Source organism: Streptomyces sp. CA-294286 (assembly GCF_050947155.1).
GTDB lineage: Bacteria > Actinomycetota > Actinomycetes > Streptomycetales > Streptomycetaceae > Streptomyces.
Genome location: NZ_CP192005.1, coordinates 1,318,707 through 1,372,500 on the forward strand (window position 1 = coordinate 1,318,707; position 53,794 = coordinate 1,372,500).

At 70.7% G+C, this 53,794-nt stretch carries 41 protein-coding genes, 2 rRNA genes and 2 riboswitches (2 of these 45 only partly in view); of the genes, 10 read left to right on the top strand and 33 right to left on the bottom strand.

Features of this window, described 5'->3' with window-relative positions; genetic code table 11:
* Positions 1-2,064, bottom strand: partial view of an EAL domain-containing protein gene (locus ACQPZG_RS10455; protein WP_433549343.1) — the 5' portion only. Its footprint begins 1,002 nt before the window's first position; only the first 2,064 of its 3,066 coding nucleotides appear in the window; its start codon is at positions 2,062-2,064; its stop codon lies off the left edge, out of view.
* A 343-nt stretch (positions 2,065-2,407) separates the two neighbouring features.
* The gene (locus ACQPZG_RS10460) at positions 2,408-3,385 is read right to left on the bottom strand and encodes a 2-hydroxyacid dehydrogenase (protein ID WP_433545535.1); all 978 of its coding nucleotides are present in this window, start codon (positions 3,383-3,385) and stop codon (positions 2,408-2,410) included.
* A 90-nt stretch (positions 3,386-3,475) separates the two neighbouring features.
* Here ACQPZG_RS10460 and ACQPZG_RS10465 point away from each other — a divergent pair, with 90 nt between their 5' ends.
* Together ACQPZG_RS10465 and ACQPZG_RS10470 are read left to right on the top strand one after the other, a co-directional pair.
* On the top strand, positions 3,476-4,498 hold the full coding sequence (locus ACQPZG_RS10465; protein ID WP_433545536.1) for an aldo/keto reductase: 1,023 nt from the start codon (positions 3,476-3,478) through the stop codon (positions 4,496-4,498).
* A 121-nt stretch (positions 4,499-4,619) separates the two neighbouring features.
* On the top strand, positions 4,620-5,771 hold the full coding sequence (locus ACQPZG_RS10470) for a PQQ-dependent sugar dehydrogenase (RefSeq protein ID WP_433549344.1): 1,152 nt from the start codon (positions 4,620-4,622) through the stop codon (positions 5,769-5,771).
* A 79-nt stretch (positions 5,772-5,850) separates the two neighbouring features.
* Here the strand turns inward: ACQPZG_RS10470 and ACQPZG_RS10475 are convergent, their stop codons facing one another.
* From ACQPZG_RS10475 to ACQPZG_RS10545, 15 genes are all read right to left on the bottom strand, one after another.
* On the bottom strand, positions 5,851-8,985 hold the full coding sequence (locus ACQPZG_RS10475) for a helix-turn-helix transcriptional regulator (protein ID WP_433549345.1): 3,135 nt from the start codon (positions 8,983-8,985) through the stop codon (positions 5,851-5,853).
* Between the two features lie 60 nt (positions 8,986-9,045).
* A complete protein-coding gene (locus ACQPZG_RS10480) occupies positions 9,046-9,207 on the bottom strand; it encodes a hypothetical protein (protein WP_433545537.1) in 162 nt (53 codons plus the stop codon).
* A gap of 214 nt (positions 9,208-9,421) precedes the next feature.
* The gene (locus ACQPZG_RS10485) at positions 9,422-10,060 is read right to left on the bottom strand and encodes a hypothetical protein (protein WP_433545538.1); all 639 of its coding nucleotides are present in this window, start codon (positions 10,058-10,060) and stop codon (positions 9,422-9,424) included.
* Positions 10,061-10,095: 35 nt separating this feature from the next.
* A complete protein-coding gene (locus ACQPZG_RS10490; protein WP_433545539.1) occupies positions 10,096-10,668 on the bottom strand; it encodes a GNAT family N-acetyltransferase in 573 nt (190 codons plus the stop codon).
* 71 nt (positions 10,669-10,739) lie between these two features.
* Positions 10,740-12,842, bottom strand: a complete 2,103-nt coding sequence (locus ACQPZG_RS10495; protein ID WP_433545540.1) for a phosphocholine-specific phospholipase C — start codon at positions 12,840-12,842, stop codon at positions 10,740-10,742.
* 143 nt (positions 12,843-12,985) lie between these two features.
* Positions 12,986-14,431 carry an endonuclease/exonuclease/phosphatase family protein gene (locus ACQPZG_RS10500; RefSeq protein ID WP_433545541.1) on the bottom strand — a complete coding sequence of 482 codons (1,446 nt, stop codon included), beginning with the start codon at positions 14,429-14,431 and terminating at the stop codon, positions 12,986-12,988.
* A gap of 184 nt (positions 14,432-14,615) precedes the next feature.
* Positions 14,616-16,124, bottom strand: coding sequence for an Asp-tRNA(Asn)/Glu-tRNA(Gln) amidotransferase subunit GatB (gatB, locus tag ACQPZG_RS10505; RefSeq protein WP_433545542.1), 1,509 nt, complete (start codon positions 16,122-16,124; stop codon positions 14,616-14,618).
* 16 nt (positions 16,125-16,140) lie between these two features.
* The gene (locus tag ACQPZG_RS10510) at positions 16,141-16,383 is read right to left on the bottom strand and encodes a hypothetical protein (protein ID WP_362416023.1); all 243 of its coding nucleotides are present in this window, start codon (positions 16,381-16,383) and stop codon (positions 16,141-16,143) included.
* A complete protein-coding gene (gene gatA, locus ACQPZG_RS10515; protein ID WP_433545543.1) occupies positions 16,380-17,876 on the bottom strand; it encodes an Asp-tRNA(Asn)/Glu-tRNA(Gln) amidotransferase subunit GatA in 1,497 nt (498 codons plus the stop codon). Before gatA ends, ACQPZG_RS10510 begins: the two co-directional genes overlap by 4 nt.
* Before the next feature lie 5 nt (positions 17,877-17,881).
* Positions 17,882-18,178 (bottom strand): Asp-tRNA(Asn)/Glu-tRNA(Gln) amidotransferase subunit GatC, encoded by a 297-nt coding sequence (gene gatC, locus ACQPZG_RS10520; protein ID WP_007384860.1) that lies wholly within the window; start codon positions 18,176-18,178, stop codon positions 17,882-17,884.
* A gap of 112 nt (positions 18,179-18,290) precedes the next feature.
* Positions 18,291-20,375, bottom strand: a complete 2,085-nt coding sequence (locus tag ACQPZG_RS10525; protein ID WP_433549346.1) for a putative bifunctional diguanylate cyclase/phosphodiesterase — start codon at positions 20,373-20,375, stop codon at positions 18,291-18,293.
* 904 nt (positions 20,376-21,279) lie between these two features.
* Positions 21,280-23,466, bottom strand: coding sequence for an NAD-dependent DNA ligase LigA (gene ligA / locus ACQPZG_RS10530; RefSeq protein WP_433545544.1), 2,187 nt, complete (start codon positions 23,464-23,466; stop codon positions 21,280-21,282).
* A 65-nt stretch (positions 23,467-23,531) separates the two neighbouring features.
* Positions 23,532-24,539, bottom strand: a complete 1,008-nt coding sequence (locus ACQPZG_RS10535) for a methionine synthase (protein ID WP_433545545.1) — start codon at positions 24,537-24,539, stop codon at positions 23,532-23,534.
* Positions 24,536-25,225, bottom strand: coding sequence for an SDR family oxidoreductase (locus ACQPZG_RS10540; protein WP_433545546.1), 690 nt, complete (start codon positions 25,223-25,225; stop codon positions 24,536-24,538). The genes ACQPZG_RS10535 and ACQPZG_RS10540 overlap by 4 nt, the downstream gene beginning before the upstream one ends.
* A 38-nt stretch (positions 25,226-25,263) precedes the next feature.
* Complete coding sequence (locus tag ACQPZG_RS10545; RefSeq protein WP_433545547.1) at positions 25,264-25,803, bottom strand: TIGR00730 family Rossman fold protein; 540 nt, start codon at positions 25,801-25,803, stop codon at positions 25,264-25,266.
* A gap of 106 nt (positions 25,804-25,909) precedes the next feature.
* On the opposite strand from ACQPZG_RS10545, the gene ACQPZG_RS10550 reads away from it, so the two are divergent.
* Entirely contained in the window at positions 25,910-26,689 is a 780-nt protein-coding gene (locus ACQPZG_RS10550; RefSeq protein WP_433545548.1) for an alpha/beta fold hydrolase, read from the top strand.
* Positions 26,690-26,719: 30 nt separating this feature from the next.
* Here the strand turns inward: ACQPZG_RS10550 and mnmA are convergent, their stop codons facing one another.
* A complete protein-coding gene (gene mnmA / locus ACQPZG_RS10555; RefSeq protein WP_433545549.1) occupies positions 26,720-27,856 on the bottom strand; it encodes a tRNA 2-thiouridine(34) synthase MnmA in 1,137 nt (378 codons plus the stop codon).
* A gap of 77 nt (positions 27,857-27,933) precedes the next feature.
* Here mnmA and ACQPZG_RS10560 point away from each other — a divergent pair, with 77 nt between their 5' ends.
* Positions 27,934-28,602, top strand: coding sequence for an N-acetylmuramoyl-L-alanine amidase (locus tag ACQPZG_RS10560; protein ID WP_433545550.1), 669 nt, complete (start codon positions 27,934-27,936; stop codon positions 28,600-28,602).
* Positions 28,603-28,654: 52 nt separating this feature from the next.
* On the opposite strand, the gene ACQPZG_RS10565 is transcribed toward ACQPZG_RS10560, so the two are convergent.
* Both ACQPZG_RS10565 and ACQPZG_RS10570 read right to left on the bottom strand, forming a co-directional pair.
* A complete protein-coding gene (locus tag ACQPZG_RS10565) occupies positions 28,655-29,896 on the bottom strand; it encodes a cytochrome P450 (protein ID WP_433549347.1) in 1,242 nt (413 codons plus the stop codon).
* Positions 29,897-30,136: 240 nt separating this feature from the next.
* Positions 30,137-31,306 carry a cysteine desulfurase family protein gene (locus ACQPZG_RS10570; protein WP_433545551.1) on the bottom strand — a complete coding sequence of 390 codons (1,170 nt, stop codon included), beginning with the start codon at positions 31,304-31,306 and terminating at the stop codon, positions 30,137-30,139.
* A gap of 225 nt (positions 31,307-31,531) precedes the next feature.
* Here ACQPZG_RS10570 and ACQPZG_RS10575 point away from each other — a divergent pair, with 225 nt between their 5' ends.
* Positions 31,532-31,708: a hypothetical protein gene (locus ACQPZG_RS10575; RefSeq protein ID WP_185034235.1), complete on the top strand. Its 177-nt coding sequence runs from the start codon at positions 31,532-31,534 to the stop codon at positions 31,706-31,708.
* A gap of 39 nt (positions 31,709-31,747) precedes the next feature.
* On the opposite strand, the gene ACQPZG_RS10580 is transcribed toward ACQPZG_RS10575, so the two are convergent.
* From ACQPZG_RS10580 to ACQPZG_RS10625, 10 genes are all read right to left on the bottom strand, one after another.
* Complete coding sequence (locus ACQPZG_RS10580; protein ID WP_433545552.1) at positions 31,748-32,659, bottom strand: thioesterase family protein; 912 nt, start codon at positions 32,657-32,659, stop codon at positions 31,748-31,750.
* Between the two features lie 96 nt (positions 32,660-32,755).
* Entirely contained in the window at positions 32,756-33,430 is a 675-nt protein-coding gene (locus tag ACQPZG_RS10585; protein WP_433545553.1) for a trimeric intracellular cation channel family protein, read from the bottom strand.
* 138 nt (positions 33,431-33,568) lie between these two features.
* Positions 33,569-34,657: an ABC transporter ATP-binding protein gene (locus ACQPZG_RS10590; RefSeq protein WP_433545554.1), complete on the bottom strand. Its 1,089-nt coding sequence runs from the start codon at positions 34,655-34,657 to the stop codon at positions 33,569-33,571.
* Positions 34,658-34,695: 38 nt separating this feature from the next.
* On the bottom strand, positions 34,696-35,781 hold the full coding sequence (locus tag ACQPZG_RS10595; protein WP_433545555.1) for an ABC transporter ATP-binding protein: 1,086 nt from the start codon (positions 35,779-35,781) through the stop codon (positions 34,696-34,698).
* A 5-nt stretch (positions 35,782-35,786) separates the two neighbouring features.
* Positions 35,787-36,785 (bottom strand): ABC transporter permease, encoded by a 999-nt coding sequence (locus ACQPZG_RS10600; protein WP_433545556.1) that lies wholly within the window; start codon positions 36,783-36,785, stop codon positions 35,787-35,789.
* 101 nt (positions 36,786-36,886) lie between these two features.
* Positions 36,887-38,650 (bottom strand): ABC transporter substrate-binding protein, encoded by a 1,764-nt coding sequence (locus ACQPZG_RS10605; protein WP_433545557.1) that lies wholly within the window; start codon positions 38,648-38,650, stop codon positions 36,887-36,889.
* 119 nt (positions 38,651-38,769) lie between these two features.
* On the bottom strand, positions 38,770-39,768 hold the full coding sequence (locus tag ACQPZG_RS10610) for an ABC transporter permease (RefSeq protein WP_433545558.1): 999 nt from the start codon (positions 39,766-39,768) through the stop codon (positions 38,770-38,772).
* A gap of 511 nt (positions 39,769-40,279) precedes the next feature.
* The gene (locus tag ACQPZG_RS10615; protein WP_433545559.1) at positions 40,280-41,062 is read right to left on the bottom strand and encodes an enhanced serine sensitivity protein SseB C-terminal domain-containing protein; all 783 of its coding nucleotides are present in this window, start codon (positions 41,060-41,062) and stop codon (positions 40,280-40,282) included.
* 311 nt (positions 41,063-41,373) lie between these two features.
* A complete protein-coding gene (locus tag ACQPZG_RS10620; protein ID WP_433549348.1) occupies positions 41,374-42,075 on the bottom strand; it encodes an enhanced serine sensitivity protein SseB in 702 nt (233 codons plus the stop codon).
* A 360-nt stretch (positions 42,076-42,435) separates the two neighbouring features.
* On the bottom strand, positions 42,436-43,110 hold the full coding sequence (locus tag ACQPZG_RS10625) for an AAA family ATPase (protein WP_433545560.1): 675 nt from the start codon (positions 43,108-43,110) through the stop codon (positions 42,436-42,438).
* Between the two features lie 158 nt (positions 43,111-43,268).
* Positions 43,269-43,365, top strand: a riboswitch (glycine riboswitch).
* Positions 43,366-43,472: riboswitch (glycine riboswitch) on the top strand.
* A gap of 35 nt (positions 43,473-43,507) precedes the next feature.
* On the opposite strand from ACQPZG_RS10625, the gene gcvT reads away from it, so the two are divergent.
* The 4 genes from gcvT (at position 43,508) to ACQPZG_RS10645 (ending at position 47,994) form a co-directional block, all read left to right on the top strand.
* Positions 43,508-44,626 carry a glycine cleavage system aminomethyltransferase GcvT gene (gene gcvT, locus ACQPZG_RS10630; protein ID WP_433545561.1) on the top strand — a complete coding sequence of 373 codons (1,119 nt, stop codon included), beginning with the start codon at positions 43,508-43,510 and terminating at the stop codon, positions 44,624-44,626.
* An 88-nt stretch (positions 44,627-44,714) separates the two neighbouring features.
* Complete coding sequence (gcvH, locus tag ACQPZG_RS10635) at positions 44,715-45,092, top strand: glycine cleavage system protein GcvH (protein WP_433545562.1); 378 nt, start codon at positions 44,715-44,717, stop codon at positions 45,090-45,092.
* A gap of 44 nt (positions 45,093-45,136) precedes the next feature.
* Entirely contained in the window at positions 45,137-46,396 is a 1,260-nt protein-coding gene (gene glyA, locus ACQPZG_RS10640; protein WP_433545563.1) for a serine hydroxymethyltransferase, read from the top strand.
* A 212-nt stretch (positions 46,397-46,608) separates the two neighbouring features.
* Positions 46,609-47,994 (top strand): L-serine ammonia-lyase, encoded by a 1,386-nt coding sequence (locus ACQPZG_RS10645; RefSeq protein WP_433545564.1) that lies wholly within the window; start codon positions 46,609-46,611, stop codon positions 47,992-47,994.
* Positions 47,995-49,090: 1,096 nt separating this feature from the next.
* Here ACQPZG_RS10645 and ACQPZG_RS10650 read toward each other — a convergent pair.
* The gene (locus tag ACQPZG_RS10650; protein WP_433545565.1) at positions 49,091-49,726 is read right to left on the bottom strand and encodes a TetR/AcrR family transcriptional regulator; all 636 of its coding nucleotides are present in this window, start codon (positions 49,724-49,726) and stop codon (positions 49,091-49,093) included.
* A 204-nt stretch (positions 49,727-49,930) separates the two neighbouring features.
* Here ACQPZG_RS10650 and ACQPZG_RS10655 point away from each other — a divergent pair, with 204 nt between their 5' ends.
* Entirely contained in the window at positions 49,931-50,608 is a 678-nt protein-coding gene (locus ACQPZG_RS10655) for a DUF5701 family protein (protein ID WP_433545566.1), read from the top strand.
* Between the two features lie 53 nt (positions 50,609-50,661).
* On the opposite strand, the gene rrf is transcribed toward ACQPZG_RS10655, so the two are convergent.
* Positions 50,662-50,778, bottom strand: a 5S ribosomal RNA gene (gene rrf / locus ACQPZG_RS10660).
* Between the two features lie 81 nt (positions 50,779-50,859).
* Positions 50,860-53,794: ribosomal RNA gene (locus tag ACQPZG_RS10665) — 23S ribosomal RNA — on the bottom strand; it runs 192 nt beyond the window's last position.

Genomic DNA, 53,794 nt, shown 5'->3' on the forward strand with positions numbered 1-53,794 from the left:
CACCTCGGCCTGCATCTGCGGGGCGTACAGCTCGACGCGGTCCTTGCCGCCCGCCTTGGCGCGGTACATGGCGAGGTCCGCGTTGCGCATGAGGTCGGTGGGGGTGATGCCGGGCTCGGCGAAGGCGACGCCGATGGAGGCGGCGACCCGGACATCGTTGCCGTCCACCTTGTACGGCTGGGAGAGCATGAGCCGCAGCCGGTCGGCGATCTCGCGGACCTGGTGCTCGCGGGCCGTCTGGTCGCGGGTGCCGTCGCCGAGGATGAGCGCGGCGAACTCGTCGCCGCCGAGCCGGGCGGCGGTGTCCCCGATCCGTACCGAGTCCTGGAGCCGGTGGGCCGCCTGGATCAGCAGCTCGTCACCGGCCTGATGACCCAATCGGTCGTTCACCGCCTTGAAGCCGTCGAGGTCGATGAACAGGACGGCGGTGCCGGGGTCGGTGGCCCGGCGTCCGGTCAGCGCCTGCCGCACCCGTTGGGTGAACAGGGCCCGGTTGGGGAGGTCGGTGAGCGGGTCGTGCTCGGCGTTGTGCTGCAACTGGGCCTGGAGCCGGACGCGTTCGGTGACGTCGCGGCTGTTGAAGATGAGGCCGCCCTGGTGCCGGTTGACGGTGGACTCGACGTTGAGCCAGTCCCCCGAACCGGACTTGAAGCGGCATTCGATGCGGGTGGTGGGCTCTTCCACGGGTGAGGCGGCGAGGAAGCGCCGCACCTCGTGGACGACGGAGCCGAGGTCTTCGGGATGGATGATCGACGCCAGCTCGGAGCCGACGAGTTCCTCCGCGTCGCGTCCGTAGACGCCGTTGGCGGCGGGACTGACGTAGCGCAGTATCCCCGTGGGGGCGGCGATCATGATCACGTCGCTGGAGCCCTGGACCAGGGAGCGGAAGTGGCTCTCCTTCTGGGCGAGCTCCTGGGTGAGGGAGATGTTGTCGACGAGCATGATGCCCTGGCGGACCACCAGGGCCAGTACGACCGTGCAGGCCGTGAAGAGGACCACCCGGTCGAGCCGGTGGCCGTCCATGACGTTGTAGAGGATGCCCAGGACGCAGACGGCGGCCGCGAGGTAGGGGGTGAGCGCGGCGAGCGAACCGGCGATCGGGCGGCTGAGGTTGCCGCGCACGGCCCGCGCGTGCGGGGTGCGGGCGGTGTGCGGGCCGTGCGCACGCGGGTGGCCGTGCCCACGCCCCGGGCCGTGGGCCGGCCCGTGCGGCGGCGGCTCGGACCACCGCGGGGCGGTCCTGCGCACCCCCCACGGGGCGTACGCGAGGAGCAGCGACCCGGCGAACCAGCCCGCGTCGAGGATCTGCCCGGAGTGGTAGTTCTCGCGCAGCAGTGGCGAGGTGAACAGGGCGTCGCACAGCACGGTCATCGCGAGGGCCGCGATCGCCGTGTTGATGGCGGTCCGGTTGGCGGAGGAGCGCCGGAAGTGCAGCGCCAGGACCATGCTGACGAGCGCGATGTCCAGGAGCGGGTACGCCAGCGAGAGCGCCGCGTGCGCCGTGTTCGCACCCTTGAGGTCCGCGGTGTGCGCGAGTGCCAGGCTCCAGGAGAGCGTCAGCAGGGAGCCCGCGATCAGCCAGGCGTCGAGCGCCAGGCAGATCCAGCCGGCCCGGGTGACGGGCCGTTTGGCGAGCACGAGCAGGCCGATGATGGCGGGCGGCCCGAAGCAGAGGAAGAAGAAGTCGGCGAGCGAGGGGGCCGGCACCGGGCGCCTGAGCACCACCTCGTACCAGCCCCACACCGCGTTCCCGCCGGCCGCCATCAGGGAGGAGAGCGCGAACAGCAGCCAGGCGGGGCGGAAGCGGCTCTCCCTGGAGCGCGCGTACAGGAGACAGGAGACGGCGGCGACCAGGGCGGCGGCGGCGAGGCCGAAGTCGCCCATGATCAGCGCCAGTTCCGGCGAGCCCCAGCCGAGTGCCGAGCCGGCGGCATATCCTCCGCAGAGCACGGCGAGCCCGAGCTGGGTCAGCAGACTGAAACCGGCGCCGCCCCCGTCCACGCCGCCGTCCGGGCCGGTCCTGTCGCCGCTGCCCGTTCCTTCGGGCGCGGGGGGGTGGGCCATCAAGGCTCCGGGGGTGCTCACCGGGCCTCCCTGGACGGGGGTTTCGGGCGGCACCTCTGCCGGTGGCTCCGCCGCGTCGGATCGTCTCTCCATCGGCCGTGCATCGTCCGTCGCCCCCCTTGCCCTGTCCGTCGTGCTCCCCGGCGCCGTGGGTGTGGTCCACGGCGCGGCCCCTAGGTCGGGACGATACACCAGTCTCGTCACTCAGGGACATAGTCCCTCTACGCTCCGTAACTACCTGCGGCGTTGCGGAAACCGGGTGCGCCCGGACGACTCCGGAGAGTGTTCGAAGGAAGGGTTTCCCGGCATTCGGGAGCCGTCCGGCGGCGGGGTTCGCGGGGGTTCAGTCGACGGTCTGGACGATGTTGTCGAGCGGCTCACCGGCGGCGTACCGCGTCAGCTGGGCGGCCAGCAGACGCTTGGCGCGCGGCATGAACGCGGAGGTGCTGCCGCCCACGTGCGGACTGATCAGGACGCCCGGCGCGTGCCACAGCGGGTGGCCGGGCGGCAACGGCTCGGGGTCGGTGACGTCGAGCGCGGCCCGCAGCCGCCCCGCCTGAAGTTCCACGAGGAGGGCCTTGGTGTCGACGACGGGCCCGCGCGAGACGTTCACGAGCAGCGCGCCGTCCCTCATCCGTCCCAGGAAGGCGGCGTCGGCCATGCCGGTCGTGGCGTCGGTGAGCGGGGTGGACAGGATCACCACGTCCGCGTCCGGCAGCAGCGCCGGCAGCTCGGTGAACGCGTGCACGTCGCCGCGCGCGGTGGTGCGTGCCGAGCGCGCCACCCGCGCCACCCGCGCGCACTCGAAGGGGGCGAGCCGGTCCTCGATGGCCGCGCCGATGGACCCGTACCCGACGATCAGTACGGACTTGTCGGCCAGTGCCGGGTAGAACCCCGACCGCCACTCCTCCTTCCGCTGTCCCTCCACGAAGCCGGGGATGCCGCGCAGCGAGGCCAGGACGAGCGCGAGGGTCAGCTCCGCGGTGCTGGCCTCGTGCACCCCGCGGGCGTTGCACAGCCGTACGCCCGAGTGCAGGCCGGCCCGCAGGCCGCCCTGGACGTGGTCGACGCCGGCGGAGAGGGTCTGCACGGCCCGCAGGCGGCTCATCAGCGGCAGGGGCCGCATCGCGATCTCGGGTCCCTTCATGTACGGGACGACGTAGAAGGCACAGTCCGCGGGGTCGGCCGGGTAGTCCTGGAGGCCGTCCCAGACACGGTAGGTGAGGCCGGAGGCGGCGGCGTCGGGGAGACCGCCTATCCCGGCGGGTTCCATGGGCAGCCACACGTCGGCGGCAGGCTTGCGGCTCATGTCGTTCGTCATGCTCAGGAGGCTATGCGAACTGCCCTGACCAGCAACGGTTAGTTTGGGGAGGTGCGGTCGGGGGGTGCAGACGGAGGGGTACGGGCCAACGTGGAGCGCAGGACAATCGGGGCAACGGCGCTCGAAGTGGGTGCGATCGGGCTCGGCTGCATGCCGATGAGCTGGGCCTACACCGGCTCGCAGCAGCGCGGCGAGGAGTCGGTGCGCGCCCTGCACGCGGCGCTCGACCGGGGCACGAACCTGCTCGACACCGCCGACATGTACGGTCCGTTCACCAACGAGCTGTTGCTGGGACGGGTGTTGCGCCGGCGGCGGGCGGATGCCTTCGTGTCGACGAAGGTCGGATTGCTCGTCGGGGATCAGCACGTCGTCGCCAACGGCCGCCCCGCGTACGTGCGGCGGGCCTGCGACGCCTCGCTCCGCCGCCTCCAGACGGACGTGATCGACCTCTACCAGCTGCACCGGGCCGACCCCGAGGTCCCCATCGAGGAGACCTGGGGGGCGATGGCGGATCTCGTACGGGCGGGCAAGGTGCGGGCGTTGGGGCTGTGCGCGGTGGGCGCACGGGCGTCCCGGCGGTCGGGCACGGGTGTCGGGAGGCCGGTTGTCGGCGGACTGCACGACGGAACGATCCGCCAACTGGACCGGGTGCAGCAGGTCTTTCCCGTGAGCGCGGTGCAGGCCGAGCTCTCGGTCTGGTCGCCCGAGGCGCTGGAACGGCTCCTGCCGTGGTGCGAGGCGCGCGGCGTCGGCCTGCTGGCCGCGATGCCGCTGGGCAACGGCTACCTGACCGGGACGCTGACGACGGGCGGGGGTTTCGAGCCGGACGACGTGCGGGCCCGGCACCCGCGTTTCACCGCCGAGATGATGGCCGCGAACCAGCCGGTGGTCGCGGGCCTGCGACGGGTGGCCCGACGGCACGGGCCGGAGGTGAGCCCGGCGCAGGTGGCGCTGGCGTGGGTGCTGTCGCGGGGGCGGGGGGTGATTCCGGTGCCGGGGACCAAGAGGGAGAAGTGGGTGCGGGAGAACGCGGGGGCGTCGGATCTGGTGCTGACGGAGGGGGACTTGGCGGAGATCGCGGGGCTGCCGGGGGCGCGTGGGTCGTGGGACTGAGGGGGCGGGGTCCGGGGCCGCGGGGGTGTTCGGGGGCGTTGCGCGCGGTGGTGGCGGGGTGGGGTTGTAGGAGCATGGGGGTCCGCTGAGTGGAAGGAATCCCATCGTGCGACATCCCCAGATGGTGGCCGGTGTCACGGCCGGAGCGCTCCTGTGCCTGGCCGCGTGTTCCGGCCAGGGCCCCGGCGGCGGCGCCGCGTCCCCCGGCACGAGCACGAGTTCCGCGTCCGGGCCCGCATCCGGCCCCGCCACCCCCGCCTCCCCCTCCGGTCCCCCCGCCCGGGGCTCCGCCACCGTGACCGGCACGCTCGCCGAGGGCCTCAAGTCCCCCTGGGGCGTGGCCGCGTTGCCCGACGGCGACCTCCTGGTCTCGTCCCGCGACGAGACCACCCTCACCCGGGTCGACGCCGAGACGGGCAAGCTCACCCCGGTGGGCAGGGTCGGCGGGGCGTCCCCGGGCGGGGAGGGCGGCCTGATGGGGCTCGCGCTGTCCCCGTCGTACGCGAAGGACCAGCAGGTCTACGCGTACTTCACCACCGCGTCGGACAACCGCATCGCCCGCATGCGCTACGACGACAAGCGCCCGCCCGGCCAGCAGCTCGGCGCCCCGGACACGGTGTTCAAGGGCATCCCCAAGGGGGTGACGCACAACGGCGGGCGGATCGCGTTCGGCCCCGACAAGATGTTGTACGCGGGGACCGGCGAGACCGGCGAACGCGGCCTCTCGCAGGACCCGAAGTCGCTCGCCGGGAAGATCCTGCGGATGACGCCCGACGGGCAGCCCGTGCACGGCAACCCGTCCGCGGATTCGGTCGTGTACTCCTTGGGCCACCGCAATGTCCAGGGTCTCGCCTGGGACGCCGACCGCCGGCTCTGGGCGGCCGAGTTCGGCCAGGACACCTGGGACGAGCTGAACCTGATCGAGCCGGGCCGGAACTACGGGTGGCCGACGGTGGAGGGCAAGGGCGGCAAGGAGGGGTTCGTCGACCCGGTCGCCCAGTGGAGGACGTCCGAGGCCTCACCGAGCGGGATCGCGTTCGCCGAGGGGTCGGTGTGGGTGGCCGGGCTGCGCGGCGAACGGCTGTGGCGGGTGCCGCTGGCCGGCGCGAAGCCGGTCGCCGAACCGCAGGCCTTCCTCACGGAGAAGCACGGGCGGCTGCGCACGGTCCTCGCCGTCGGCGGCGACCAGCTCCTCCTCGTCACCAGCGAGACGGACTCGCGGGGGACGCCGGAACCGGGCGACGACCGGATCCTGAAGGTCACCGTCAAGTAGCCGGCACCTTCGCCCGGCCGCCGACCCGGCCGGGTCGGCGGCTGCTCGCCCGTGCCGGCGCCCTCCCCGGACGAGCCCCTCACCTAGTCGCCGACTCCTCCTTGAACAGGTCGAGCCGGTGGGCGAGGGCCGCCGCCTCGCCCCGCCCGGTCACCTCCAGCTTCGCGAGGATGTTGGAGACGTGGACGCTCGCGGTCTTGGGCGAGATGTACAGCTCTTCGGCGATCTGCCGGTTGCTGCGGCCCGCGGCGACCAGCCGCAGTACGTCGCGCTCGCGCGGGGTGAGCCGGAAGGCCGGGGTCCGTGCGCCGGCGGTCTCGTGCGTGAGGGCGGGGGCCGACGCCGTCCGGGTACGTCGGGCGAGGGCCGTGACCTGCTCGGCGAGCGGCCTGGCCCCCAGGTGGCCGGCGACCGCCCCGGCGAGGCGGAGCAGCTCGGCGGCCCGGTCCCGGTCGGCGGCCCGTGCGCCCGCCACGAGGAGGGAGTGCGCCCAGCGCAGCCGGACGCGCGCCAGGTCGTACGGACGCTCCAGCGCCTCGAAGGCGGTGACGGCCTCCGCCCAGTCGGCGGGGGTGTCGGTGCCCTCCGCGCGCCGGAGTTCGCCCCGCACCCACAGCTCGTGCGCGCGCCACAGGGGCACCCCGGTGGCCAGCCGCTTCGCGTGGGAGCGGATCAGGGCCAGGGCTTCGGAACGGCCGGGGTCCGCGGCGGGCACGGTTCGCGCGTCGGCCTCCGCGGTGGCGGCTTCGAGGAGGACCGGCCAGGCGAAGCGGTGGGTGCCGAGCCGGAAGCCGCCGTCGGCGGCGCGGGCGAATTCGGCACGCACGTCGAGGATGCGGCCCTCGTGGGCGGCGAGCGCGAGGGCGATGCGGTGCAGCGGCAGCATGTGCTGGGGCATCACGTCGTACGGGCCGAAGCAGTTCGTCGCGACGGTCAACCGCTCGGCGGCGAAAGCGAAATCGCCGGTGCCGAGGGCGAGTTCCGCTTGCCGGACGGCGACAAGGCCGCGCGGCCGGGCGCTGGGGGCGGCACCCTCGGCGAGTGTGCAGATCGCCGCTACGTCGCTCCAGCGGCCGAGCGCGAAGAAGGACTCCGCCTGGTTGCCGAGCACCCAGTGCTCGGCGTCGGCGAAGCCGTGCGCGCGGGCGTACGCCACTCCTTCGGCACAGATCTCGGCGGCCTCCCGGGACCGGCCGACGGCCTCCAGGTGGGAGGGGAGGTTGGTGTAGCAGCGATTGACGACGGTGATCAGGTTGAGCTCGCGGGCGCGGTCGCGCACCGCCCGCAGGTCGGCCAGCCCGGCCTCGACGTCACCGGAGTCGATCATCAGGCCGCCGAGGGTGATGCGGGCGTTGAGCTCGGTGTCCTCGGCGCCGACCATCCGCGCGTACGAGACGGCCTGCTCGGCGATCGTGATGGCTTCGGGGCCCGGCTCGTACAGCATCTGCCAGCCCGCGACCTGGGCGAGGATGTCGGCGTGCACGGCGGACGGCGGCAGCCCGCGCACCAGCTCCTGGGCGGTGGCGAGCTCGGCGCGCCCGTCGCCCCTGGCGAGTCCGAGCACCACCTTGGAGCGCTGGATCCAGAACCAGGCGGCGCGCAGGGCGTCGGCCTCCGAGCGCTCGGGTCCCGACTCCTCGTCCAGGAGGCGCAGGGCGCGCTTGGCGAGCTTGAGGGCGCGTTCGCGTTCGCCGCCGAGGCGGGCGGCCACGGCGGCCTCGGCCATCAGGTCGAGGTAGCGCAGCGGGGTGGTGGCCGGGTCGCAGCCGCACGGCGGGTAGACCTCGGCGAAGTCGATGGGCCGCAGCTGCGCCCGCACCTCCTGCGGTACGTCCTCCCACAGCTCCAATGCCCGCTCCAGCAGGCTGAGTTGCTCGACCCTGGCGTGCCGCTTGCGGGCCTCGACGGCGGCGACGAGCACGGCGGGCAGCGCCTTGGCGGGGTCGTGGGCGGCGTACCAGTAGCTCGCGAGCCGGGTGGAGCGCTCGCCGCTCCGCACGAGCGAGGGGTCGGCCTCCAGTGCCTGGGCGAAGCGCCGGTTGAGCCGTGACCGCTCCCCCGGCAGCAGGTCGTCGCTGACCGCCTCCCGTACGAGGGAGTGCCGGAAGCGGTAGCTGTCGCCGTCCGGGGCGACCTGGAGGAGGTTGGCGCCGACTGCGGCGCGCAGCGCCCCGAGCAGCTCGTCCTCGTCGAGCCCCGCGACGGCCAGCAGCAGCCGGTACTCGACGGTGGAGCCGCCTTCCGCGACGACCCGCACCACCTTCTGCGCGTCCTCGGGCAGCGCCTCGACCCGCACGAGGAGGAGGTCGCGCAGGGAGTCGGTGAGGCCGGTGCGGCAGCCGGCGCACATCGACACGGCCAGCTCCTCGACGAAGAAGGCGTTGCCGTCGGACCGACCGAACACCTCGTCCACGACCGCGGGTTGGGGTACGGAGGCGAGGATCCCGGCCAGTTGGCGGTCGACCTCGTCGCGGGTGAACCGGGGCAGGTCGATGCGCCGGACGGTGCGCAGCCGGTCGAGTTCGGCGAGGAGGGGCCGCAGCGGATGGCGGCGGTGGATGTCGTCCGCGCGGTAGGTGGCGAGAACGAGGAGACGGCCGGTGCGCAGGGTCCGGAAGAGGTAGGCGAGGAGGTTGCGGGTGGAGGCGTCGGCCCAGTGCAGGTCCTCCAGGACGAGGACGACGGTCCGGTCGGCGGCCAGTCGTTCCAGCAGCCGGACGGCCAGCTCGAACAGGCGGGCGGTGGCGTCCTCGGCGGGGGCCGCGGTACGGGTCGGGTGCGGGACGTAGCCGGGTGCCTCGTACAACTCGGGAAGCAGTCGGGCCAGTTCGTCCTCCTGTCCGGCGGCGGCAGTGGCCAGCTCGTCGGGAAGGAGCCGGTGCAGGGCGCGCAGGGCGGCGGAGAAGGGGGCGAAGGGGAGGCCCTCGGCGCCGATCTCCACGCAGGCGCCGAGGGCGACGACGGGGGCAGGGGTGAGGGCGGCGGCGCTGTCTTCGGCGTGGCCGTGGTCGCGCTCGGACCGGTCGTCGCCGTGGAGTGTGCCGAGGAACTCCTCCACGAGCCGCGTCTTGCCGACCCCCGCCTCTCCGCCGAGCAGCAACGCCTGTGGCTCGCCCGCGGTGGCGCGGGCGAGCGCATCGGTGAGCGTGCTCAGTTCGCCGGTACGGCCGACGAACACGGGACTGACAGACCTGGTCTCCACGACGCCGAGCATCGCACAGGGCTTCGACGCGGGCTCACCCTTTGTCCGCATGGCGGGCACGGGTGCGACCCGTCAGGCGGCGCGGGTGAAGTGGCTCCGGTACGAACTCCCTTGTCGGCTCGGGTTCTTGTGGTTCCTGCGCTCCTTCCGGAGAGCCTGCCGGGCGAGCCGCACGCGGGCGGCCTGCTCGATGAGTTCGGCGCTGCGGTTCTGGTGGATCTCGTACTCGAACATCTGGGGCTCCTGGGCGTTGCGTGGGTCCTGCTCGACAAGGCCGGTGCGCCTTGCGATGCCTCAACTCTCGCTTCCCAGGGGGTGCCGGCACATCGGGAAGGTGCCGGGGGTGCGCGGGTCGTACGGGGCTTAGGGGCGGGGGTGAGGTGGGGGCTTAGGGGCGGGTCGGGGCCTTAGGACCGCGCCGCCGCCGCCAAGGCCCCGACCGACCGCCCTATCCCTGTGCCACCGGGGGCGTCGGCATCGGTGCGAACAGGTCGAAGTACAGCCCCGCCGAGATCACCAGGCCCAGAATGCCCAGCACCACACCACCCCAGGCGGCCACCCGCATCCACGTCGGACGCGGCACCGCCCCGGCCGCGGCACGTGAGGCGGACGTCCGCAGCGCCAGCAGCGCCCCCACTCCCGCGAGCACGGCCAGCAGCGCGAAGCCGCCGTTGACCAGGGCGGTCATGTGCCAGGCGTTGCCGTAGAGGCCGTCGATCTGGGCGCCGGGGGCACTGCCCTGGGTGAGGTGGAGCTGGCCGTCCAGGGTTTCGCGCTCGGCGAGGACCCTGCTGGGCCAGCCGCCGACGAGGGCGACCAGGCCGAGCCCGCCGGAGACGACCCCCGCGACGCCCGCGGCCGTCCCGGTGGATCCCGGGCGGGCGGCCTCTTCCCCGGGCCCGGCTCCCACCGGTTCCTCCCCGGCGGGCGTCTGCTTCGCGTCGTCCGCGCCGTCGGACTCGTCCGCGGCCCCGGCGTCGGCGGCGGTGTGCGCCCCGGCCGTGGCAGCCGTGGTCTCCGGCGGCGTCTCGTTCTCGTTCTCGGTGTCGTTCGCGGGCACGGTCTCAGTACGGGTGGTGGCCTTCATGCGCCGCACGCTAGGGGCCGCGTCTGAGAGACCCCTTAACGAGCCGCTTCGGCCGCCCGGTGGGCCCGCCACTCGGGCGCGAGCACGGACCACATCTCCTCGTCCCGGCGGGCCCCCCGGTAGAGGTACGCCTCCCGCAGCACCCCGTCCTTGCGCATGCCGAGCCGCTTGGCGACGTTGATGCTCGCGGTGTTCTCGGCGTCGGCGATCCACTCGACGCGGTGGATGCCCCGCACATCCACCGCCCAGTCGATCAGCACCCCGCACGCCCGGGTGACCAGCCCGCGTCCGGCGGCGGTCGGTTCCAGCCAGCAGCCGAGTTCGCAGGTGCCCGCGGCCGCGTCGAAGAGCCGGAACATGACGCCGCCGACGAGCGTCCCGTCGAGCCGGATGCCGAGGATCCGGCCCGCGTCGGCGGCGGCCTTGTCCGCGTACCGCTGGAGGAAGGCCCGCGCGGCCGGGAGGTCCTTGTTGGCGTCCGGCAGACCGACGTACTGCCCGATGTACTCCCGGCCCCGGTCGACGTGGGCCAGGAACTCCTCCGCCTGCCACGGTTCCAGCGGCCCCAGCACCGCCGAGCCGTCGCCGTTGAGGTCTGTGCCGAACATCCCGCTCTCCCTTGCCGGTGGTGCCCACTCAGGTGACGGGATCTTCGCACAGCCGTCCGACGGCTCCCGCCTCACCCCGAGACGCTGGCCCGCCCGTTCTCGATGTGCCCCATCAGGCGCCGCCGGAAGCCCGGTTCGGCGTCGACGGTGACCGCCAGGTCGTACCAGCCGTGCGCGTCGGCCGCCGAGTGGACGACGCGCCGGCTGCGCCCCGGCCGTACCGTGACGCGGCGGGGGTGCCGCACGTCGAGGTCCTCCTCGTCGGCGTACGCGAGCGGCTGCACCGTGAAGGTGACCGGCCGCCGCCCCCGGTTGGTGAGGGTCAGGTGCAGGTCCCGGTCGCGTGCCTCGATCCGGCTGGTCAGCTCCGCGGTCCCGGTCGCGGCGCCCGCGAACTCGCGCCGGAAGCCGTTCGGCCCGGTGACGGTGAAGCGGTACGCGTCCCCGGCCAGCGGCACGGTCCACGTCTCCTCGTCCCGTACGTCCAGGTGCTGCGGCACGGCGAACTCGCCCGCGTACGGGTAGAGCGCGAAGTGCACGCTCGCGCGCCCGGAGTTCCGTGCGGACAGCCGCACGGCCTTCCCGCCGGACAGCCTCCCGTCCACGTCGGGCTGGTACGGCAGGGCCCGCGCGCGCCGCCTTCCGGGCTCCTGCACGGGCATGCGCTGCACGGCGGGCGGCACCGGACGCCACCGCCCGCTGAACGGCGGGATAGCGCCGGGCCGGTCCACGGCGGGCTGCCGGTGGGCGCGGTGGAAGTCGAAGGCGGAGGTGAGGTCGCCGGTGACCTGGCGGCGCCAGGGGGTGATGTGGGGTTCGCGGATGCCGGTCCAGCGCTCCAGGAAGCGGATCACCGAGGTGTGGTCGAAGGTCTCGGAACAGACGTAGCCGCCGACCGTCCACGGGGAGACGACCAGCATCGGGACACGGATGCCGAGCCCGGTGGGCAGGCCCTTCCAGCGCTCGTCGGTGTTGTCGGCGGGCGGTACGGGCGGCGGCACGTGGTCGAAGAAGCCGTCGTTCTCGTCGTAGTTGATGAGGACGGCGGTGTGCCGCCACACCTCGGGGTGCGAGGCCAGCGCGTCGAGGACCCGGTAGACGAGGGAGGCGCTGGCGATCGGCGAGGAGGAGCCCGGGTGCTCGGAGTCGACGGCCGAGGGCACCAGGTAGGACACGTCGGGGAGCTTCCCGGCGGCGACGTCGGCACGGAAGTTCTCGGCCAGGCTGCCGGTCTCGCCGCGTCGCAGTCCCCGCTCGAAGAGCTGCCGCTCGTGGCCGGTGAGCGTGGCGACGCCCTCCTCCAACAGGTCCAGCAACCGTGCCCGTTCGGCCGCGTCCTGCGTCCCGCGCACCTTCGCGTAGAAGCCCTCCATGAAGGTGAAGCCGCCGGTCTTCGCCAGGGCCTTGCGCGCCACGTTCTTGAAGGTGGTGAAGAACTCGGCGTTGTTGTCGGTGAAGTTCTCCCACTCCTGGTACGTCTGCCAGCTGCGGCCCGCCTTCTGGAGCCGCTCCGCGTACGTCGGCCAGGGGTAGCCGGGGTGGGTGCCTTCGGCGTACGCGGCGTTGGTGACCGCGCGGCTGCCGTCGGCCTCGTACCCCGTCCAGCCGCTCCACAGGTGGTTGCGGTTGGGGCTGGTGGAGGTGTGGATGGAGGAGTGGTAGGCGTCGCAGATGGTGAAGGTGTCGGCGAGCTCGTAGTGCAGGGGCAGGTCGCGGCGGTCGTAGTACGCCATGGTGGCGCCGGTCTTGGCGGTCACCCAGCCGTTCATCCAGCCCTGGTTCCAGGCCTTCGCGCCGCCGCCCCAGGAGTGGTCGAGGTCGCCGATGTACTGGAGGTCCTTCTTCTGCGCGTCCGCCGCGTCGCGCACCGGGAAGGGCAGGACGGTGCTCAGCGGGCCCGGCTGCTCGTACACCGGCCTGCCGCCCGGGAGTTCGATCGCGTTGCGGTCGCCGAACCCGCGCACGCCGCGCAGCGTCCCGAAGTAGTGGTCGAAGGAACGGTTCTCCTGCATGAGCACGACCACATGTTTGAGCGCCCGCAGCCCGCCCTCCGGAGGGCGTCCCGCCGCGATCGCCGCCTGCAGGGACGGCGGCAGCAGCGAGCCCGCCGCAGCGGTTCCGAGCGCCCCGCCGCCGATCGCGAAGAGCCGGCGCCGAGTGAGGTCAGTGGCCAAGGGAGCCTCCCGAGTCAGTGGTGATGCCGGGAAACTACTGAGCCCCGGTGACGGGGAGAAGGCCCGTGACAGGACCGGCGGTGAACGTCCGGGCGGCCGCCGGGAAGCGGAAGCGCTCCGCGGGCCGCTCCGGGTGCCTCCGGCTAGAACCGCACGCCGGCCAGCACCGGTACGTGGTCGCTCCCGGTCGTCGCCGTCGTCCCGAACCGGACGATCTCCCCGCCCCGCACCATCACGTGGTCGAGCCGCACCACCGGGAAACTCCGCGGCCAGCTGAAGCCGAAGCCGCGACCGGTGTCGTCGAACCGGGACGCGACCGGATCGAGCCCGCGGTCGTCCGCCGACCCGTTCAGATCGCCGAGCAGGATCACGCGGTCCACGGTCTCCGCCGCAAGCACCTCCCCCAGCCGCCGGGCGGCCTCGTCGCGCCACCCGGTCTTCAGGCCCTGCGGCCAGGCCGCCCGCACCGACGGCAGGTGCACGACGTACACCGCCACGAACCCCCGCGGTGTCAGCGCCGTGGCCCGCAGGGCACGCTGCCACGGCTCGGTGATGCCCTTCGGCTTGATGTCCACGGGGCGTACGTCACTCAGCGGGTACCGCGACCAGAGGCCGACCGTGCCCCGCACCGCGTGGTGCGGGTACGCCGCTGCGAGCTCGCGGTCGATCTTCGCCGCCGCCCCGGCCGTGACCTCCTGCAGGGCGATCAGCCCGGGGCCGGTCGCCGCCAGCGTCCGTACCGCACCGGTGGGGTCGGGGTTGTCGTCGGCGATGTTGTGCTGGACGACGCCGAAGGAGTGCTCCTGACCGGTGGCGAACGCGAAGGCGGCGGCGCCGCCGGTCATCCCGCCCCACGCGCCGACCGGCACCAGGAGAGCCAGCACCGCGAACGCCGATCTCCGCCGCCAGGCGCACGCCAGCACCGGCAGGACGAGCAGCCCGAGCCAGGGCAGAAAGGTCTCCAGGGAACTGCCGAGACCGCGGGCGTCGGGAACGAGGGGGTGGAGCACGGGCAGGAGTCCGAGCGCCACCGCGCACAGCGCGACGATCCGCCCCCGCTGCCACGCGCCGCGCCCCCGCCCGTCCTCGCCCCAGTGACGGCCGTCCGGCCAGGCACGCACCCGGGACGGCACCGGCCTGTAGTCCTCCTCGCGGTACCGGATGCCGGCCGATTCCCCTCGACCGTACGGAGGGCCGGGATCGCGGGGATCGCGGCCGGCGCGCGGGTCGAGGGAGTCTCGGCTGCCGCGCGGCAGGCGGGGGTCGCCGCTGCCGGTCGGGGGACGGGGGCTGTGGCTGCCGCGCGGCGGGCGGGGGTCGTGACTGCCGCCGGGGGCACGGCTGCCGGTCGGGGGACGGGGGTCGCCGCTGCCGTCGGGGGCACGGCTGCCGCTCGTACGGCGGGAGCTGCGGCTCCTGTGCGGCCCTTCGGCGTCGCGCGCTCCCCCGGCCTCGCGCGTGGGCCCGGCATCGTGCGCTCCCCCGGCGTCGTACGCGGGCCCGGCATCGTGCGCGCTCCGTTCGCTGTCCGGACCGCCTTCGTCCGCTTCCCGGCGCTCGTCCTGGTCGTACCCGCGTGTTCTGGCCACCGCTCCCCCGTCGCTCCGTGCACCGTTCCGGGTGAGGACGCCGTGCGCGGGTCCCGTGGTTCACCGGCCCGCACCGGCCCCGCGTACGCCGAGGGGCCCCGGTCGCGGAATCTCGACCGGGGCCCCTCGACTCGTACGACGGAACGTCAGTCCTCGACGCCCAGCCTCTCCGGGCTGTACCCGATCATTCGCTCACGGCCAGCCGTTCGAGGATCAGTTCGCGCACGCGCGCCGCGTCCGCCTGACCCCGGGTGGTCTTCATGACCGCGCCGACCAGGGCGCCCGCGGCCGCGACCTTGCCGCCGCGGATCTTGTCCGCGATGGCAGCGTTGGCCGCGATGGCCTCGTCGACCGCAGCGCCGAGCGCGCCGTCGTCCGAGACGACCTTCAGGCCGCGCTTCTCGACGACCTCGTCGGGGCCGCCCTCACCTGCGAGGACGCCCTCGATCACCTGACGGGCCAGCTTGTCGTTCAGGTCGCCTGCGGCGACCAGAGCGGCGACCCGGGCCACCTGGGCCGGGGTGATCGGCAGTTCGTCGAGCGCCCGGCCGGTCTCGTTGGCGTTGCGCGCCAGTTCGCCCATCCACCACTTGCGGGCCGACGCCGAGTCGGCGCCCGCCTCGATGGTGGCGACGATCGGGTCGACCGCGCCCGCGTTGAGGATCGACTGCATGTCGTGCTCGTTGACCCCCCACTCCTCGCGGAGGCGGTTGCGGCGCACGCGCGGCATCTCGGGAAGGGCCGCCCGCAGTTCCTCGACCCAGGAACGGGCCGGGGCGACCGGCACCAGGTCCGGCTCGGGGAAGTAGCGGTAGTCCTCGGCGTTGTCCTTGATGCGACCGGACGTCGTCGAGCCGTCCTCCTCGTGGAAGTGCCGGGTCTCCTGGATGATCGTGCCGCCGCCGTTGAGCACCGCGGCGTGCCGCTGGATCTCGAACCGGGCGGCGCGCTCCACGGAGCGCAGCGAGTTGACGTTCTTCGTCTCGCTGCGGGTGCCGAACGCCTCGCGCCCGTGCGGGCGCAGCGAGAGGTTGACGTCGCAGCGCATCTGGCCCTTGTCCATCCGGGCCTCGGAGACGCCGAGCGCCTTGATGACCTCGCGCAGCTCGGCCACGTACGCCTTGGCGACCTCGGGAGCCCGCTCGCCCGCGCCCTCGATCGGCTTGGTGACGATCTCGATGAGCGGGATGCCCGCGCGGTTGTAGTCGAGCAGGGAGTGCGAGGCGCCGTGGATGCGGCCCGTCGCGCCGCCGACGTGCGTGGACTTGCCGGTGTCCTCCTCCATGTGGGCGCGCTCGATCTCCACGCGGAAGATCTCGCCGTCCTCCAGCTGTACGTCGAGGTAGCCGTTGAAGGCGATGGGCTCGTCGTACTGGGAGGTCTGGAAGTTCTTCGGCATGTCCGGATAGAAGTAGTTCTTCCGGGCGAAGCGGCACCACTCGGCGATCTCGCAGTTCAGCGCGAGGCCGATCTTGATGGCGGACTCCACGCCGATCTCGTTGACGACCGGCAGCGCGCCGGGCAGTCCGAGACAGGTGGGGCAGGTCTGGGTGTTGGCGTCCTGGCCCAGCTCGGTGGAGCAGCCGCAGAACATCTTGGTCTTTGTGCCGAGCTCGACATGGACCTCCAGGCCCATGACGGGGTCGTAGGTCGCGAGCGCGTCCTCGTACGACACCAGTTCAGTGACGGTCACGGTGTAACTTTCCCTCTCAGCCCAGCAGGACGTCGTCGTCGCCGAGCTTCTTCAGCTCGCGGTAGAGCAGAGCGAGGCCGGTGACGATGGCGGCGGCGGAGACAACGGCGTCGACGAGACGGAGCGTGTCATTGTCCTTGCGGGCCATCCTGGCCTGCTTGGCGACGCTGATCGCGCCGAAGGCGGTGGAGCCGATCGACAGGTACGTACCGGCCTTGGAATTCTTGAATCCCTTGGCCTTGATGGGCATGGGGCTCATAGCGACGGTGCCTCCTCAAGCAGCGGGTGCCCCCACTTTTCCACGAAGGCGGCCTCGACAGCAGCGCCGACCTTGTACAGACGGTCGTCCTTCAGGGCGGGGGCGATGATCTGGAGCCCGACCGGCATGTTGTCCTCCGGCGCGAGGCCGCAGGGCAGCGACATGGCGGCGTTGCCCGCCATGTTCGTCGGGATGGTGCACAGGTCGGCGAGGTACATCGCCATCGGGTCGTCGGCGCGCTCGCCGATCGGGAAGGCGGTGGTGGGCGTCGTCGGCGAGACGATGACGTCGACCTGCTCGAAGGCCTTCTCGAAGTCCTGCGTGATGAGCGTACGGACCTTCTGGGCGCTGCCGTAGTAGGCGTCGTAGTAGCCGCTCGACAGGGCGTACGTGCCGAGGATGATGCGGCGCTTGACCTCGTCGCCGAAGCCGGCCTCGCGGGTGAGGGCGGTGACGTCCTCGGCGGAGCGGGTGCCGTCGTCGCCGACGCGCAGGCCGTAGCGCATGGCGTCGAAGCGGGCCAGGTTCGAGGAGCACTCGGACGGCGCGATCAGGTAGTACGCGGAGAGCGCCAGGTCGAAGGACGGGCAGTCCAGCTCGACGATCTCGGCGCCGAGCTTCGTCAGCAGCTCGACGGACTCGTCGAAGCGCTGGAGGACGCCGGCCTGGTAGTGCTCGCCGCGGAACTGCTTGACGACGCCGACGCGCATGCCCTCGACGCTGCCGTTGCGGGCGGCCTCGACGACCGGCGGGACCGGGGCGTCGATGGAGGTCGAGTCGAGCGGGTCGTGCCCGGCGATGACCTCGTGCAGGAGCGCCGCGTCCAGGACCGTACGGGCGCAGGGCCCGCCCTGGTCGAGGGAGGAGGAGAAGGCGACCATGCCGTAGCGGGAGACCGCGCCGTAGGTGGGCTTGACGCCGACGGTGGCGGTGACGGCGGCGGGCTGGCGGATGGAGCCGCCGGTGTCCGTGCCGATGGCCAGGGGGGCCTCGTAGGAGGCGAGGGCGGCGGAGGAGCCGCCGCCGGAGCCGCCGGGGATCTTGGTGAGGTCCCAGGGGTTGCCCGTCGGTCCGTACGCGCTGTTCTCGGTGGAGGACCCCATGGCGAACTCGTCCATGTTGGTCTTGCCGAGGATGACGATGTCGGCCGCCTTGAGGCGCTTGGTGAGCGTCGCGTCGTACGGCGGGATCCAGCCTTCGAGGATCTTCGAGCCGACGGTGGTCGGGATGCCCTCGGTGGTGAAGATGTCCTTGAGCGCGAGCGGGACGCCGGCCAGCGGGCCCAGCTTCTCGCCGGCCTCCCGCTTGGCGTCGACGGCGCGGGCCTGCGCGAGCGCACCCTCGCGGTCGACGTGCAGGAAGGCGTGCACCTTCTCGTCGACGGCGTCGATCCGGGCCAGGTGGGCCTCGGTGACCTCGACGGCCGTGAGCTCGCCGGAGGCGATCTTCTCGGCGGTCGCGGCCGCGGTGAGCTTGATGATGTCGGTCGTCATGCTGATTAGTCCTCCCCCAGGATCTGCGGCACCTTGAAACGCTGCTGCTCCTGGGCCGGGGCGCCGGAGAGCGCCTGCTCGGGGGTGAGCGACGGGCGTACCTCGTCCGCGCGCATGACGTTGGTCAGCGGCAGCGGGTGGGAGGTCGGCGGTACGTCTTGGTCGGCGACCTCGGAGACGCGGGCGACCGCGCCGATGATGTCGTCGAGCTGACCGGCGAAGTGCTCAAGCTCTTCGGGCTTCAGCTCCAGACGCGCCAGCCGTGCGAGGTGTGCGACCTCCTCGCGCGTGATGCCAGGCATGCAGCGATCCTCAGGGGTTGGTGTGCGGTGTGGTGGGCGGCCCAATCCTATGGGGCGCGGCCCCCTGCCCGCGAAACAGTTCCGCCGGGGCCCCGCGCCACACCTGTGGCCCCTATTCCTGCTCCATCCCCACCGCCTCTGCGGCGGCCGCCAGTTCCGCCGGGCGCTGCCACCCCCGCGACCCACGGGCCAGCAGCCAGGCCGTCGCCTCCTCCGGGGGCATCGCCGCGGCCACCAGCCAGCCCTGCACCGCGTCGCACCGCAGGTCCCGCAGCCGTTCCCACGTCTCGTCGTCCTCGACGCCCTCCGCGACGACCAGCAGCCCCAGCGAGTGCGCCAGATCGATCGTGCACCGCACGATCTCCGCGTCCTCCGTGTCCACCGCGAGCCGCGCCACGAACGACCGGTCGATCTTCAGCTCGCTCACCGGCAGCCGCCGCAGGTGCACCAGCGACGAGTAACCCGTTCCGAAGTCGTCGAGCGACATCTTCACCCCGTGCCCGGTGAGCGCGGCGAGGGTGTCGGCGGCGCGCTGCGGGTCCTCCAGCAGCACGTGCTCGGTGATCTCCAACTGGAGGGATCCGGCGGGCACCCCGTGCCGCGCCAGCCGTCCGGCGACCGCTCCCGCGAAGCCCGGCGTGTGCACGTCGCGCGGGGAGACGTTCACCGCGACCGGCACGTCGAGGCCCTGCGCCCGCCACCTCGCGACCTGGGCGAGGGCCGTCTCCAGTACGTACTCCGTGAGGTGCGGCATCAGCCCCGACGACTCGGCGATCGCGATGAACTCGTCGGGAGGGACCCGTCCCCGCTCCGGATGCACCCACCGCACCAGCGCCTCCAGACCGGCGACCTGCCCGTCGAAGCGCACCTTGGGCTGGTAGTGCAGCTCCACGTCCCCCGCGTCCAGCGCCCGCCGCAGGTCGCCCAGCAGGCCGAGCCGGTCGGGGGTGTTGGAGTCCCGCTTGGACTCGTAGACCTCGACACCGCTGCGGTCCCGCTTCGCCTGGTACATCGCCACGTCCGCCCGCCGCAGCAGCCCCTCGGCGTCCAGCGCGTGATCGGGGAAGACGGCGACTCCCGCGCTCGCCTCCAGCACCAGCGTCAGCCCGTCGAGGTCGAGGGGCGACCCCAGTTCCGCCACCAGGTGCCGGGCGATGCGCTGCGCGCTCGTCGCGGACTCGGTCCGGGGCAGCAGTACGGCGAACTCGTCGCCGCCGAGCCGGGCCGCCTCCGCGCCCCGGGGCAGCGCCCTGCGCAGCCGGTCGGCTATCTGGAGCAGCAGCCGGTCGCCGGCGAGGTGCCCGAGGGTGTCGTTCACGGAGCGGAACCGGTCCATGTCGATGAGGACGAGCGCGGAGCGCGTCCCGACCGACTCGGCCTCCTCCAGGGCAGGCCGGGCGCGCTCCAGCAGCCACTGCCGGTTGGGCAGCCCGGTCAGCGGGTCCCGCAACTGTTCCTCGGCCCGCGCCCGCGCTATCCACAGCGTGGAGTCGAGGGCGATCAGCGGTACCGCGAACAGCGGCATCAGCACCGGCAGGGCGAGCGCGACGACGCACATCAACGGGGCGATGCCGAGCAGGGCGCCGCACGCAAGTCCCAGCCTCACCAGGGCCGTTCGGGTGGCGGACGGCATCCGGCCGGGCTGCGGGACCGCCACCGCCCACAGCAGCAGCCGGGTGACGAGGAGGTACACGGTCGCCGCCAGCACCACCTGGGGCACCACACCCCAGTCCCAGCCGACCGGCTGCCAGGGCTGTTCCACGGTCGGGACCTCGCCGAGGACGGCCAGGGTGAGGGCGGCCGCCGCGATGCCGAGGATGTCGGCGGCGCCGTGCAGCACGCCCTGCCGCCAGCGGCGTCTGCGCGCACTGCCCACCAGCACGACGACGGCCAGGCTGACCAGCCCGGCCGGAACCCATCCGTACAGCAGCAGGACGGCGAGGGTGAGCGCCGCCCCCGAGCCCGTGCCGCCCCACCACCTGTCCCTGCCGAGAACGACGAGGTAGCCGACGATGGCCGCGGTGAGCAGGGCGAGCGACCAGCCGGTGGTGCCGCCGGGGAACAGGGCGCGGTGCTGGCCGAGGGTCTGGACGACACCGGCGGCCAGGACGAGGGCGGCCGCTCCCGCGAGGGCGGCGGGCAGCAGGGGCCCCCAGCGGCCTCCCCGGACCTCCCCGTGTCTGACGGCCTGCGGCACCGCCCCCGGCCCCTGCGCCGGACGCGGGCCGTACGCGGGGTGCCCGACCTGCGCGGCGTGCGGGCCGTACGCCGGGTGGCCGTTGTGCGCGGTGTGCGCGCCGGCCGGGAGGTGCGCACCGTGCGGGATGTGCGCGCCCTGGGGGGCGTGCCCGCCGAGCGGTGTGGGGTCGCTGAAGGGGCTGTGCGGGTCGTGCGCGGTCCGAGCGGCTTGCGGGGTGTGCGGATCGTGCGTGAGCTGAACGTGCTGAGGGAGGGGCGGGCCGTACGCGGTGCGCGCACCGTTCGGGCCGGGGGGCGCGGGGGCGCCGTTCGCGAGGCGTGGTCCGCCCGACGGCGGCGGGCGGCCCGGCAGTGCCGGATGCGCGGGGTACGGCTGCTGCGGGTCGGCCGGCGGCGCGAGCGGCTGTGGTGCGGCCGACGGCGCCGCGACGGGCTGGGGCACGGCCGATGCCGGTGCGCCGGGCCGGGGTGCGGCCGACGGTGGCGGGGAGCCGGCGCCCCGACGGCCGAACAGTCCGAACAGCCGGCCGGGACCGGACGGCCCGAACTTGCCGGACAGCCCGGACCGGCCGCGCAGCCGCGAGGCCGTGTCGGCACTCTCGGTCGGTTTCATTCCGTCCCTCTCACAGCCGGCGGTGCCCATGTCACGCGCGATGGCCCCGTTGTCATGCCACCACGACTCGCCCCCGGACGCCCGACTCCTCAGGCGGCCTCCTCAAGAGCAGACACCTCAGGGCCGGGCAGCGGTTCCCCAGCCGTGCACGACAGGCGCACATCCCAACAGTAGGCCGCAGCAGGCTCTCCCGGGCAGCGGTCCTCCGCTGTTGCCCGAATGCGACCCAGCCACCCGCAGACGTCTGCTATGCGCCGAACGGGTGGCCCTCAGGCCGCTGTTCTTCCCGTTACTGCTCCACCGGAACCGCGGCTTCACGTGCGGCTTCCGGCCCTTGTGCGAGCAGCACCCCGAAGCCGTCCTCGTCGAGCACCGGCACCTTCAGTTGCATGGCCTTGTCGTACTTCGAACCGGGGCTGTCACCGACCACGACGAAGGACGTCTTCTTGGAAACGGAACCGGTCACCTTCGCTCCGAGGTTCTGGAGGGACTCTTTTGCGCCATCCCGGGTGTACTTCTCCAGCGTTCCGGTGACGACGACGGTCAGGCCCTCCAGCGGGCGCGGCCCCCGGTCCTCGGCGGAGCCCTCCTCCTCCATGCGCACCCCTGCGGCCCGCCACTTGCGGAGGATCTCCTGGTGCCAGTCGACGGCGAACCATTCCTTGAGGGAGGCCGCGATGATCCCGCCGACGCCGTCGACGCCCGCCAGCTCCTCCTCGCTCGCCTGCTCGATCCGCTCGATCGAGCGGAACTCGCGGGCCAGCGCCTCGGCGGCGACCGGTCCGACGTGCCGGATGGAGAGGCCGGTGAGGATGCGGGCCAGCGGCATCTCCTTCGCCGCCCGGATGTTCTCCAGCATCGCCAGGGCGTTCTTGCGGGGCTCGCCCTCCTTGTTGGCGAAGATGGTGGCGGTCTTGTCCTCGCCGGTCCTGGGGTCCTTCTTGGGCAGTCCGGAGTCGGGGTCCAGGACGTAGGACCTGATGGGCAGCAGTTGCTCGATGGTGAGGTCGAAGAGGTCGCCCTCGTCGAGCAGCGGCGGCTCTGCGGGCTCCAGCGGCTTGGTCAGGGCCGCTGCGGCGACGTACCCGAAGTTCTCGATGTCGAGGCTCTTGCGGCCCCCGAGGTAGAACAGGCGCTCGCGCAACTGGGCGGGGCAGGTCTGCGCGTTGGGGCAGCGCAGATCGATGTCGCCCTCCTTCATGGGGCGCAGCTCCGTTCCGCATTCGGGGCACTCGGCGGGCATCACGAACTCCCGCTCGGTGCCGTCGCGCAGGTCCACGACCGGGCCGAGGATCTCCGGGATGACGTCGCCCGCCTTGCGCAGCACGACGGTGTCACCGATGAGGACGCCCTTCTTCTTCACCACCTCCTGGTTGTGCAGGGTGGCGAACTCGACCTCGGAGCCGGCCACCGTCACCGGTTCCACCTGCGCGTACGGGGTGACGCGGCCGGTACGCCCCACGCCCACGCGGATGTTGACGAGCTTGGAGTTGACCTCCTCGGGGGCGAACTTCCAGGCGATCGCCCAGCGCGGCGCCCGCGAGGTCGAACCGAGCCGGCCCTGGAGCGGGATCTCGTCCAGCTTGACGACCACCCCGTCGATCTCGTGCTCGACGACGGAGTGCCGGTTGCGGCCGATGTGCGCGATGAACTCCCGTACGCCCTCCAGCGAGTCCACCACCCGGTTCTGCCCGGCGGTCGGCAGGCCCCACTCCCTGAGCAGGTCGTAGGCGTGCGACAGGCGGTCGATGGCGAACCCCTCGCGGGCGCCGATGCCGTGCACCACCATCCGCAGGGGGCGGCTCGCGGTGACTCTGGGGTCCTTCTGGCGCAGGGAACCGGCCGCCGCGTTGCGCGGGTTGGCGAACGGCTTGTCGCCCGCCTCCACCAGTCGGGCGTTCAGTTCGCCGAATGCCTCCATCGGGAAGTACACCTCGCCGCGGATCTCCACCAGGTCCGGGATGAGGTCTCCCTGAAGGCGCTGCGGGATCTGCGAGATGGTGCGCACGTTGGGCGTGATGTCCTCGCCGGTGCGCCCGTCGCCGCGGGTCGCCGCCCGGGTCAGCCGGCCCTTCTCGTAGGTGAGGTTGACGGCGAGACCGTCCACTTTGAGTTCGCACAGCAGGTGGTAGTCGATGCCGCTGAGCTCGCCCGCGACCCGCTCCGCCCAGGCCGCCAGTTCCTCGTCGTCGAAGGCGTTGTCCAGCGAGAGCATCCGCTCGCGGTGCTGGACGGCCGTGAACTCCGTCTCGTACGCGCCGGCGACCTTCTGGGTGGGCGAGTCCGGCGTCCGCAGCTCGGAGTACTCCTCCTCCAGCGCTTCGAGCGAGCGCAGCAGCTGGTCGAACTCGGCGTCGCTGACGACCGGCTGGTCCTTGACGTAGTACCGGAAGCGGTGCTCCTCGATCTGCTCAGCGAGCCGCGCGTGCTTCTCCCGTGCCTCTGCGGGTACCGCTGCGTGCTGTTCGCCAGCCACCGTGTCTTCCTCCCGTTAGCCCTTGGTCCCGTCGGGAACCGTGTAGGGGAACAACTGCTTGACCGTCACTCAGGGTTGTCCGCGAGCGACTTCGCCGCCCGGTTGCAGTGAGCGAGCGCCGCACGGGCGTATGCCGGGGAAGCCCCCGCCAGCCCGCACGTCGGAGTGATCACCACGGACTCGCACAGAAGTCCTGGTTTCAGCCCCAGCCTGCGCCACAGCGACCTGACACCCATGACGCTACCGCCCGGGTCCGACAATGGGCCGTCCACGCCCGGCACCACGCCCGCGAAGAGCTTCGTACCGGCCTCGGCGGCCTCACCGATCTCGTCGTCGTCACGTTCGGTGAGCAGCTGGAAGTCGAAGGAGATCCCGGCCGCGCCCGCCCGCCGCAGCAGTGCGAACGGCACGTCCGGTGCGCACGAGTGCACGACGGCCGGCCCGCCGTGGACGCCCATGACGTCCCGCAGCGCACCCTCCACGACCTGCCGGTCCACGGCCCGGTACGTCCGGTATCCGCTCGCGCTCCTGACCTGCCCGCGCAGTACCGCCATCAGGGACGGTTCGTCGAGCTGGAGCACCAACCGCGCTCCGGGGATCCTGCGCCGCACCTCCGCGAGGTGCGCGCGCAGCCCCTCGGCCAGCGAAGCGGCCACGTCGCGGCAGGCCCCGGGGTCGCCCACGGCCGCCTCGCCGCCCCGCAGTTCGAGCGCGGCGGCGAGTGTCCACGGCCCGACGGCCTGCACCTTGACCGGTCCCCGGTAGCCCTGGGTGAACTCCTCCAGGGCGTCCAGGTCCTCGCCGAGCCAGGAGCGGGCGCGGCGGGTGTCCCGGCCGGGCCGGTCGCTGAAGCGCCAGCCGCTGGGTTCCAGGTGGACGTACATGTCCGCGAGCATTCCGGCGGTGCGGCCGATCATGTCCGCGCCGGGTCCGCGCGCGGGCAGTTCCGCGAGGTGGGGGAAGTCCTCGAAACTGCCGGTGACGGTCCTGGCGGTCTCCCGGGCGTCGTCGCCGGGCATGGAGCCGATGCCGGTGGCCGGGCCCCACCACTTCTCCTCGGTCTGCTCGCTCATCGTCCGGGCCGCACCGTCAGGTCGTTGACCTCGGCGTCGCGCGGCAGGTCGAGGGCCATCAGGATCGTCGTGGCCACCGACTCGGGGTCGATGAACTTCGCCGGGTCGTAGTCCTTGCCCTCCTGCGAGTGCACCTTCTCCTGCATGGGGCTGGCGGTGCGCCCGGGGTAGACGGAGGTGACGCGCACCCCGTTTGCGTGCTCCTCGGCGCGCAGCGAGTCGGCGAGCGCCTTCAGGCCGTGCTTGCTGGCGGCGTACGCCCCCCACTCGGCGTGCGCGTGCAGTCCCGCGCCCGAGTTCACGAACACCACGTGCCCCTTGTCCAGGCGCAGCTGGGGCAGGAGGAGCCGGGTGAGTTCGGCCGGGGCGATCAGGTTGGCGTTGAGCTGGCTGTGCCAGGCGCGCACGCCGAGGTCGCCGATCCTGCCGAGGTCGACGACGCCCGCGATGTGCAGCAGGGTGTCGACCCGTTCGGGCATCGGCTGGTGGGAGAAGGCCCAGGACAGCCGGTCCGGGTCGGCCAGGTCGCCGACCAGGGTGCGGGCGCCGGGAAGCCGTGCCGCGAACTCCTTCGCCCGTCCCGCGTCGCGTGCCAGCAGTACGACGTCGTCGCCGCGCGCGTGGAGCCGGCGGGCGACGGCGGCTCCGATGCCGGAACCCGCCCCGGTGATCACATGAGTAGTCATGCGTCCCATGCTCGCACTCGGACGCCCCGCCGCACGCCCTACCGGATCCCGGCGGTCTCCTCCAGGAAGGCGAGCGCCCCCACTCCGTCCTCCGCGAAGAACACCAGGTCAGTGAGGGGAACGGGCAGGAACCCCTCGTCCTCCATCCGCTGGAACTGCTGCTTGAGCCCGTCGTAGAAGCCGTCGGTGTTCAGCAGCACCACCGGCTTGTCCGTCAGTCCGTGCTTCTTCAGCTCCAGGATCTCCGTCGCCTCGTCGAGCGTGCCCGTCCCGCCGACCATGATCACCACGGCGTCGGACCTGCCCAGCAGAAGCGCCTTGCGCTCCGCCAGGTCCTTCGCGATGACCATCTCGTCGGCCGAGGCGCGCGCCTTGGTGTGCAGGAACTCCACCGAGATCCCGACCAGCCTCCCGCCCGCCGCCTCCACTCCGTCGGCGACGACCTTCATCAGGCCGACGTCGGAACCGCCCCAGACCAGGGTGTGACCGCCCTTGCCGAGGAGTTCGGCGAACTCCCGGGCGGGCCGGGTGTAGCGCTCGTCGAGGTCGGCGGCCGAGAGGAAGACACAGATGTTCATGGGCACAAACCTACGTCCGGGGCGTCGGTGGGGACGTTCCCGGCCCCCGGCGAAAACTTTTCCGCCCGGCCGATGAGTTCCGTGCGCGACCGCGGTCCAAGTCGGTATGAGCAAAGTGATTTCGCGCGACGGCACCCCGATCGCCTACGCGCGCACGGGTACGGGCGAGCCCCTGATCCTGGTGGGCGGCGCCTTCAGCACGGGTACCGCGGAGGGCCCGCTCGCCGGTCTCCTCGCCCCGGCCTTCGACGTCGTCACGTACGACAGGAGAGGCCGCGGCGCCAGCGGCGACACGGCCCCGTACGCGGTGGCCCGTGAGGTCGAGGACCTGGCGGCGCTCGTCGACGAGGTCGGCGGCAGCGCCTGCCTGTACGGCATGTCGTCGGGCGGCGCGCTGGTGCTGCGCGCGGCGGCGGCCGGACTGCGGGTGCCCCGGCTCGCGGTCTACGAGCCGCCGTTCACGGTCGGCGAGGACACCCGCGCCGAGAAGACCGCGTACACCCGGCGTCTGAACGAGGCGCTCGACGACGGCCGCAGGGGCGAGGCGGTGGAGCTCTTCCTGTCCGTGGTGGGGATGCCCGCCGAGTTCGTCGCCCAGATGCGCAGGGCCCCGGTGTGGCGCTCCTTCGAGTCCCTCGCGCCGACCCTGGCGTACGACGACGCGCTGATGGGCGACGGAACCGTCCCCTGCGACCGGCTGGCGCGGATCACCCGGCCGGTCCTGGTGGTGGACGGCGGCGCCAGTCCGCCCCTGATGCGCGACGCGGCCCGCCGGACGGCGGAGGCACTGCCGGACGGACGCCGGCACACCCTTCCCCGGCAGACCCACGACGTGGACCCGCGCGCGCTCGCCCCGGTCCTGGCGGAGTTCTTCGCCGCCGTGTGAGGGATCTCCCGGGGCGACGGCGAGGCCGGATCAGGCCGTGGCCTCCGTGGCGGCGCGCCGCGAGGTCGTCGCGATCGTCGCCGAGCCGACCACGCGCGTGCCGTCGTACAGGACGATCGCCTGGCCGGGCGCGACCCCGCGCACCGGCTCCTGGAAGCGCACGCGGAGCTCACCGCCGACGAGTTCCGCGTACACCTCGCTCTCGCCGCCGTGGGCGCGGAGCTGGGCGGTGTACGTGCCGGGCGCGACCGGAACCGTGCCGCACCAGCGGGGGCGGATCGCCGTCAGGGACGTGACGTCGAGGGCCTCGGCCGGGCCGACGGTGACGGTGTTGTTCACCGGGGAGATGTCCAGGACGTAGCGGGGCTTGCCGTCGGGCGCGGGGTGGCCGATGCGCAGGCCCTTGCGCTGGCCGATGGTGAAGCCGAACGCGCCGTCGTGCGTGCCCAGCTTGGCGCCCTCCTCGTCGAGGATGTCGCCCTCGGCCTTGCCGCCGAGGCGTGAGGCGAGGAAGCCCTGGGTGTCGCCGTCGGCGATGAAGCAGATGTCGTGGCTGTCGGGCTTCTTCGCCACCGCCAGGTCGCGGCGCTCGGCCTCGGCCCGGATCTCCTCCTTGGTGGTGAGGGTGTCGCCGAGCGGGAACATCGCGTGCGCGAGCTGCTTCTCGTCGAGTACGCCCAGGACGTACGACTGGTCCTTGGCCATGTCGGAGGCGCGGTGCAGTTCCCGGCTGCCGTCCTCGTTCACCACGACCGTCGCGTAGTGACCGGTGCACACGGCGTCGAAGCCCAGCGCCAGCGCCTTGTCGAGCAGTGCGGCGAACTTGATCTTCTCGTTGCAGCGCAGGCACGGGTTGGGGGTGCGGCCGGCCTCGTACTCCGCGACGAAGTCCTCGACGACGTCCTCGCGGAAGCGCTCGGCGAGGTCCCAGACGTAGAACGGGATGCCGATGACGTCGGCGGCCCGGCGGGCGTCCCGGGAGTCCTCGATGGTGCAGCAGCCGCGTGCTCCCGTACGGAAGGACTGCGGGTTGGCGGAGAGCGCGAGGTGGACGCCGGTGACGTCGTGGCCCGCCTCGACGGCTCGGGCGGCGGCGACGGCGGAGTCCACCCCGCCGGACATGGCGGCGAGGACGCGGAGGGGGCGGGGGCGCGGGGTATCGGTCATAGCTCGTCCAGGGTAATCGGAACCATCCCGGGACTCCCAAGCGTTAGCCGGGCAGGACGGCAGAGGGGCAGCAGCGGGTGAGCAGCACGGCGAGGAAGAAACCCGGCGGCGGGAGGCCCGGCAGACGGGCCTTCCTGATCGGTACGGGGCTGGTGGTGACCGGTGCCGCCGTGGTGTGGCACGACGAGGCGTCCCGGCTGTGGTGGAAGGTGCCGGGGGTCGACAAGCAGCGCACGGACGGCGCGGTGGACCAGCCGGGCGTGCGGTGGATGGCGGCGTCGGCGCGCAATCTGCGGACCGCCGACCGGCCGGACGACTACACCATCGACCGGATCGTGATCCATACCACGGAAGGCAGTTACGACTCGGCGATACGGGTCTTCCGCGACCCGCTGCACGCGGCGGCGGCGCACTACGTGATCCGCGCGAAGGACGGCCACATCACGCAGATGGCCCGGGAGCTGGACGTGGCGTACCACGCGGGCAACCGGAGCTTCAACGAACGCAGCGTCGGCATCGAGCACGAGGCGTACGCCCACCGCAAGGGCACCCTCACGGAGGTGATGTACCGGTCCTCGGCGCGCCTCGCGGCCGGGATCTGCGCCCGCTACCGCATCCCCATCGACCGCGAGCACATCATCGGGCACGTCGAGATCCCCGGCACCGATCATACGGATCCGGGACCCCACTGGGACTGGGACCGCTACCTCCGCCTGGTCCGCGCGGCCGCCACGTCCCGCACCTGAGCGGTCACCGCACGGGCCGCACGAACGACGACGCGAGGAGTGAGGGAGGGGGTCAGCGCAGGTGCACCGGCAGGCTGTCCACCCCGTAGACGATCGAGAGCTTCCGGAAGTCGAGTTCCTCGGGCCGGACCGCCAACCGCATCCGCGGGAACCGCCGCACCAGGGCCGGGTAGGCCGCCCGCAGCTCCATCCGCGCCAGTTCCGCCCCGATGCACCGGTGGATCCCGTATCCGAACGCCAGGTGCCCGGCCGCCTTGCGGTCCGGGTCGAAGCCCCCCTTGTCGGGCGTGTACGAGACGTCCCTGTTGCCCCCCGCCAACGAGCACAGCACCAGATCCCCCTTGGGAATCCGGACGCCGGCTATCTCGGTGTCCTCCCGCGCGAACCGGGGGAAGGCGACCTGCACGACGGTGAGGTAGCGCAGCGCCTCCTCGACGAAGGGCGCGGCGGCCGCGTCGTCGTCGCGCAGCCGCCCGAAGGCCTCCTCGTTCTGGAGCAGGAGCAGCGAACCCAGCGCCAGCATGCTCGCAGTGGTCTCGAAGCCGCCGGTCAGGACGCCGTCCGCGAGGCCCGCGAGTTCCTCGTCGCCGACGGTGTCCCCGTGGTCCCGGATGATCATGCCGATCAGTCCGTCGCCCGGGTTCTCGCGCTGCTTCTTCACCACGTCACGGAAGTACGCGAGCGACTCCGACATGGCGCCGAAGGGAGCCGTCGCCCCGCTGAACAGGTCGAAGCGCTCCATCGCCAGCTGCTGGAAGTCGTGCCGGTCCTCGTAGGGCACGCCGAGCAGCTCACAGATGGTGAGCGAGGGTATCGGCAGGGCGAAGTTCTGCACGAGGTCGACCGGTCCGCCGTCCGCCCCGGCCGCCTCCATCGCGTCGAGCTGCTCCTCGACGAGGGCCTCGATGCGGGGGGTGAGCCTGCGCAGCCGGCGCATGGTGAATTCCGGCGTGAGGATGCGGCGCAGATGCGTGTGGACCGGCGGGTCGCTGAAGCCGAGGCCGCCGGGATTGTGCTCGGCGACCACGCCCGCGTTCCCGGCGATGTTGGTGAAGTCACTGCTGAAGCCGTCGGTGGACCCCAGGACCGCCTTCACCTCTTCGTATCCCGTCACCACCCACGCGTCCATGCCGAAGGGCAGCGGCACCTGGTACAGAGGCGTCTGCTCCTGCCGGGCGGACAGCTTGGCCACCGGATCGAGGCCGTCGCGGCGCATGGGCAGCAGCAGGTTCTCCGGCAGACGGTTGATCAGCGAGGAGCTGATGCCGTGCTTCTGGATCCTGGCCAGGTACATGCGCCCGACCCGCGCGGTGATGCGGGAACGGAGGGTCGCCTTCAACGTGAACTCCATGGGTCGTCGTGCGGCCCAAACGCGCGGCGCGGACTTCCTTGATTGAGCAGGGATTTCTTGGGATTTCGGAGAAACTTCGGGGGCCACAAGTATAAAGAGCGATTCTGTGCCCGCAGGGTTGAGCGTGACTAGCGTTACACAAAGCGGAGACCCCCTCCGCCCGCGGTTTCCGGACCGGCTCCGCTACGACAGTCCGGCCGTCCGTGCCCGCTCCACGGCCGGGCCGATCGCCGTGGCGACCGCGTCCACGTCCGCCGCCGTCGACGTGTGCCCGAGCGTGAAGCGCAGAGTGCCGCGCGCCAGGTCGGGAGGGGTTCCGGTGGCGAGCAGCACGTGACTGGGCTGGGCCACGCCCGCCGTGCAGGCGGAGCCGGTGGAGCACTCGATGCCCTGGGCGTCGAGCAGCAGCAGCAGCGAGTCCCCCTCGCAGCCGGGGAAGGTGAAGTGCGCGTTGGCGGGCAGCCGTCCGCCGGGGGCCGGGTCACCACCGAGGATCGCGTCGGGGACGGCGTCCCGGACGGCCTTGACCAGGTCGTCGCGGAGAGCGCCGACGGTCCGCGCGAAGTCCTCGCGGCGCTCGGCGGCGAGGACACCGGCCACCGCGAAGGAAGCGATGGCGGGCACGTCGAGCGTCCCGGAGCGCACGTGCCGTTCCTGCCCGCCGCCGTGCAGGACGGGCACGGGGGCGTGGCTGCGGCCGAGCAGCAGTGCGCCGATCCCGTACGGTCCGCCGATCTTGTGCCCGGAGACGGTCATCGCGGCCAGCCCGGAGGCGGCGAAGTCGACCTCCAGCTGCCCGTACGCCTGGACCGCGTCCGCGTGCAGCGGAACCCCGAACTCCGCTGCCACATCGGCCAGTTCACGCACCGGCAGGACCGTGCCGATCTCGTTGTTCGCCCACATGACGGTGGCCAGGGCGACCTCGTCCGGTGCGCGGCCGATCGCGGCGCGCAGGGTCTCCGGGTCCACCCGTCCGTAGGCGTCGACGTCGAGGTACTCGACGCGCGCGCCTTCGTGGGCGGCGAGCCAGTCCACGGCGTCCAGCACGGCGTGGTGCTCGACCGGACTGGCCAGCACCCGGGTGCGGCGCGGGTCCTCCGCCCGCCGCGCCCAGTACAGCCCCTTGACGGCGAGGTTGTCGGCCTCGGTGCCGCCCGCGGTGAAGACCACCTCGCTGGGCCGCGCCCCGAGCGAATCGGCGAAGGCCTCGCGCGATTCTTCGACGGTGCGGCGGGCCCGGCGGCCGGCGGCGTGCAGGGAGGAGGCGTTGCCGGTGACGGTCAACTGGGCGGTCATCGCCTCGACCGCCTCCGGCAGCATGGGCGTGGTCGCGGCGTGGTCGAGGTAAGCCATGGTGTGGGTGATTGTACGAGGACCGGCGGGCCGGGGCGTGGGGCCGGGCCCCGGCCGGAGCGCGGGGGCGACCGCACGCCCCGTCCGGGGCGTCGCACTCCAGGTGGGGGCCCGCTCCTCCGCACTCCGGCACCCACCGTCCGCATGACTGCCCCAGGACCGGGCACCAGGAACATAAGGATTCCGTAAACGGGGTCGACCGGTAGGCACGGAAGGGGACTTCAGATGCTGGCAATCGTGGGCGCCGTACTCTTCGTCATCGCGTTCATCATCAACGCAGCGGACATCTCGGCGCACGAGATCTTCATGCCGACCAGCTTGATGCTGCTCGGACTCGCCCTGGTCGCCCTGCACGTGGGCGGCATCGGGTCCGGCTGGGGCGGAGGCCGGACCCGGCGCTGACACCCGGCGCGGCAGCCGGTCCCCGCGCCCGGCGCGGATCTAGGACCGCGGGGCCCGCGCGAGCTGCCGCGACTGCGCCACCAGCCGGTCCGCGCTGTCCCAGACCTCCGCGTCCTCCTCCAGGAAGCCACCCGCCAGGTTGCGGGTGACGATGGAGACGCGCAGGGGTCCGGGCGCGGGCCGGCTCCGCACGTGCACGGTCAGTTCGACGGTCGGCGTCCAGCCCTTGAGGCCCAGCTCGAAGCTGGTCGGGGGCAGCGCGTCGACGGCGAGCAGGAGCGACAGCGGATCCGCGTCGCGGCCGTCCGCCAGACCGAACCAGGCGCGCATCTCACCCTTGCCCGACGGGGCGCCCAGCGCCCAGCCGGCCGTCGCCGGGTCCAGCTTGAGGTCGAGCCGGTCGGTGATGGCGCTGGAGCCGGGGATCTTCGGCGAGGGGCCGTCGCTCGCCCCGAGGCAGTGGTCGCGCGGCGGCATGGCGGGCGGTTCGGCCGCGGTCCGCACCTCGTCGCTCAGGGCGCCCAGGTCCCCGTACGAGGCCAGTACGCGAATCCGCTCGACCTCGCGGCCCTCCGCGTCGTACTGGAAGAGGGACGCCTGGCCGGAGGAGAGGGTGCGCCCGGAGCGCACGCTCTCGGTGCGGATGACGGCCGGTCCCGGCTGGGACGGCGAGAAGTAGTGCGCGGAGACCGTGAACGGGTCCGCGTGCGGCAGCGCGTCGGAGAGGGCGCGGCCGAGGAGGGCGAGCAGATAGCCCCCGTTGACGGCGTTGATGATCGTCCAGCCGGCGGAGAGCTCCGCGTCGTACACACCGGGCTCGTCCGCACGCCGTACGACCGCGGTGTCACGGTCGAATTCACTGTCCCCGATGGTCCCGGCCGGAAGGCCCGCCGGACCGGCGGTGGAAGCCGCGGCGACCTCCGCGAGGGTCCCGTTCGATGTCTGTGCCATGTCGGCACGCTACACCGATTCATTACTGAGCGGTAGCTTATTGCTCCGTCGCCGTCGACCCGTCCGCAGCCGGTCGCTCCCGGCTGACGCGGCCCGTCACGGCATCACCCGCTCCGGCTCCTCCGTCGCCACCGACGACCGGTGCCAGGCCCTGGGCGCCCGCCAGTGGTACTTCAGCGCCATCAGACGCAGCGAGAACGCGGTGAGCACGGCCAGCGTGCTGGTGAGGGGGTTGAGTATTCCGAAGCGGATGCACAGTGCCGCCATCGCCGCCCCGACGATCGCCGGCACCGCGTACAGGTCCCGGTCCCAGCGCAGCAGCGAGGGCACCTCGTTGGCGAGTACGTCGCGCAGCACGCCGCCGCCGACCGCCGAGGCCAGTCCGAGCGTCGCCGACGCGGTCAGTCCGAGCCCGTAGTCGTACGCCTTGGCCGTGCCCGTCACGCAGAACAGCCCGAGCCCCGCCGCGTCGAAGACGTTCACGCCGCGCTGGATCCGCTCGACCTGCGGGTGCAGGAAGAAGACCAGCACGGTCGCCACCAGCGGGGTCACGAAGTACCCGAGGTTGGTGAACGCGGCGGGCGGCACCGCCCCGATGATGAGGTCGCGGAACAGCCCGCCGCCGAGCGCGGTGACCTCGGCGAGCACCGCCATGCCGAAGACGTCGAAGTTCTTGCGCACGGCGAGCAGGGCGCCGGAGATCGCGAAGACGAAGATCCCGACGAGGTCGGTCACGTGTTGGACGGAAGGGCTGAAGAGTTCCTGGAGCACCCGACATTGTTACCTGTCGCCGGGCTTCGCACGGACGTTCAGCAGACACCGCCACAGAGCCCGCGCGGAGGGCGCCGCAGCCGGGAGCCGGGCGGCCGGTACGGACCGACTCCCCCGGCTCCCGCCGACGCCCCTCGCTCAGGCGTCCTTGGCGACGTCCACGACCGTCGCCGCGCCCTCGGCCCCCGCCAGGACCGTCTCGCCCGGCGCCTGGTCCGGCGCGTTCTCCGGATGGTGGCAGGCCACCTGCTGGCCCGTCCTGAGCTCCAGCAGCGGCGGGTCCTGCGTCGTGCAGATATCCGTGGCCTTCCAGCACCGGGTGTGGAACCGGCAGCCGCTCGGCGGCGCGATCGGCGAGGGCACGTCGCCCTTGAGCAGGATGCGCTCGCTCTTCATGCCGCGCCGCTTCGGGTCCGGCACCGGCACCGCGGACATGAGCGCCTTGGTGTACGGGTGCATCGGCGCCTTGTACAGCGACGTGCGGTCCGCCAGTTCGACGATCTTGCCGAGGTACATCACCGCGATCCGGTCGGAGACGTGCCGGATGACCGACAGGTCGTGCGCGATGATCACGTAGGTCAGGCCCAGCTCGTCCTGGAGGTCCTCCATCAGGTTGACCACCTGGGCCTGGATGGAGACGTCCAGCGCCGAGACCGGTTCGTCCGCGACGACCAGCTTCGGCTTGAGGGCGAGCGCGCGGGCGATGCCGATGCGCTGGCGCTGGCCGCCGGAGAACTCGTGCGGGTAGCGGTTGTAGTGCTCCGGGTTGAGGCCCACGACCTCAAGGAGCCGCTGCACCTCGGCCTTGACCCCGCCCGTGGGCTTGACGCCCTGGAGATGGAAGGGCGCGCTGACGATGGTGCCGATGGTGTGCCGCGGGTTCAGCGACGAGTACGGGTCCTGGAAGATCATCTGGACGTCGCGGCGCAGCGGGCGCATCTTCGCGACGTTGAGGTGCGTGATGTCCTGCCCCTCGAACTCGATCTTCCCGCCGGTCGGTTCCAGCAGCCGGGTGATGAGCCGGCCCATGGTCGACTTGCCGCAGCCGGACTCGCCGACGACGCCGAGGGTCTCCCCCGGCCGCACGTCGAAGTCCAGACCGTCCACCGCCCGCACCGCGCCGGTCTGCCGCTGGAGCAGTCCCTTGCGGATCGGGAAGTGCTTGGTCAGGCCGGAGACCCGGAGCAGCGGCTCGGGCGAGGAGGTGCTCTGCTCCGGGACCTTCATCGCGGGTTCCTTTGTCTCGCTCACAGCGTCCGTCTCGCTCACAGCTTCGGCGCAATCTCTTCGGTCCAGATCCGCGTCCGCTGCTCCTGGTTCATGTGGCAGGCGGAGAAGTGCCGGCTGCCGACCTCACGGAGTTCCGGCACGACGGTGCGGCTGGCGTTGTCGGCCGGCTTGTCGGCGTACGGGCAGCGCGGGTTGAAGGCACAGCCGTCCGGCACGTTGATGAGGCTGGGCGGGGAGCCCTTGACCGGGATGAGGCGCTCGGTGTCCTCGCGGTCGATGCGCGGCATCGAGCCCAGCAGGCCCCAGGTGTACGGGTGCTGGGGCTCGTAGAAGATCTTCTCGGCGGGGCCGCGCTCCACGCAGCGCCCGCCGTACATCACCACGATGTCGTCCGCGAGCTCGGCGACCACGCCGAGGTCGTGGGTGATGATGATGACCGCCGAGCCGAACTCCTTCTGGAGGTCGGTGATCAGGCTGAGGATCTGCGCCTGGACCGTGACGTCGAGGGCGGTGGTCGGCTCGTCCGCGATGAGCAGGCCCGGGTTGTTGACCAGCGACATCGCGATCATGGCGCGCTGGCGCATGCCGCCGGAGAACTCGTGCGGGTAGCTCTCCACCCGCTTGTCCGGCTCGGGGATGCCGACCCGGTCGAGCATCTCGACCGCACGTGCCCGAGCGGCCTTCTTGGTCACGTCGTGGTGAATGCGGTAGGCCTCCACGATCTGGTGGCCGATGGTGAAGTACGGGTGCAGCGCGGACAGCGGGTCCTGGAAGATCATCGCCATGTCGCGGCCGCGCAGCCGGCGCACCTCCTCCGGGTCGGCGCTCAGCAGCTCCTTGCCGTCCAGCCATATCTCGCCGCTGAGCTGCGCCTTGCGCCGCCCGTACTGGCCGGCCGTGTGCAGCCCCATGATGCCGAGGGAGGTCACCGACTTGCCGGAGCCCGACTCGCCGACGATGCCGAGCGTCTTGCCCTTCTCCAGCTGGAAGGAGAGGCCGTTGACGGACTTCACCAGGCCGTCGTCGGTGGGGAAGTGCACCTTGAGATCGCGCACGTCGAGGAAGGCGCTGGAGGCGGGCGGCTGGGCCACCGGTTCCCCGACGGCTCCCGTCTTGGTCATGTCTGTCACGTGAGCCTCACTCGGGGGTCGATCACGGCGTACAGGAGGTCCACGAGGAGGTTGGCGAGCACGACCGCGCTGGCGGTGACGAGGGTGACCGCCAGGATGATCGGCAGGTCCTTGTCGTTGATCGCCGTCAGCACCGCCTGGCCGAGACCCGGCAGGCTGAACGTGGTCTCGGTGAGGATCGCGCCGCCCATCAGGGCGCCGAGGTCGATGCCGAGCAGCGTCAGCACGGGGGTCATCGTCGAGCGCATGGCGTGCTTGCCGATGACGGTCCGCTCGCCGAGGCCCTTGGCGCGGGCGGTGCGGATGTAGTCCTCGCCCATCACTTCGAGCATGGACGCCCTGGTCATACGGGCGTACATCGCGCCGAACAGGAAGGCGAGGGTGATCCAGGGCAGGATCATGCCGCTGAACCAGGCGCCGGGATCCTGGCCGAACTCCGTGAACGCGTTGTTCACCCAGCCCAGTTGGTAGGCGAAGACCGCCAGCGAGAGCAGACCGGTGAAGTAGACCGGCAGGGAGACGCCGGCGAGCGCGGTGGTCATCGCGAAGCGGTCCCAGAAGGTGCCGCGCTTGAGCGCGGACAGGACGCCCACGGTCAGACCGATCAGCAGCCAGACGACGGCCGCGCCCAGCGCCAGGGAGAGGGTGACGGGCAGCCGGTCGAGGAGCACCGGCCAGACCGCCTGCTGGGACCGGAAGGAGTAGCCGAAGCAGGGCGCCGAGCACTCGATGGTGTCGCCGCCACCGGTGTACGTGCGACCGACGAAGATTCCCTTGATGAACTCCGCGGCCTGCACCAGGATCGGCTCGCCGAGGCCCAGCTTCTCGCGTACGCCTTCGATGGCGGCCGCGTCGGCCTGTTTCCCGACGAACATGAGCGCGGGGTCCTGCCCGGTCCACTGGGGGATCAGGAAGAAGATGCTGAAGACCGCGAGGATCACGACGATCAGCATCACTGCGACGGCGAACAGCCGCCTGATCAGATATGTCAGCACTGTGCCCGGCAGCCGCCCCTCGTGGGGGCGGCTGCCTTCACCTGCCCTTCGTGCCAGCGGCGGGTGACGCCGTCAGATGGTGATGTACGTACGGGTGGCGGTTACTTGACGCCGAGCTGGGCGAAGTCGAACCAGCCGCTGAAGGCGTCGGAGGCGTAGACGTTCGTCAGCCGGGGCGAACGCCAGTTGGCGACCTTGATGTTGACGAGCGGAAGGTAGTACGCGCCTTCCATGACCTTCTTGTTGATGTCCGCGTAGAGCGAGGCCGCCTTGGCCGGGTCGCGCTCGGCGATGGCCTTGTCGAAGCCCTCGTCGATCGCCTTGTCCTTGATCAGGGCGTAGTTGTTATTGCCGTTGTCAAGGATGTACTTGCTGTGCCACAGCGGCAGGCCGTAGCCCTGGCCGGTCGGGAAGTCCGGGCCCCAGCCGTAGAGGACCAGGCCGTAGCCCTTCTTCACGACGTTGGCCGGGTTGCCGACGATCGACGAACCCTCCTTGCCGTTGAACTGGTCGATCTCGACCTGGATGCCGACCTTGCCGAGCGAGGCCTGGATGGCCTCGGCGGCCTTCTTGTCGGACTCGTCGGTGTTGCGGACGGCCAGGGTGGTCTTGAAGCCGTTCGGCTGGCCGCACTTCTTCAGCGCGTCCTTGGCCTTGGCGACGTCGGCGGCGCCGTCGTTGGTGCGCAGGCCGTACTGGTCGTCCTTCTCGTCGTAGCCCGGGATGACCGGCGGCAGCATGTTCACCGCGATGTCACCGGCTGCGATCGGGCCGCCGCGCGCGTTCTGGACGGACTTGTGGTCCGTGCCGTAGATGACGGCCTTGCGGCACTCGATGTTGTCGAACGGCTTCACGCTCTGCGGCATCGCCACGTACGAGATGAATCCGGTCTGCGGGTTGTCGACGTTCTCCTTGTGCTTCTGCAGCGCGGTGGTGCGGCCGGCCGTGTTCATGCCGCGCTGGTTCAGGTCGAGGTCCGCGTCGCCGTTGAGCAGTCGCTTGTCGCGCTCGTCGGCGTTGGTGAGGAGGGTGACCTCGATGTTGTCCGGCAGCGCCTTGCGCAGACCGTCCGTCTTCGCGTCGTAGCTCGCGTTGCGCGAGAGCTTCAGGCCCTTGTTGGGGCTGTAGCTGTCGAACTTGTACGGACCCGAGGAGAACGGCTTCAGGCCGTACTTGGTCTTCGTGTCCTTGTCCTTGCGGACCGGCGAGTTCGTCGGCATCGCCAGGATCTGCTCGAAGTCGCCGTTCGCCTTGGGGAGCTTGAAGACGATCTTCTTGTCCGTGGGCGTCTGGATCGCGTCGGTGCCCTTGGGGTCCTTGTAGGGGCCCTGGAACTTCTTGTCCGGGTCCAGGATGTCGCGGAGGTAGACCGGGCCTCCGGACAGCGCCTCCTGCGACCACTGGCGCTCGATGCCGTACTTGACGTCCTGGGAGGTGATTTCCTTACCGTCCTCCCACTTCACGCCGTCCTTCAGCTCGTACGTGTAGGTCAGGCCGTCGGGGCTCACGGTGGCCTTGGCCTTGGCGAGGTCGGGCTGCAGCTCGATGGACTTCTGACCGGGCGCCGGGCTGTAGCTCACGAGCTGACGGCTGTAGAAGCGCGCGAAGTCGAAGGCGAAGCCGTAGTACATCATCGTGGTGTCCCACGAGTCCGCGTCCTGGACGCCGACGAACTTCAGCGTCCCGCCCTTCTTGTCGGACGGGTTGGCGATCTTCTCGACGCCCGCGTTGAAGCCCGCGCCCTTGGCGTTGCTGCCGCCGTTGCCGCCGCCGTTGCCGTCCTTGCCGCCACCGCCACAGGCCGTGGTGACCAGGAGCGTGGTGGCCGCGACGGTCGCGATGGCCGCGACCCTCCGCATGCGCATACCGGTTGATTTCACTGTCTCGCAACCTCCGTGAGTAATGCGGCCCTTGCGAACAGGGCTGGTCTGCCGTGCCTCGAATGAAGACCTGGGCTCGAATGAAGGGGAAGGGGGCGGGGTGCTCAGCGGGACCCCTTGGGGTCGATCGCATCCCGTACGCCGTCGCCGAACAGGTTGAAGGCGAGCACGGTGACGAAGATGGCCACACCCGGCACGATCATGTACATCGGATCCGACTGGTAGTACGCCACCGCGTCGGAGAGCATCGCTCCCCAGGAGGCCGTGGGCGGCTTGACGCCGACGCCCAGGAAGCTGAGGGCGGCCTCGGTCAGGATGTTGGTGGGGATCATCAGCGTCGTGTAGACGGTGATCGGCGCCACCAGGTTCGGCAGCAGTTCCTTGACCACGATGTAACCGCGCCCGGCGCCCAGGCTGCGCGCCGCCTCCACGTACTCGCGCTCGCGCAGCGACAGCACCTGGCCCCGGACGATGCGTCCGATGTAGGGCCAGCCGAAGAAGCCGATCACCAGGATCATCACCAGCAGCCGCACGCCGCTTCCGGTGAATCCCAGGAAGGTGCTCGGCATGACGGAGATCAGCGAGATGACGAAGAGCAGCTGCGGGAAGGCCAGCAGCATGTCCATGACGCGGCTGATCACGGTGTCGACCCAGCCGCCGAAGTAGCCGGCGAGCGTGCCGAACAGCGTGCCGAAGACGACGGCGACGACCGCGGCGAGGAAGCCGACGAGCAGGGAGACCCGGGCTCCGTAGACGATGCGGATGAAGACGTCCCGGCCGCTGGTGGGCTCCACGCCCAGCCAGTGGTCACCACTGATGCCGCCGAACGAACCGAGGGGAGTACCGAACAGCGGGTCGATGAGGCCCTCGTTGCGGGCCTCGGGCGTGTGGCCCGTCAGCGAGGAGATGACCGGCGCGAGCAGGGCGATGATCACCAGGAGCAGGACGACGACACCGCCCGTGAGCGCGAGCTTGTCCCGCTTCAAGCGCATCCAGGCGATGGCCCACAGCGAGCGCCCCTCGATCTTCTTCGCCGGCGCACCGGTCACGACGTCCGCCGTCGCGGGTTCAGCCGCGGGTGCGTCGTGCAGTGGTGTCGTCATCGTGGTAGCGACCCCTCTCGGCCAGCGGTCACCGGCCCTTGCTGCCGCTGGTGGCGGCCAAGCTGTCTGTCGAACACAGGGCGAACGCCCCTTGCTGCGGGGAGTCTTCAACGCGGGCGCACCGCCCCGCCAGACCCCCCGGCCAAAGGATGCGCAACCGTGACGCTTTCTGCGGTGTTCCGGTATCCGGACGGGCAATAACGCCGGGCGAACAGGGGGCAATTGGGATCAACATCCTGCATGACGTCTCAACTGCCGCGCATAGCAGTCAAATTGGTACAGACACCAACTTCACGCCGCGCAAGGGGTTTTGCCCCGCGGGGAGGGCTTTGGCACAGGTCGCAACTGCGCGCCGTGCAGGGAGTTCCAAGGCGTCGGGGAGGACTTGGGTACAGGTCACAACTGCACGCCGGGTACAGGGAGCTTCGTCCCGCGGGGAGGGCTTTGGCACAGGCGTCAACTGCGCGCCACACCCCGGGTCCTGTCCTGCGGGAGGGCTTGGGCAGGCGTCTCAGTACGCCCGCGACGGGGGGTAGCCGTACCCCGGAGCACCGGTCGGAGCCGGGGCGTGCGCGTCGCGGTCGTAGAACGGGCGGGCGTTGGCGCGCAGCCACATGCCGACCGGGTCGTGCTCGTCGGTCATCGCCACCGTGGACACCGGCAGCCCGTCCGGGACGACGCCGATGGACTGCTGCATCATCGCCCGCACCGCCTCCACCGACTGCCGGCCGGTGTCGTACAGGTCGAGGCCGATGGCGAGGTAGGGGGCGCCGAGCGCCGGCTGCACCCAGGCGCGGCTGAGCGCCCGGACCGCCGGGGTGCGATGGGCGTTCTGCGACAGCTGGGCATAGAACTGCGGGATGTCCAGAGCGGGTTCGGACATCCGCAGGGGTCCGGCGGGCATCCGGTCGAGACCGGTGGCGATGCGCCGCAGGTCGAGCCAGGGGATGCCGACGCCGCCGCCGGGGGCGTGCGGATTGAGCCAGACGCCCCAGCGGTCGGGGTAGAGCGCGCGGGCCAGGTCGATGCCGGTGGACACTTCGTACGCCCGGTTCCAGCCGCTCGCGGCGAGCTCCTGGGCAGAGGTGACGCAGGGCGCGTAACCGTAGCCGTCGACCTCCATGTTCCCGTACTGGGCGTCGGGGGACCCCGCGGTGCCGTGCCAGAGCAGCATCCACAGCTTGCCGTCACCGAGGGCGTGCAGCAGCGCCTCGTACGCGTCGAACCGCCCGGGGGTCACCTGGCGCAGCATGTGCTCGACCTGTCCGGCCGCCGCGGTGCCTGACGCGCTCACCCTGGGTCCCGCCCCTCTTCGATTCACCGTGTCGACGCCGGCCACACGCGAACGGATCGCCCCGTGTGGCGAGGTCATCCAACCAGCTTAAGCGGCTCTGCTGACACCGGGCCGTAGTCCGCACCGAAGTCTTCGGTCCTCTCCGTGAACCGGGGTGACGACGGTGCTCCCGTACGGCGGGCCCGGGGCCTTCCCGGTCGGACACGCGCTCCCCCGAGCCGGGCGCACGCTCCCCGCGGGCCGGGCTCGGCACTCCCCCGAGCCGCGTCGGCCCTCCTCGCGCGCCGGGCGGCCGCAGCTGCGGTCCCGGCTCAGTTCTCCCTCTGGTAGAAGGGCCGCACCCGCTCCAGCATCCAGTCGGCCACCGGGTCCTGCGCCATGTCGAGCAGCAGCAGGTGCACCGGCCACTGCACGGACTCGCGTCCCAGCGCCCGGCCCAGCGCGTCCATCGGCGCGTTGCGGTCCGCCGCCTCCCACGACGAGAGCTGTACGCCGACGAACAGCTCCGGATCCCCGCCCTCGACGCTGGCGAGCGTCCGGCGCGCGGTCACCACGGTGCCGCTCTGCTGGAACTCGCCTGCCGCGGCGGCCAGGAAGTCGACCGGTTCGTCCTGCCAGTCCGGTTCGAAGAGCCGCACCCGGCCCCCGGTGGCCGGCCCGTCCAGCGGCGTACGTCCCGCCCTGCACAGTTCGGCCACGGCGGGCGGCGGCAGCGGCACGCCGACGGCGCCCTCGGGGTTCACCACGATGCCCAGCTGCGGCGGCAGCCCCCGGGCGAACTGCACGGCGGGCGCGACCGCGAACGGCATGCGGGGGCCGGCGACGCGGCGGAACTGCTGCTCGGAGCTGAAGACGGGGACGTACGCCTGGCCGTCGAGTTCCGTGGTGGGCAGGTCGAGGGGTCCGCTGTCGGGGCCGCCGCCGTTGGGCAGCGGAACCCACAGGGAGCTGCGGGCGAGGACCTCGACGATGCGGGGGCCGGCGGCGGGACTGCCCAGGGAGGCGACGAGCACCTCTTCGAGCTCGTTGCCGGGCCAGTCGGCATCCGCGGGGGGCCCGCCCTGCGCCCCGCCCGGCCCCGGCGTGCCGTACGCGCCCTGCGCTCCGCCCGTCTCCTGCACGCCGTACGGGTCGGGTGCGCCGTACGGGCCCTGCGTGCCGTCCGCCTCCTGCACGCCGTACGGGCCCGATGTGCCGCCCGCCTCCGGCACGCCGTACGGACCCGGGGTGCCGTACGGGCCCGGCCCCGCTCCGTCGTACGCGCCGTTCGTCTCCGGTATCTCCACGGACCGTTCCCCTTCTCGGCTTCCACCCGCTCCCACGCTGCGCGAACGAGCCTAGCCGGGGTCCGGCCGCCCCCGTCCCCGTACCCCTCAGGCCCCCTCGAAGCCGATCTCCCGCAGGGCCGCCGCCGCCTCCCGGTCGAGCAGTACCGCCGAGGCGCATCCCGCGGGCAGCCGTTCGTTCTCCGCGTCGCGCACCAGGGTGCCGACGGCCTTGCGGTGCCGGGCGAAGGCGTAGCCGGACACTCCGCGTCCGCGCTCCCGCTGTCCGTCCCTGGCCACCTCCGGCGCCACGTCCAGCAGGACCAGGCGCAGCCCGCGGCCCCGCCGCCGCGCCTCGCGCGCCAGCCACCGCCGTACCCATGCCTGTGTGCCGCAGTCGTGCACGACGACGCTCGCCCCGGAGCGCAGCACGCTCCGCAGCCCCGCGTAGTGCGCGAGCCGCACCAGCGGCCGGTAGAGGGCGTACGGAAGCCGGTCCGGCACCCGCTCGGCCCAGCGCTCCCGCACGTCCTGCGAGTCGATCGTCCGCACCCCGGTCGCCGCGCGCCGGATCAGCGTGGACTTGCCGCTGCCGGGCAGCCCGGACACCACCACCACGTCACCGGTCGTGAACATCAGTCGGCGCGGGCTGCGCCCCGACCGTTCCCTGAGGTCGCGGACCACCGGAGCCGGGCCCGGCCGTACCGTCCTCGCGCCCGCCGGCAGGCCGGCCTCCACCCCCGCCGTGGCGACCCCGCATGCCAGACCGCTGGACTGCTGCAACGCCCTCACCCCTCCCCCTGCCGGGTACACCCTCACCCTTGCCCAAGAAGTGTAAAGAAAAGGCAATACGGGACAAGCGATTTGCCGACGTGGGGGGGCGTGCAATGATGTGCGCGCCAGGCACCCCCTGCGCATCACCCAACTTCACAACGGCCGAATGAACCCGCGCGGGAGAGTTCGGGGCAGCAGTGCCCCGGACGCCGAAGGAGCAAGCTCCTCCCTTGAATCTCTCAGGCCCCGTACCGCGCGGGCGAGGCAGATCTGAAAAGCGGGCCGCCCCGGGCGGCCCCACCCAAGGTGCAAGCCGGACGCATGCGGATGCGGCGGCGAACCTCTCAGGTTCCGATGACAGATGGGGAGGACAGTCCTCGTCGTCATGCCCTGGGAGTCTTTCCTCATGAGCACCGCTGCCCCTCGCAAGACCGCCCTCGACGCCCTGCACCGCTCTCTCGGTGCGACCATGACCGACTTCGCGGGCTGGGACATGCCGCTGCGGTACGCCTCGGAGCGCGACGAGCACAACGCCGTCCGTACGCAGGCCGGGCTCTTCGACCTGTCCCACATGGGCGAGATCACGGTGACCGGTCCGCAGGCCGTCGACCTGCTGAACTTCGCCCTCGTCGGCAACATCGGCACCGTGGGCCCCGGCCGCGCCCGGTACACGATGATCTGCCAGGAGGACGGCGGCATCCTCGACGACCTGATCGTCTACCGCCTCGCCGACGCCGAGTACATGGTCGTCGCCAACGCCGGCAACGCCCAGGTCGTGCTGGACGCCCTGACGGCCCGCGCCGAGGGCTTCGACGCCGTCGTACGGGACGACCGCGACGCGTACGCCCTGCTCGCCGTTCAGGGCCCCGAGTCCTCCGGCATCCTGAAGTCCGTCACCGACGCCGACCTGGACGGCCTCAAGTACTACGCGGGCCTTCCCGGCACCGTGGCCGGCGTCCCCGCGCTGATCGCCCGTACGGGCTACACCGGCGAGGACGGCTTCGAGTTGTTCGTCGAGCCGCAGCACGCGGAGAAGCTCTGGCGGGCGCTGACCGAGGCGGGTGCGGGCGTCGGCCTGATCCCCTGCGGTCTCTCCTGCCGCGACACACTGCGCCTGGAGGCGGGCATGCCGCTGTACGGCAACGAGCTCACGACGAAGCTCACCCCCTTCGACGCGGGCCTCGGCCGGGTCGTCAAGTTCGAGAAGGACGGCGACTTCGTCGGCCGCGACGCCCTGGAGGCTGCCGCCGAGCGGGCCGAGTCCGCGCCGCCCCGCAAGCTGGTGGGCCTGATCGCCGAGGGCCGCCGCGTCCCGCGCTCCGGCTACCAGGTCGTCGCCGACGGCCGCGTCGTCGGCGAGGTGACCTCGGGCGCGCCCTCCCCGACCCTGGGCAAGCCGATCGCGATGGCGTACGCCGACGCCGCGCACGCGGCTCCCGGCACGACGGGCGTCGGCGTCGACATCCGCGGCACGCACGAGCCGTACCAGGTCGTGGCGCTGCCGTTCTACAAGCGCCAGAAGTGACGCACGCCGCATCATCGGAGGCGTACGCCCGTCTCATCACGTAAGACCCTGTTCCTCAGCACTCCCCCGCATCCAGGAGAATTCAGCCATGAGCAACCCCCAGCAGCTGCGTTACAGCAAGGAGCACGAGTGGGTCGCGACGTCCGAGGACGGCGTCGCGACGGTCGGCATCACGGAGTTCGCGGCCAACGCGCTCGGTGACGTCGTCTACGCCCAGCTCCCCGAGGTCGGCGACACGGTCACCGCGGGCGAGACCTGTGGCGAGCTGGAGTCGACGAAGTCCGTCAGCGACCTGTACGCCCCGGTGACCGGCGAGGTCACGGAGGCCAACCAGGACGTCGTGGACGACCCGTCGCTGGTGAACACCGCCCCGTTCGAGGGCGGCTGGCTGTTCAAGGTGCGCGTCACGGAGAAGCCCGAGGACCTGCTCTCCGCCGACGAGTACACCGCGCTTTCCGGCAGCTGAGAACGCCGGCACCTGAAACGCCCGAACCCCTAGGGACTCGTCTGATGTCGCTTCTGAACTCCTCCCTCCACGAGCTGGACCCGGACGTCGCCGCCGCAGTCGACGCCGAGCTCCACCGCCAGCAGTCCACCCTCGAAATGATCGCCTCGGAGAACTTCGCCCCGGTCGCGGTCATGGAGGCCCAGGGCTCGGTCCTCACCAACAAGTACGCCGAGGGCTACCCGGGCCGCCGCTACTACGGCGGCTGCGAGCACGTCGATGTCGTCGAGCAGATCGCGATCGACCGCATCAAGGCGCTCTTCGGCGCCGAGCACGCGAACGTCCAGCCGCACTCGGGTGCGCAGGCCAACGCCGCCGCGATGTTCGCGCTGCTCAAGCCGGGCGACACGATCATGGGCCTGAACCTGGCCCACGGCGGTCACCTGACCCACGGCATGAAGATCAACTTCTCCGGCAAGCTCTACAACGTGGTGCCGTACCACGTCGACGAGTCCGGCGTCGTGGACATGGAGGAGGTCGCCCGCCTCGCCAAGGAGAACCAGCCGAAGCTGATCGTGGCCGGCTGGTCCGCGTACCCGCGCCAGCTGGACTTCGCCAAGTTCCGCGAGATCGCGGACGAGGTCGGCGCGTACCTGATGGTCGACATGGCGCACTTCGCGGGTCTCGTCGCGGCCGGGCTGCACCCCAACCCGGTCCCGCACGCCCACGTGGTCACCACCACGACGCACAAGACCCTCGGCGGTCCGCGCGGCGGCGTGATCCTCTCCACCCAGGAACTCGCCAAGAAGATCAACTCGGCGGTCTTCCCCGGCCAGCAGGGCGGCCCGCTGGAGCACGTCATCGCGGCCAAGGCGGTCTCCTTCAAGGTCGCCGCCACGCCCGAGTTCAAGGAGCGCCAGCAGCGCACCCTGGACGGCGCCCGCATCCTCGCCGAGCGCCTGGTGCAGTCGGACGTCACCGAGCACGGCGTGTCCGTCCTGTCCGGCGGCACCGACGTGCACCTGGTCCTGGTGGACCTGCGCAACTCGGACCTGGACGGCCAGCAGGCGGAGGACCGCCTCCACGAGGTCGGCATCACGGTCAACCGCAACGCCATCCCGAACGACCCCCGTCCCCCGATGGTCACCTCGGGCCTGCGCATCGGCACCCCCGCCCTCGCCACCCGCGGATTCCGGAACGAGGACTTCACCGAGGTCGCCGACATCATCGCGGAGGCCCTGAAGCCCTCGTACGACGTCAAGGCGCTCTCCGCCCGGGTCTCCGCGCTGGCGGACAAGCACCCGCTCTACCCGGGCCTGAAGTAACCCGGGCCGAAGCCGCACGGAACAGTTCCGTAGGCTTTACCTGTACGCCCAAATCCAGCAATACGTAAAAACGGGGCACCGCGCACACTGGACAGTGAGTGCGGTGCCCCGTCCCTTGCGCCTCATTGTCCGAGGCGTGCGGGGAACACGAGAAGCGCACCTGTTCCGCCCGACGGACAACGGCGTCCGCCACCCTTCTGAGGAGTTCTGCTGTGGCCATCTCGGTCTTCGACCTGTTCTCGATCGGCATAGGCCCGTCCAGCTCCCACACGGTGGGCCCCATGCGGGCCGCCCGCATGTTCGTGGGACGCCTGAAGAAGGACGGCCTGCTCGCCCAGACCACGTCCGTGCGGGCCGAGCTCTTCGGCTCCCTCGGCGCCACCGGCCACGGCCACGGCACGCCCAAGGCCGTGCTCCTCGGCCTGGAGGGGCACTCCCCGCGCACCGTCGACGTCGAGAACGCCGACGCCGAGGTCGAGCGGATCCGCACTTCCGGCCGCCTGCGCCTGCTCGGCGCGGACATCGGCGAGGCCCATGAGATCGACTTCGACGAGCCCAACCAGCTGATCCTGCACCGCCGCCGCTCCCTGCCGTACCACGCGAACGGAATGACCCTCTTCGCGTACGACGCGGCGGGCGCCCCCCTCCTGGAAAAGACCTACTACTCGGTCGGCGGCGGCTTCGTCGTCGACGAGGACGCCGTCGCGGGCGAGAACCCGATCGTCCCCGACGACACAGCCCTCAAGTACCCCTTCCGCACCGGCGACGAGCTGCTGCGCCTCGCGCACGAGACCGGCCTCTCCATCTCCTCCCTGATGCTGGAGAACGAGAAGTCCTGGCGCACCGAGGAAGAGATCCGCGAGGGCCTCCTGGAGATATGGCGCGTCATGCAGGCCTGCGTCTCGCGCGGCATGTCCCGCGAGGGCATCCTGCCGGGCGGCCTCAAGGTCCGCCGCCGCGCCGCCAACTCGGCCCGTCAGCTCCGCGCCGACGGCGACCCCAAGGCTCACGCCATGGAATGGGTCACCCTGTACGCCATGGCCGTCAACGAGGAGAACGCCGCCGGCGGCCGGGTCGTCACCGCCCCCACCAACGGCGCGGCCGGCATCATCCCCGCCGTCCTGCACTTCTACATGAACTTCGTGCCCAACGCCGACGAGGACGGCGTCGTCCGCTTCCTCCTCGCGGCGGGCGCCATCGGCATGCTGTTCAAGGAGAACGCCTCCATCTCCGGCGCCGAGGTCGGCTGCCAGGGCGAGGTCGGCTCCGCGTGCTCCATGGCGGCAGGCGCCCTCGCCGAGGTCCTGGGCGGCACCCCCGAACAGGTCGAGAACGCAGCCGAGATCGGCATGGAGCACAACCTCGGCCTCACCTGCGACCCGGTCGGCGGCCTGGTCCAGATCCCCTGCATCGAACGCAACGGCATGGCCGCGGTCAAGGCCGTCACCGCCGCGAAGATGGCCATGCGCGGCGACGGCAGCCACAAGGTCTCCCTCGACAAGGTCATCAAGACCATGAAGGAGACCGGTGCCGACATGAAGGTGAAGTACAAGGAGACGGCGCGGGGCGGGCTGGCGGTCAACGTCATCGAGTGCTGAGACGAGGCTACGCCCAGCACCTCGCGCAGGGCACTGGCCGCGGGTGCACGAGGCGTCCTCCGGGACGCTGAGCGCGGTGTCGAGCGGCGCTCCGGACCGCTGCCGAGCCGGGCGTGAACGTCGAACAGGCTCCGGAGCCCTGCCGAGCCGGGCGTCAGGCAGGCCCCGGAGCCCTGCCGAGCCGTCGGGTACGGCCTGCCGACACCGCCCTCTCCCCGCGCCGATCGCTGCGTGACTCCAGTGTTCGCACCGGCAGTGTGCCTATGCGGCGTCCCTGGAGCAGGCGGCGGCTCCGCGGCGAGGCGCGGGCGCTTCGGTCGACGCCGATCAATGCGGTGACGGCCGCCACCGACCCGAGCGCCTGGAGCAGAGCGAAGGGCCCGCCCATGGCGACGAGAGTGACGACCGGCTCCGATCGCCGGCTCCGGACTCACCAGCCCCGGACGACCGGCGCGGTCAGGGCGCGGGGTCTCCCTCTCACAGGTGTACGGCAGGCCCCAGGGAGGAGAGCATCGCCAGAGCGAACCCGAAGACCAGTACCTCGGACCTTTCTGCTGCCGATGGCGTACGTCGTCATGAGGGCGAGGAACTGCCGGACGTACCGCATGCCCGTGAGCTTCGGTCGCTCGACCAGGCCGAACGGCAGGACGCACAGCGTGCCGAACGTCATGATGCGCGTTCGAGCCCGCCGCCAACGGCGAGACGCGCACCCACCCACGCCGACAGCGAGCGCAACTGCCCCGGACCACCGCGCACAGCAGCGCGATGAGGGTGGACCGACGCGAGACCTGTCTCTGCTACGTCCACCGCAACGCATTCCGGCACCTGGCCGCCTCGGACCCGCGCCGTGGTGTGATCTGCACGTCGTTTCCCACGAGGTGTGCACGCTCCGGCGGCCGGGCGGGACTACCAGGTGGCCGAATGCGCTACGGGGGCCGAGTTGCGCAGGTGGACACCGACACCGCCGTGGACGGTCGGCCTGCCGGCGCAACTCGCGTCGGTCGCAGCGCTTCGCGACCCCACGCACGACAAACGCACGCGCCCGTCCGACGGCTGACTCCGCCGAGGGCACCCACCACTGCCGCCCCGGTACACCTCACTTGACCGCGTAGTCGCCGAGCGCCCTCTCCAGGAGGTCGAACACCTGACGAGCGTCGTCGGCGATGATCGCGCCAATACGGTCGTCCGGCTGGCCGTCCAGCGTCAGCTCCATGATTCGCTGGAACAACACTCGTCCTGTGGAGCCCAGTTGGGCCGCCACCGCCCGGGGGCCGAGATCCCCCTCGACCGCCCCCACCTCCGCCGCGAGTACGCGGAAGAGTGCCTCCTCACGCCGCTCGTGCAGGTCCCGCAGCCGGGCCGTGAGCGTGGGGCTCTCGGTGATCATCCGCGTGAACCTCTCCCCCGCGAACCCCAGCACCGGGTCCTGCCGCTCGGCTCCGGCCTGGAACGCCCGCCGCAAGGCCCCGAGTGCGGACTCGCCCTCCCGCCTCCCGGCGACCGTACGGGCGAGCCCCTCGACGAACTCCTCCTGACGGTCGAACGCCAAGTCCTCCTTGCGAGGGAAGTAATTGGTCACCGTCTTCTTCGCGACCCGGGAGGCCGCCGCGATCTCCGCGATAGTCGTCTCTTCGAAGCCGTTCTCGACGAAGAGCCTGGTCGCATGGTCGGAGATGAGCTGCCTGGTCTCCTGCTTCTTGGACTCACGCAGTCCCGTCGCCACTGCTGTCACTGTCCGATCTCCTTGTCTCTGACGCGCCCTGCGCAGACTCGTTCTGTCTCCCAGTCGGCCACCCGTCGCCCCTGCGGCCGAACTACTGCCGCCACACGCGACACAAGCGATCCTACCTCCGACGTAAAATTACCCTTGACATACCTCAGTCGTCGAGACTACTTTTGCGTCCGTCGTAAATTTCCGAGGAGAGGTCACCCATACGTGATCGAGTTCGACGCAGGCTCCGAGTTCGACCGTCAGGTCCAGACGATGCTCAGCAAGGGTTACCCCGCCCTGGCAGACCGGAGCGATCTCGGGTTCCGCGAACTGTTGGAACCGCTGCGCAAGCCGGTACTGGAACGAGCGTCGACCATGACCGCACCGACCGAGGGCCGTGTTCCGTTCGTCCTCGTCGTGACGCGTGCCCTCGTACCGATCGAGGAGTCCGTTCCCCTGACCACCCTCGCGGGAAAGCAGAAGCCCGGCGTCATCGAACGGTTCTACAAGCCCGGCGAGCTGGAGCAGTTTGTCGCGTTGAAGTCGCTCTCCCTGCCCGACGAGGCCGTGTACGTCGTCTTCGACGTCGACCGGGGGGAGGAGTTCTGCGGGGTGGTCCCGCTGGACGCCATGGCGACAGTCGCAGCGCGCAACCGCACCGGCCTCACCATGGAGGAAGGCATCGCCCTCCTCACCCACTTTCCCGCCACACTCGCCAAGAACAAGTGCTACTCCCTCTCCGGTACCCGCCTCGGCAACAAGGACAGGCGCGTACCGGCACTCTGGATCAGCAAGGGTGCTCCGAAGCTCGGTTGGTGCTGGGAAGGCAACCCGCACACCTGGCTCGGTCTGGCCTCAGCCGGCTCGCGCGCAGGGGCGGCGTCCGCCGTATCCTGCTCCTGAACGCAGAAGAGCCCCGTACCGGTATCCCCGGCACGGGGCTCTTCGCAATAATTGTCCGGCGGCGTCCTACTCTCCCACAGGGTCCCCCCTGCAGTACCATCGGCGCGGAAAGGCTTAGCTTCCGGGTTCGGAATGTAACCGGGCGTTTCCCTAACGCTATGACCACCGAAACACTATGAAACACTGAACACCTGGCTGTAAACACAGGACTGTTCGTTATTTCAGAACTAACACAGTGGACGCGAGCAACTGAGGACAAGCCCTCGGCCTATTAGTACCAGTCAGCTCCACCCGTTACCGGGCTTCCACATCTGGCCTATCAACCCAGTCGTCTACTGGGAGCCTTAACCCCTCAAAGGGGGTGGGAATACTCATCTCGAAGCAGGCTTCCCGCTTAGATGCTTTCAGCGGTTATCCTTTCCGAACGTAGCCAACCAGCCATGCCCTTGGCAGGACAACTGGCACACCAGAGGTTCGTCCGTCCCGGTCCTCTCGTACTAGGGACAGCCCTTCTCAATATTCCTACGCGCACAGAGGATAGGGACCGAACTGTCTCACGACGTTCTAAACCCAGCTCGCGTACCGCTTTAATGGGCGAACAGCCCAACCCTTGGGACCGACTCCAGCCCCAGGATGCGACGAGCCGACATCGAGGTGCCAAACCATCCCGTCGATATGGACTCTTGGGGAAGATCAGCCTGTTATCCCCGGGGTACCTTTTATCCGTTGAGCGACAGCGCTTCCACAAGCCACTGCCGGATCACTAGTCCCGACTTTCGTCCCTGCTCGACCCGTCGGTCTCACAGTCAAGCTCCCTTGTGCACTTACACTCAACACCTGATTGCCAACCAGGCTGAGGGAACCTTTGGGCGCCTCCGTTACTCTTTAGGAGGCAACCGCCCCAGTTAAACTACCCATCAGACACTGTCCCTGATCCGGATCACGGACCGAGGTTAGACATCCAGCACGACCAGAGTGGTATTTCAACGGCGACTCCACCATGACTGGCGTCACAGCTTCACAGTCTCCCACCTATCCTACACAAGCCGAACCGAACACCAATATCAAACTGTAGTAAAGGTCCCGGGGTCTTTCCGTCCTTCTGCGCGAAACGAGCATCTTTACTCGTAGTGCAATTTCACCGGGCCTATGGTTGAGACAGTCGAGAAGTCGTTACGCCATTCGTGCAGGTCGGAACTTACCCGACAAGGAATTTCGCTACCTTAGGATGGTTATAGTTACCACCGCCGTTTACTGGCGCTTAAGTTCTCAGCTTCGCACACCCAAAAGTGCACTAACCGGTCCCCTTAACGTTCCAGCACCGGGCAGGCGTCAGTCCGTATACATCGCCTTACGGCTTCGCACGGACCTGTGTTTTTAGTAAACAGTCGCTTCTCGCTGGTCTCTGCGGCCACCCCCAGCTCACCGTGTAAAACGGATCACCAGTGATGGCCCCCCTTCTCCCGAAGTTACGGGGGCATTTTGCCGAGTTCCTTAACCATAGTTCACCCGAACGCCTCGGTATTCTCTACCTGACCACCTGAGTCGGTTTAGGGTACGGGCCGCCATGAAACTCGCTAGAGGCTTTTCTCGACAGCATAGGATCATCCACTTCACCACAATCGGCTCGGCATCAGGTCTCAGCCTCAATGTGTGACGGATTTGCCTATCACACGGCCTACACCCTTACCCCGGGACTACCACCGCCCGGGCTGGACTACCTTCCTGCGTCACCCCATCGCTTACCTAGTACAGATCTGGGTCGCCGGCTCCACCACTTTCCTTTCCCCGAAGGGTCCGGAACGGCTTCACGGGCATAGCATCGTCTGATTCAGTATTGGGCGTTTCAAAGCGGGTACCGGAATATCAACCGGTTGTCCATCGACTACGCCTGTCGGCCTCGCCTTAGGTCCCGACTTACCCTGGGCAGATCAGCTTGACCCAGGAACCCTTAGTCAATCGGCGCACACGTTTCTCACGTGTGTATCGCTACTCATGCCTGCATTCTCACTCGTGAACCGTCCACAACTCGCTTCCGCGGCTGCTTCACCCGGCACACGACGCTCCCCTACCCATCCCAGCCCCCGTTGGGGGTATGTGCTGGAATGACACGACTTCGGCGGTACGCTTGAGCCCCGCTACATTGTCGGCGCGGAATCACTTGACCAGTGAGCTATTACGCACTCTTTCAAGGGTGGCTGCTTCTAAGCCAACCTCCTGGTTGTCTCTGCGACTCCACATCCTTTCCCACTTAGCGTACGCTTAGGGGCCTTAGTCGATGCTCTGGGCTGTTTCCCTCTCGACCATGGAGCTTATCCCCCACAGTCTCACTGCCGTGCTCTCACTTACCGGCATTCGGAGTTTGGCTAAGGTCAGTAACCCGGTAGGGCCCATCGCCTATCCAGTGCTCTACCTCCGGCAAGAAACACACGACGCTGCACCTAAATGCATTTCGGGGAGAACCAGCTATCACGGAGTTTGATTGGCCTTTCACCCCTAACCACAGGTCATCCCCCAGGTTTTCAACCCTGGTGGGTTCGGTCCTCCACGACCTCTTACAGCCGCTTCAACCTGCCCATGGCTAGATCACTCCGCTTCGGGTCTAGAGCGTGCAACTCAATCGCCCTGTTCGGACTCGCTTTCGCTACGGCTTCCCCACACGGGTTAACCTCGCTACACACCGCTAACTCGCAGGCTCATTCTTCAAAAGGCACGCAGTCACGACTGCCATTCCCGAAAGAATGACAGCGACGCTCCCACGGCTTGTAGGCACACGGTTTCAGGTACTATTTCACTCCGCTCCCGCGGTACTTTTCACCATTCCCTCACGGTACTATCCGCTATCGGTCACCAGGGAATATTTAGGCTTAACGGGTGGTCCCGCCAGATTCACACGGGATTTCTCGGGCCCCGTGCTACTTGGGTGTCTCTCAAACGAGCCGTTGATGTTTCAGCTACGGGGGTCTTACCCTCTACGCCGGACCTTTCGCATGTCCTTCGCCTACACCAACGGTTTCTGACTCGTCCTGTCGCCGGCAGACGACAGAAAAGAGATCCCTCAACCCCGCATGCGCAACCCCTGCCGGGTATCACACGCATACGGTTTGGCCTCATCCGGTTTCGCTCGCCACTACTCCCGGAATCACGGTTGTTTTCTCTTCCTGCGGGTACTGAGATGTTTCACTT

What these genes read in the sequence shown, in the direction of transcription:
- ACQPZG_RS10460 (WP_433545535.1), bottom strand. Translation starts at nt 3,385, where the DNA reads ATGACGAACGACATGAGCCGCAAGCCTGCCGCCGACGTGTGGCTGCCC.
- ACQPZG_RS10470 (WP_433549344.1), top strand. Translation starts at nt 4,620, where the DNA reads ATGGTGGCCGGTGTCACGGCCGGAGCGCTCCTGTGCCTGGCCGCGTGT.
- ACQPZG_RS10475 (WP_433549345.1), bottom strand. Translation starts at nt 8,985, where the DNA reads ATGCTCGGCGTCGTGGAGACCAGGTCTGTCAGTCCCGTGTTCGTCGGC.
- ACQPZG_RS10480 (WP_433545537.1), bottom strand. Translation starts at nt 9,207, where the DNA reads ATGTTCGAGTACGAGATCCACCAGAACCGCAGCGCCGAACTCATCGAG.
- ACQPZG_RS10485 (WP_433545538.1), bottom strand. Translation starts at nt 10,060, where the DNA reads ATGAAGGCCACCACCCGTACTGAGACCGTGCCCGCGAACGACACCGAG.
- ACQPZG_RS10490 (WP_433545539.1), bottom strand. Translation starts at nt 10,668, where the DNA reads ATGTTCGGCACAGACCTCAACGGCGACGGCTCGGCGGTGCTGGGGCCG.
- ACQPZG_RS10510 (WP_362416023.1), bottom strand. Translation starts at nt 16,383, where the DNA reads ATGAGCCCCATGCCCATCAAGGCCAAGGGATTCAAGAATTCCAAGGCC.
- gatA (WP_433545543.1), bottom strand. Translation starts at nt 17,876, where the DNA reads ATGACGACCGACATCATCAAGCTCACCGCGGCCGCGACCGCCGAGAAG.
- gatC (WP_007384860.1), bottom strand. Translation starts at nt 18,178, where the DNA reads ATGCCTGGCATCACGCGCGAGGAGGTCGCACACCTCGCACGGCTGGCG.
- ACQPZG_RS10535 (WP_433545545.1), bottom strand. Translation starts at nt 24,539, where the DNA reads ATGAGCGAGCAGACCGAGGAGAAGTGGTGGGGCCCGGCCACCGGCATC.
- ACQPZG_RS10540 (WP_433545546.1), bottom strand. Translation starts at nt 25,225, where the DNA reads ATGACTACTCATGTGATCACCGGGGCGGGTTCCGGCATCGGAGCCGCC.
- ACQPZG_RS10545 (WP_433545547.1), bottom strand. Translation starts at nt 25,803, where the DNA reads ATGAACATCTGTGTCTTCCTCTCGGCCGCCGACCTCGACGAGCGCTAC.
- ACQPZG_RS10550 (WP_433545548.1), top strand. Translation starts at nt 25,910, where the DNA reads ATGAGCAAAGTGATTTCGCGCGACGGCACCCCGATCGCCTACGCGCGC.
- mnmA (WP_433545549.1), bottom strand. Translation starts at nt 27,856, where the DNA reads ATGACCGATACCCCGCGCCCCCGCCCCCTCCGCGTCCTCGCCGCCATG.
- ACQPZG_RS10565 (WP_433549347.1), bottom strand. Translation starts at nt 29,896, where the DNA reads ATGTACCTGGCCAGGATCCAGAAGCACGGCATCAGCTCCTCGCTGATC.
- ACQPZG_RS10570 (WP_433545551.1), bottom strand. Translation starts at nt 31,306, where the DNA reads ATGGCTTACCTCGACCACGCCGCGACCACGCCCATGCTGCCGGAGGCG.
- ACQPZG_RS10575 (WP_185034235.1), top strand. Translation starts at nt 31,532, where the DNA reads ATGCTGGCAATCGTGGGCGCCGTACTCTTCGTCATCGCGTTCATCATC.
- ACQPZG_RS10580 (WP_433545552.1), bottom strand. Translation starts at nt 32,659, where the DNA reads ATGGCACAGACATCGAACGGGACCCTCGCGGAGGTCGCCGCGGCTTCC.
- ACQPZG_RS10590 (WP_433545554.1), bottom strand. Translation starts at nt 34,657, where the DNA reads ATGAAGGTCCCGGAGCAGAGCACCTCCTCGCCCGAGCCGCTGCTCCGG.
- ACQPZG_RS10595 (WP_433545555.1), bottom strand. Translation starts at nt 35,781, where the DNA reads ATGACCAAGACGGGAGCCGTCGGGGAACCGGTGGCCCAGCCGCCCGCC.
- ACQPZG_RS10605 (WP_433545557.1), bottom strand. Translation starts at nt 38,650, where the DNA reads ATGCGCATGCGGAGGGTCGCGGCCATCGCGACCGTCGCGGCCACCACG.
- ACQPZG_RS10610 (WP_433545558.1), bottom strand. Translation starts at nt 39,768, where the DNA reads ATGACGACACCACTGCACGACGCACCCGCGGCTGAACCCGCGACGGCG.
- gcvT (WP_433545561.1), top strand. Translation starts at nt 43,508, where the DNA reads ATGAGCACCGCTGCCCCTCGCAAGACCGCCCTCGACGCCCTGCACCGC.
- gcvH (WP_433545562.1), top strand. Translation starts at nt 44,715, where the DNA reads ATGAGCAACCCCCAGCAGCTGCGTTACAGCAAGGAGCACGAGTGGGTC.
- glyA (WP_433545563.1), top strand. Translation starts at nt 45,137, where the DNA reads ATGTCGCTTCTGAACTCCTCCCTCCACGAGCTGGACCCGGACGTCGCC.